This window comes from Lentzea flaviverrucosa, from assembly GCF_003350445.1.
Taxonomy (GTDB): domain Bacteria; phylum Actinomycetota; class Actinomycetes; order Mycobacteriales; family Pseudonocardiaceae; genus Lentzea; species Lentzea californiensis.
Map to the genome: position 1 here is coordinate 115,344 of NZ_QQAU01000008.1, position 57,671 is coordinate 173,014.

Consider the following 57,671-nt stretch of genomic DNA (forward strand, 5'->3'; position numbering starts at 1 on the left):
ACAACTTGACCACAGCTGACCAGTTTCTAGTGGACACTCAGATTGCTGTTGCGACTGCTCTCGTCGGGAAGGCGCCTGCCGCAGCGCCCAAGGCTGCTAGATGTGCCAGGAACGGATCCCAGCGCCTTCAAGACCGGCTCGTTGAGATCCTGCGTGACCGAGGATTCGATGAGTTGGTCGACGAGATCGAAGACGAGCAGCGCCGCAGTCTGCAGGATTCACGATTGCCGAATCTGTTTTCGGACTTTGATGTTGCGCGCGAGACGCAGCTGCTCACCCTGCTGGCCAGGCGTCGACAGGCCGTGCTGTCTTACTCGCAATCCGTACGCCTCAAGGAGTTGTCGACTCTTCTGAATCTGTTTGACCTCAACGCTTTTCCGGCGATGGGGCTCCTGGGCGAACCGGACGAGTTTCTCGATGGTCTTGTCGACTTGACCGTCCTGTTGTACGGCATGAGCATCGAAGTGCTTGCAGCACAAGCGCAATTGGTTCGTGACCGGATGGACTGCCGTGGAGACACAGACGCGTACTACGCACTGTTCGACGGGCAAACCGAGCCTCGTGAACCAGACTGGACCTCTGTGCCGGATAAGGAAGCTGCAGTGGAGATCCTGCTGGCGATGTTCCGACACGGGCCGGGGCAGGCTTGGTTCGCAGCTCGATCTCTAGCAGGAGCACCTGTAGCCGACATTGCGACGCCACAGCTCCGCAGGCTGTTGCCAAGTCTTGCTGCACGACCGAAGAACCAGCAATGGGCCGCCTCGGCGTTGTCCACGCTCGTGGACGGGCCTGAGCCCCGGATCTGGCTTGGTGATCAGGATCCGGTCCTTCGCGCCGTTGCGGCGAGAATGACGAAGTGTGGACCAAACGACGAGGGCCTCCTGGCACTGCTCAATGACCCTGACGGTCATGTGCGGAAAGCTGCAATTCGGCGAGTGAACTCGCTTACTCCGATCAACATCGTTGAAATCCTCGCTGTTGCGGCGGGCCAGGCGCAACCAGGATGGACGTGCATGAATTGCAGGTTGGTCAACGCCCCACCGGAGACGGCATGTGCAAGATGTCGAGTCGTTGGTCCCGATCCAGCCGAGATCGCCCGTGAGCTCCTTGCCCAACGAACGCTTGAGCAGGTCTCACCCGTCGACAGCGAGCACCTGAGACCGTAGCGGGTGTCTGCTGCACGGATTGGTGACACTTTTGACCTGCCCTACTGGATGGGTTCCAGAGTTGGTGGCTAACTGGCGGTCTGTTCGAGAGGCTGTGCACTGTGCGTACCCCGCCGAGTTCCGAGCGCGTGCCGTCGCGCTTGTCCGGGCCGGTAGAGAGCAGAAGCAGACTGCTGTCGACGGCACTCGGCCCTCGGCTACCTCACCCCAATCGAGTACGAATTGCGCTCTGAGCACGACACCATCACCGCTGCCAGTTAGTCACAACGACTGGAACCCTTCCGGTAGGGCACGTCATCTGTGCGCCATTCATCATGGTATGGCAAGGAACAATGCACACGGCAAGGAACACGACGCGTAGGAGTCAACGTGATCGAAAGCCAATCGCAGTCGGTCTACCTGTCGCCGCAAGAACCACGGTGGGCACCTCGAGCCGAGGCCGACCTCGACGCTGCTGTCCTGCAAGGGCTGCTGGAGGAGTCGCACTACCTCGACCTCAAGCGGGAGATATCGGCGGGCAAGGGTGCGAACAAGGAGTTGGCCCGTGACCTCGCCTCGTTCGCCGTGGACGGTGGGACGTACATCATCGGGATCGGTGAGGACAAACAGAAACAGACCTTCGAGCTCAGCCCGCAGCCGCTCGCCGGCCTGGCCGAACGGATCGAGCAGATCGCTCGCAGTGTTCCTGATCCGCCGCTACCAGTTCTCTGCCGCTCTATCCCGTCGAGCAGAGATCCTTCCCTCGGCTACTTGATCGTCCACGTGCCGCCCAGCGGGACTGCTCCGCACATGGTCGAGCACCGGTACCTGGGGCGCGGGGACAAGACCAAGCAGTACCTGTCCGATCCTGAGGTGCGGCGCTTGCACGAACAGCGCCGGGTGACCGAGGGACACGGGATCGCGAAACTCCAGCACCAGTTCGAACGAGATCCAGTGCCTGCCGATGTCCGGAAACAGGCGCATCTCTTCCTGCTGGCCGAGCCCACCGCTGGAAGGCCAGGCATGCTCCTGGACCTCGTTCACGGCGACGAGTCACGGAGGCGACTGCTCGAGTTGGTCCGCCTGGCCGACGCGCCAGAGGTGTCGAAAGCCTTGCAGGCAGCGAACGTTGGGGGCTTCAGTCCTTCCCTCAGTTATGCCAGTGATTTCGCGTTGCGCTCTACCGGAGTCGCGTTGAGTTCCAGGCTCAACAGTGACCGCTCTCCCACAGCGACCGGTGGGCCGTCTGACGAGAAGATCGTCGAGCTCGAGGTCGACGAAGACGGCGGCCTGCGCGTCTTCATGGGACGACTCAGCGACAGCCGATCCGAGCCGTTCGCCGATGCCCCGGCAGTCCAACAGGTTCTCCTTCCGTCCGCGGTGATCACTTACGCGCGCCAGTTCGTCGCCGTCACCGCCGCGGCGGCGGAACACGCCGGCTATCTGGGTACCTGGGTGTTCGCTGCTGGTGCGACCGGCATACAGAGAATTCCGGTCTATGACCATGTCATCACCGGCAACCCTTCGCCCCTCTACGACGCAGCCGACTACCGGCAGGCGACCACCGCGTCCTACGCCGAGCTGCTGAGTCGACCAGCCGCGGTTACTGAGCGGCTCGTCGGCCGACTCCTCCGCTCGCTCGGCATGCATCGCAAGTACGCCCGCGCTCTGGTCGATCCTGAAATGTCAGTTCCTGAAACAATCTGAGTGCGAGTCCCGCGCGCTGGAGCGGTTCAGCGGACCGTCCAGGCTGGTGCCGTTAAGGTGTCCGTCTCGAAGGACGCGCTGAAGGTCGACGACGCCGACGTGATTCGAGGTGGCGTGCTCCGCTAGCGCCGCCGTCTACCTCAGCGACTCGGTCCTGCTGCCCGCCTGACGTCTACGGAGGTGGCAGTGTCGGTTCTGAAGGTGCTGCGGCTGGCGATGGAGGAGATGGGGATGCAGCCGTGCGCGACTTCGTGCATCGACGGCGAACCGAACTGCTAATCGCCCACGTCCTGAGCCACCTCGATGGGCTTGACCTCGTGTCGGTGATCGACCACATCGAGGACTGCGTGAAATGCCAGGACACCGTCGCACGCGCTGCCCGACGTGAACGCCGACAACGTCACCGCGTTCGCACACCTGGAGGACCGGGCCTGCGGGTGGATCGACGTCCAGCTTGGACATCGGACGCATATCGCGTTCCTGCTCACCGCTGCGGCTGCTGAGCGCAGGGCGCCCCGCCGAGGACTCGATCGTCCCGTGTCCCCGGCCGTCGAGATCAAGCTCGGCGGCCAGGGGTTCGCCTCAGATAGATCGACCAGGTCGCTGTCACCGGACCGGTGACAGCGAGATCTGTGACGCCACCGGCGCGATCAACCTGTCCTGAACAGGCGAGCGCACTGTGGAGGGCGCTCTCAACTCGGTCCACCCGCCGATGCCAGGACCGCTCGATGTGATCCCCATGTCGTTCGGGTCAACCAGTCAGCGTGTGGCAGCCCATAGCTGCTGTCTCTGCAGCTCGACATTGCCACCAACGACGTTGTGTGATCAATGCCGTGACCTGCATCAACTCCGAGGAGACCGCTATTAGTTGGGTGATTGCGGGAGATTACTGGCAGATATGGTAGCGTCGTAGGTATGCCGGACAAGCTCGAAGACCTCGAAGCGCGAATCGAGAGCCTGCGTGTAGAGGTTCGGCGAGCGGTCCTCGCGGCAGACGCGCTGGGTGCTCGCCGCTTGCGGGCCGAGTTGCGTGAAGCCGAGGACGACTGGGACGAGGCGCTCGCTGCTGCGGCTCCGTCGGTGCCGCAGCCCGTGGTGTCGCCAGGTGCTGGCGGCGCATTGGTTCCCATCAGGGAGCAGGTGCATCAGGCTTTGACCGTGCTGACCGTTCCATCGGCGCCGCGATTGATCGTCGCGGTGCACTCGGCGTTGTTCGGGGGCGTGCTGACCAGTACGCAACTGACCAGTCTGCGTCGGGACGAGGAACGGTCCTACCGGTCTTCGCCGCACGCACGGCCGTACTACCTGAGTGCCGCGCTCACCGCTGACCGTCTGGTGTCGGCCCGAGGCCTTGTCGCGGTGTCGACGTGGCCTTTGGTTCGCCGTGTTGTCGGCCCACTGAGTGCACGGGTCGACTTCCTGACTTCCGCGATCCGGCTGTCCGAGCACGTCAGCAGGCTGTCCACCCCCAGCTTGCCGACCTTGAGGCTCCTATGGCAGTTCGCCGCGAATATTCCTGGCGCCGCCGCGTCGTTCGACGCACTTCGCCCGGACGTGGTCGCCACAGCGGCCGCTGCCGAACTGGACGTTCACTGGCAGGCCGACCTCGCGCACCGCGAGGCAGCGGCTGAACGGGCCCGCACGCAGCTCGACGAGACCCGTCAGCTCTTCGGCTCGACTCTGAAGGTCGTGCGTCGTAACGCCAACGACGTGTGACCCGATCTTTCCTGCATCAAGCGCACTTCCCCGCGAGAGAAACAACTTTGGACATCGACATCCGCTTGGACCGGATCCGGGGCCCGGTCGAGCCGACACCGCACAACGCGCGGACGATCGCCGCGCTCACCAACAATCCTGGATGCACCCGGCGGCGAGTTATCGACGCCGCGTTCATCGACAAAGCGGCATTGGCCGCACAGGTTGGCTACCCGTTCCCGTACGGGATGTCTCCCTTCGCCATTACCAGGGGCAACGCTTTCGAGGCGCTGGTCACTGCTAACGGTTGCGCCGAACTGCTGCGCCTGCTTCGTGAGGTGATCGAACTGCCCTTGCCCGAGGTCGCTTACGACGACCTGGGCAGCGTGGCAGGGCGGGAGACCCTGCAAGCCAGGCACATTCGATCGAAGCAGCTCCTCGCGGAGGCGGCCCGGTCCGGCGAGGACGCCGGCACTCTGTTCGACCACCCGCTGCTCAAGCTCGACGTCTCCGGCCGCGCTGTGTACCTGGAGCCGGACCTGATCGCTTTCCGCATCGGGCAAAGTTTCCGCGTCGTGGAGATCAAGTCGTTTCCGATTCTCGATCGCCAGGCCGACCCCGCCAAGGTCAAGGCGGCGGCCGTCCAATCCGCCGTGTACGTGCTGGCGCTGCGGCAGTTCCTCGTCAGCCTGGGCTTCGCGCCGGGCCTTGTGTCGCACAAGGTGGTGCTGGTCTGCCCGGAAAACTTCTCCAACCGCCCTACCGCCGCCGAGCTGGACGTGCGCAAGGAGGTGGCCGTCCTGAGCAGGCAGCTGCATCGTCTGTCTACTTTGGATGCTGTGCTCGGCGGCTTGCCAGAAGGCTTTGTCCTTGACACCACGCGTTCACCCGCTGAACTGCTGAACACCCTCTCGTTGCTGGAAGCGAGGTACGTGCCGGAATGTCTCTCCGCTTGCGAGATGGCCTACCTCTGCCGCTCCGAGGCCGCGGGCAGGACCGCCGCACTGGGACGCAGTGTGCAGGAGCAGCTCGGTGGCATCGAGACCATCTCGTCGGTCCTCGCGCTCGCCGCCGGCACGCAGGCTCCGGACGAGCACGAGGTGGAGTCCGCAGCACGGCTGCGTGCTGCCGAGCAGCTGCGCCGGGAGTGCCTGGGAGGTGTCGCATGAGTGTTCTCACCGCGCTGGCACGTGCTTACGCGGCTGCGGCGGGGCGGGCGCAGCCAATCGCCACCGTCCGGCACGTGCACGTCGCGAAGCGTCCGTTCGTGCTCGTGCCCCTTGCGCTGGCAGGGGAACCGAACGCGCCGCTGGCGGCCATGATCGGCGACGACCCGGCGGCGCCGCGTTTTCTTTTCGTGTCCCAGCCGTACGACCGCCGCCAGAGGTTCGAGTTCACCGCCGCGCTGGGCATGGCCTTGAACACGTACATCGGTGGGTTCTCCTCGGTGACCACACCGGACAGGCAGGTGCCCGGCGGCGACGGGCCACAACTCTGGGTACCGAGTACTGCAGGGGTGACCTTCCTCCGGTTGTTCGGGCGCTCACTGCGATTCCAGTCGACCGAGGGTCCTTACGCGGTGCCGTTGACGGTGCCGCGGCTCGGGATGTGGCTGACATTTCTCGCTGAGCAGGCGGAGCACCCCGGTTCGTCGACGCTCGTCGCCGCCACGGATGTCCTCGCGCGTCACTGGGCCACGGGCCAGAGCGCGCTCGAGGACGCACACCTGGCGGCGTTGCTGGCATGGATCGAACCTCCTGACGGCATGACCGGCGCCGAAGCCGCTCGCGCCGCCGAGAACCCGGTCGACCACCCACCGGCGGGCCCGGCCACCGATCCGGTGTTCGACCGGGTGGAGCTGGCACCGGCCATCGATGCGTGCCGTACTGCCGGACCGCACGCCGTGCGCCAAGCCAAGGCGAAGCTGGAGAAGCTGCTGCGTGATCAGGTAGCGCCCACCTGGGACCTGATGTGGCGATCGATCGACCGGATGCGGACGCTGCCGCCAGGCGCGAGTGTGGCGTCACGGTGGCAGCGTGATCTGACCCGTTGTGCGCAGTACTGCGCCGATCTCGCGGCGGACAGCAGGTTTCCCCAGGCCAAGCGAGACGGCGCGGTGCGCGCGGCGAAGCGGCTCGACGAACTGGAACGCCTTCAGGATGCCTTCGACGCCGACCGCGCGCTGGACGATCCGCTCGTCATGGCCGAGCACCGGCTGGAAGGTGAGGCGTTCGAGGGCACCGTGATCACGTCCGAGCCGCACCGGCGTACCGGCCAGGCGAAACGGCCGTTGATCACGGTCAGCACCACCGACCGGATCCGGCTTTCGCTAGGCGAAGCCACGCTGTCCTGCCAGCGCTTTCCGAAGCAGGAAGCACAGATCGTGTCGATCACCGACTCGGCCGGCGGCAGGGAGGTCGTGCTCGAGCTCGCGGGTGGAATGGGGCAGAAAGCCCTTCCCGCAGAAGGATCGCTACCGGTTGTAGGAGAGCACGTCTGCTACAGCAAGCTGCGGCAGAAGTTTCGGCCGCGCGGTGACTTCCCGGACAGGAACCAGACGCCGTGGACACACGGAGGCCCACCTCCCGACCCCACCAAGCCTGCCATCCAGGCCACGCCGGAGGAGGAGCAGTCGTGACGAGTCGTTCCCCGGCTGACGAAGCGGATGCGGTCGTTCGTGCGGTGCTCGACGACTTCACCTCACGACGGCACCTCGGTGTCGTAGTCGATTCCCCTCCAGGCGCGGGCAAGTCGACCCTTGTGGTGCGGTCGGCGATCGACCTCGCCGCAGCCGGTGAATGCGTCATGGTGGTCGCGCAGACCAACGCACAGGCGGACGACCTGGTCGCCCGCATGACCCTGCGGGCACCTGACGTGATCATCGGCCGGCTGTGCGGCAAGGACCACCTGGCGATCGCGAGGGCTCTGCACCTGAGTCGCTCGAACGTCCTCGTCCGGGACAAGCTGACCGACCTCGGCGACGCACCGATCGTCGTCGCCCCCGCAGCCAAGTGGGACTTCGTACCCGATGTCCGGATGCCGTGGGCGATCATCGACGAGGCCTACCAGATGCGCTCCGACATGCTTCTACGCCTCGCCCCGCGGTTCGAACGCGCCTTGTTCGTAGGCGACCCTGGGCAGCTCGACCCGTTCACGGTCATCGACAACGACCGGTGGACTGGCCTGCGGTGGGACCCGATGCAAAGCGCGGTGGCCGCCATGCTCCGCAGCAACTCGCACCTGCCGCAGCACCAACTGCCCTACTCATGGCGATTGTCCACGCGCGCCGCACCGCCGGTATCGGACGCCTTCTACCCGTTCACCCCCTTCGAACCGGGCACCACCGCGGACCAGCGCCGTCTGGAGTTCAGCACCCGCGGACTGGGCGGCGGTGCGGTCGACGAGACGCTCGACGTGGCCGCGCGCAGCGGCTGGGCGCTGCACGAGCTGCCCGCGCGGCACACGGTGCGCACCGATGCCGAGGCCGTCGACGCCACGGCCCGGCTCGCGCTGCGGGTGCTCGAACGGGGAGCGACCGCGTGGTCGGAGACCGAACCCGGCGGAGCAACGGTCACTGCCGAGCGGATCGCCGTCGGAGCCGCGCATCGTGACCAGGTGGACGCCGTTCGCGAACGTCTGCGCCACATGGCCGGCGGCGACCGAATCACCGTGGACACGGCCAATCGTTTGCAGGGCAGCGAATACGACTTCGTCGTCGTTCTGCACCCGTTGTCCGGCCGCCGCGACGCGACGAGTTTTCACCTCGAAGCCGGCCGACTCTGCGTCCTCACGTCCCGTCATCGGCAGGCATGCGTCGTGGTCGCGAGAGCCGGTATCCAGGCACTGCTCGACAGCCATCCGTCCAGCGAACCGATGCACATCGACGTTCCGGCGAAGTTCCCCGACGGATGGGAAGCCAACCACGCCATGCTCGCGCACCTCGAGCCCTTCCGCGTGCGCGCCGCCTGATCGCACCGCCGCGATCACCAAGGAGTCCCATGAGAATCCTGCACACGTCCGACTGGCATCTCGGCCGCATTCTGTACAAGGAACCCAGGGCCACTGACCACGACGTGGTCCTGGCCGAGACCCTCACCGTGGCACGGGAGGAAAAGCCCGACCTGATCATCCACTCCGGCGACCTGTTCGACCACGCACGGCCAGGTCTGTCCGACCTCGAACGTGCCATCACCGTCCTGCGCGACCTCGGCTCGATCGCCCCGGTCGTCGTGGTGCGTGGCAACCATGACACAGAGCAGCTCTTCCGGTTCCTCACCCTCGTCCTCGGCGCAGATAGCCGAGTGCACCTGATCGACCGTCCTCTCCACCCCCAGCACGGCGGCGTGCTGCGCTTCTCCATGCCGGATGGAACTACCGCACGGCTCGCCGTGCTGCCGTTCGTGCACGAGAACCGCGCTGTCGAGGCTTTCGAGGACCCCAGAACGTGGCGCAAGGCCTACACCGAGCGCGTTAGTGCCATCGAGCGAGAGCTGGTGGCTGAGCTGGAGCGGGACTTTGATTCCCGTCGAGAGATCGCGCTGTTCGCGGCGCACTTGCACATCGGCGGTGTCGACTTCGCCGGGAGCGAGCGTCGCGCCCACGCGTGCGAGTACTACGAGACCAGCACCGACGCCCTGCCGACCACGGTCTCCTACGCGGCTTTCGGGCACATCCACAAGCCTCAGGAACTGCCGAGCGCCAAGGTGACCGGGCGCTACGCAGGGTCGCCGCTGCAACTCGACTTCGGTGAGGCAGGTGAACGCAAGAGCGTGGTGCTGGTGGACGTGGAACCAGGCAGCCCAGCGGCGATCCGCACCATTGCGCTCAGCGGTGGCAGGCAGCTGCGCAAGTTCGTCGGAACGTTGGACGACCTCCGTGCGCTCGCACCGTCGATCGGCAACGACCTCTGTCACATCACGATTCACACGCCGACCCACGTTCCCGGTCTGTACGACCAAGTGCGCGACCTGCTGCCGGAAGCTGTCCTCGTCGAGTTCCTGGAAGTCTGTGCCGACCGCAGGCTCGAGATGGTCACCGGTGACCCGGCAACGCACGATGCCGACTTGGACCTTGCAGAACTGTTCCGCGAGTACCTCGCCACCACGGGCACGCTGTCGGCTCCCGCCGAGCAGGTTCACCAACTCTTCACCACCGCCCTGACCGCCATCGAGAACGACGATGACCTGGTCCTCAGCGTGGAGTCCGCACTCGCGGAACCCCTTCCCGGAGACGAGGCCGTGGCATGAGGCCGTTGAAACTCAAGTTCAAGAACCTGCGGTCGTACCGAGCCCTGCGAGAGGTCGACTTCACCGGCCGCGACCTCGTGGCCGTCATCGGCGACACCGGCGCAGGCAAGTCCTCACTGCTCGAAGCAGTGTGCTTCGCCCTGTACGGACGTTGCACCTGGGACTCCCGCAGCGCCCAGGGCCTGATCGCGGACGGCGGAGACGGCACGCTCGCTGTCGAACTGACCTTCCGCGTGCGTGACGAGACCTGGCGGGTCAAGAGAACGACTTCGGTGAACAACTCGCCACCCTCGACGCACCACCTGGAGTCACTCGACGACGGCACCACCGTCTTTGATCGCGCGGGCGAGGTCAACGCGAAGATCACGAGCTTGGTGGGACTTGACCTCGACACCTTCCTCAAGGCGGTGTTGCTGCCGCAGGGAAAGTTCCAGGAACTCCTGCACACCAAGCGTTCAGACCGGACGGCAGTGCTCAAGAGCATCCTCGGACTCGACCGGGTCGACGAGGTGCGTGACCAGAGTGCCGCTGCTGTCAACAGGCTGGCGCCTCAACTCGAACGGCTGAAGGGCCGCCGCAGCGCACTTCCCGCCGACATCGACCACGACATCGCAGACGCCGAACGCCGACTCCACGATGCGCAGCAAGAAAGAGCGCGACTTGAGGAGGTCGAAGCGGACATCGCAGGGCTTCGTGACACAGAGGAAGAGGCCCTGCGACAGGCCAGTGATCTCCGCACTGCCGCGCGGCGTATCGACAAGGTGCCCGAGCACGTCGTCGAGCGGTTCAGCGAGCTGGTGAACCTCGACGCCGAGCTGGGCGATCAGCTCACTCTCGCCCAAAAGCAGGTGGACACCGCGAGGGAAGCGGAAGATGCCGTCGAACTGCGGTTCGCCGCCGCTGACGAGGCGGGAACGGGGCCGGCTGACACCACCAGGGCGCTTACCACGTTCGACGCCATTCTCACCCAGCTCCCGTCGATCACTGAGGAACGACGTCGGCTTGCCGACGAAGGCACCGCGATCGGGGACGAAGAGGTTGCTCTCAAAAAGAAGGAGGGCGACCTCACTGGAAGTTCGGCCAACACGCTGGCCCTGGAAGGCGCCTTGGAGAGCTCGGAGGCCGACCGCGAGTCGGCACATCGGAAGCTCGAGGCCGGCGCTGCGCTTCTCACCGACGTGCGGGAGGCCGATCTCAAGGCCATCGAGGCCGCGAAGCTCGTCGAGCAGGAAGAATCCGCCTGCACTGCGCAGCTGACGCTCTTGAAGGCTGCGGAGAACGGGGAGGAAGAAGCAAAACAGGCGCTCGGCGCCGCCGACACCACTTTGGAAAATGCGCGGCGTGCTGAAGCGGCCGTCCACGCCTCGGCGGGCGTCGAGCCGGGCGGACCGTGTCCCGTCTGCGACCGCACGCTGCCGGACGATTTCCACAGCCCGACCTCCACCGGGATCACCGAGGCGCAGGCCGCACGCAAAGCTGCTCAGACGCGCTGCACCAAGGCGTCCAAAGCTCTCATCGGGGCAGTCGCGGCGCACGGCAAGGCAGAGGGCAGTCTGAGGTCCGCTCGGAACAAGGCGCAGGAGGTTGTCGCGGCGCAGGAAGAAGCATTCCGCCTGTTCGAGGCCGAATTCGGACATCGTGGCATCGACGCGGACGACGACATGATCCTCACAGTGCTGGCAGAAGCTGTCAGGGCTGCGGAAGGCGAGTGCGAGATCCGCAAGGAAATCGCGAAGGCCGCACGGGAGAACGTCACCAGGAGCGAGACCGAGCTCTCGGAGGGCCGGAAGGCGTTGGCGCAACGCCGTAGGGCGTTCTCCAGGGCCGAGAACGCGCTGGAGAAGCGGTGGACAGCCCTGGTCCAGGCACACGACGAGTTGTCGTCGCACTTCCGTGTTCAGGGGGAGTTGACAGAGGTCGTCGCTCAGGAACGCCGGGAACTCGCGCGCCTCCGCGACGAAGAGCTGGGCGAGATGTTGACGCGACTGGCCGAGGTTCGCGCCGACCTTCGCGAAGCCCGCTCCGAACACGACAAGGTGAGTGCACGCAAGCGGACCGAGGTGGAACGTCCGCTGGCGCGAATCCGGCAGGAGCTGGTGCTGCTGGCCGAGATGACGGGTGACATCGCCACGCTGCTGGCGCTGCCCGTCGCTCCGGATCACCCAGCGGAGGCGACGATCGCAGAGGAATCGATGTGGGCGAAGGACGTGCTCGCCACCGTCGAAACCCTTTCTCGCGCTTCGCGATCCAAAGTGGACAGAGTTGTCGCACGTGCGGACGCTGCTCGGGAGGAATCGGCGAGCGTGCTCGCCGCTGCCGGGCTGGCGGACGAGTCCGAGCTCGAGGACCAGCTGCTCGAGGCGACGGTCCGGAAACGAGACGCGGACCGTGACCTGGGCGCGGCACGCCGGAACAAGCCGTTGTGCGATGAGCTGGACCGCCGCATCGCTCAGACCGATCCCGTGCTCGCCGGTCTCCGGGACCTGTGCGGCCTGCTGACCGACAGCAAGTTCATCCACGAGGTCGTGCGGCGCCGGCAGTTGGCGTTGCTGGGAATCGCCACGCACAAGCTGCAGTCGATGACGAACGGCCGGTTCGGTTTCCACGAGAACTTTCTGATCATCGACGGCCTCACGATGCAGTCCCGTGACGTCAAGACGCTTTCCGGAGGTGAGACGTTCCTGGCAAGTCTCGCGCTCGCGCTGGCGCTCGTCGAGCTGACAGCGCATGGTGGAGCGCGAGTCGAAGCCCTGTTCCTGGACGAAGGTTTCGGATCACTTGATTCCGACACCCTCGCCAGCGCATTGGACACGCTCACCGCGCACGCCGATGGAGGACGACTGGTTGCCGTGATCAGCCACATGCGCGCGGTCGCGGTCAACTTCGACAACGTGCTGTCCGTCAAGGCTTCCTTCAACGGCAGCACCGCAGACTGGCTCACAGACGATGAACGTGACGCCCTGGCCACCGAACACCTTGCCGGGCTTCTGAGCTGATCCCGGGATGCTCGAACCTGCGAGACGCTGTGCTTCTACACGTGTAAGGCGGCGAGGTCAGTCCAACATGTGCTCGACCGAACAAGGTTGGTTCGCTTTCTGCAAGACGTCGGCCATCGCCTCGGCCCAGGCAACCGCCGGCTCGAGGTCGAAGCCCGGCGCGATGATCCGCGCTCCAAATGAGTCTTCGAAGGCGTGCCCTTCGCTCAGGAGCCATCGGACGAACTCGTTGCTGGAGTCGGGAAAACAGAGCAATGCGAACCCCGCCATCCCTTCTGGTGCGACATCCGTGCCTTTAAGCCCTGTGAGCGCGATGGGAGTGGGCCGACACTCCTCCAAGGCGCGATCAGCAACCACCCGTGCGATGTTGTACAAAGCGGTCCAGTCGCCGGGCGCGAGTGGGTCTGCCTCCTCGGCACTGAGGTGTCTCTTCTCTGGGGTGACCGTGACGAGCTGGGCGGGAAAGCCGTCCTCGATCTTCCACGCGGCTTTGACCGACTTCGTCTTCCCGTTCAGCCCTACGACCGGGGCACTGATCTCGAAGCGGAGGTGCTGTCGTTCGCCGTAGGCAGCCTCATCCCTGAAGTTCAGCGGTTCGGCGGACTGGAGGGACGAGATGAGTTGGATCGCGAGGAGCTTCCAGTCCTGTTGCTCGAGGCCGAGTTCCTTCCTGAAGAACTCGGCCTTCTCCTTTCCACCCTTCTGGTGGCCAGGGTTCAAGGCGTAGTCGTGGAGTTTGCCTCGAAGTTCGTCCAAGAGAGGTTGTCTGCGTCCGACCTCGTATGACAGAGGACGTTCGGCCTGCTGGTACCGATGGACGAGCGCAGCGATCGACTCTTGGTATGTCGTCCCGATTTCAAAGGCCGTTGCCGCTGTAGTCACTGGCGCATCGTGAGGAACTGACGCTGAGCTCCACGGGATCTGGCAATGGCGTGCCGCGATCGGATGATCTGCGAGGCCCGCGCCGCCCACTGCGAGACCCGCGATGAGCTCCTCGACCGTAATCCCGCCCTCGGTCGGGTTGTCGACCCAAGCCTGTGAGTATCGCCAACCAGGAATCAAGGAGAACACCCTGCGGTGAAGCGAGTTGTCCAACTCGACTTCCATCGCGCCGACGTACCAACTCTGGGACTGCAGCTGTTCGTCCAGCCGTGCATGCAGGCTGCTTGACAGCCTGGAGAAGACGCCGATGTAGACGTTCGAGTTCCCGAGCAACCACGGCACATGGGCACCGAGCGTGTTCCACCCGCGCCTACCGCTTCGGCAGAGTGCATTGGCTGAGGACCAGAGCAGGAATGGATCAAGCGCGAGTTCGATGCTTGGCGTCGGGGCGGATGACGCTCTCGCCAAGCGCCAGGCCGGCAGCACGAGCGATCCCCAGTACGTCTGGAACTGACAGCGCCGCTGTTCGTCGACCGCGAGGATGGCGGAAAGAAGTGACCGCTTGATCGTCGGACCGTACTCGACCTCGTGCGCCAGAGACAGGTCGTCCGCACGGACGAAGATGGCGATGGGTGGTTCACGAAGGGGCGCCGTGTCGGAGTCCTGTGCCATGTCCGCCAGTATTCGTGCTTGCCGCTGTTCACGGCAGGGCTATGAGGCGGTGACCGGTCTTGCTGACTGGTCGGCCCGGCCCAGGCATCTCGAGTGACCCGCACGCCCGAACTCAGGGTGGAGCACATCGAGTTGGACGAAACCGCCCGCCGCTTCGTCTCCGACTCGCTGGCCCACGACGGCAGCCTCACTCTCATCGCCAACCGCCGTCAGGTGGGCGACGCCGCGGAGTTACGCGGCCAAGGAGGCCGAGCAGCGAGAGGCGAACCCGGTACCGGTGCAAAGCCGACGTGCTCTTCTTGGAGATCGATGTGGTCGACCCCTCCGACTTCAGCGAGGTGTTCCAGGTGCGCGGCGTCGAGGTCGACAGGCACCGGATTCTGCGGGCGGGCAGTCCCGCCGCGCCCAACGCCATCGCCGCCATCCTGCTCGCGTTGCGCGACGCGACCGGTGTGCGCCCGCACTGTGACTTCGCCTGGAGCGAGGGCAATCCGCTCGGTCACCTGTTCCGCTACCTACTGCTTGGCCGCGGGGACACGGCTCCGGTCGTGCGGGAAATCATCCGTGCCGGCGAACCCGAGCCGGAACGGCGTCCCGGCATCCATGTGGGCGGTTGAGGGCGTGAAAGACAGGATTCAGCGTGACAACTCCCAAGTCGTCGCTCAGATCAACTGCGAGATCGATGAGGTGCGATATGGATGAGGACTTGCGACGCCGAGCCGATGACGGCGATCCAGACGCGATCGGTCAGCTGGTCGAGCTCGTGGGAGAGGCCGGTGACATGGCCGAACTGCGGCGTCTTGCCGAGGCGGGCGGTGCGGATGCCGTCGACGTGCTCGTCGAGCTGGCCGGCGAACGCGAAGACTTGGCTGAGCTGCGCAGGCTCGCCGACCTCGGCAACACCGACGCCGCTGAGGTCCTAGACCGAGCTGCAAGGCTAGCGCTCGTCGTAATTCAACGCAGGCTGGCCGGTGATCAGCCACTGCGGCACGACGATGCCGTGCACCGGAAATACGAAGCGCAAATCTGCGAGCCTTACGTACCCTCCTGTTGTCAAGGAGGCGCGTTATGCACGCAGAGGTGAGCGACGAGATTTCGCAGGAGGCTGCGCGGGCCATCGCGCGCAGCTTCGAGTCGGCCCAGGAGTGGCTTGAGCGGACCAGCAGGCCGTCCGAGCCTGTGGACCCCGCGAGCGAGCTGGGTGTCGACGACGCGGCGACCGGCCCGAAGTGCTTGTCACACCTCGCCGTCGCAAGTCTGAACGCCGCGGTTGATCACTTCCACGCCGCGCGCACCTTGTTCGCCGACGTGCGGGTTTTCTACGGGAACGCGCAGTTCACGTTGCTGCGGGCGGCATTGGAGAACGCTGCGACAGCCGTCTACATGCTCGTGCCGGATGATCGAGAGACCCGAATTCTACGCGCGCTCAGGGTCGCGTGGTCCGATGTGAACGATCAGCACAGTCTCATCGACACGATGCGCGAGAACGCGCAACGGCGTGGAACCCGACCGATCGCGGAGCCCAAGAACTCCAAGTCTGCCTGGAAGGGCAGACTCCAGAAGATCGCCAGGGACCGAGGCATGTCGGACAAGGACGTAGCGCAGGTTGCCGCGGGTCTGCCCTACTCCGTGATCGTCAGGGACGCCTCGAAGGAGGCTCTCGGCCAAGACCTTGGTGAGCTGGCGCTCGTGTGCTGGAAGATCAACAGTGGGTCCACGCACGGCAAGCAGTGGGAAGCGATCACTAAGGTGGACCGCTCAACGTTGCAGCCAACTGATGATCCCGCAGTAAGCCAGGGCCGGACCCTGCCGTCCGAGGACCAGTTGCATATCAGCGTGGCGATTGCCAAGAAGATGATCGAGGCTGGTTGGACACTCCTCGACACACGCCGGGCGGCTTAGCCGCAAGATCGGGCATGAGTTCGAACACCGACCCGGCTGCACACGATCGTGCCGGACACCGCCTTGAGGCTTCGGCTCACGGGAGACTGTCTGAATGGACAGCAGGGTGACGGATGTGGCGGAGGGCCCTACGGCGGGGCAGCTCTGGAGTGACTCGAGGTCTGGGGCGAGGTCCGCACGCGGCTATCACTACCAAGACGTGGTCGGTGCTTGGCTGTGCGCGCAGGTTCTCGCGGGACGTCTCGCTGTGAGCCAAGTCGTTCCCGAAAGTCTGGAAGACCTGTCAGTTGAAGGTGCTGACGCCTGCCACGTACAGGTGAAGTCCCGTCAGGAGCACAAGGGAGACTTCACCGCGAGGCAAGCGGCCCGGTTTCTCCTGGAGCTGTTCGAACTTCACGTGAGCCGTGAGCGATCTGGTCAGCGCGGTCAGCCGGTGCTCGTGGTCGAGCGGCCTGTGGCAGGCGAGGTCTTCCGCGAATGGGGGCAGGTTCTCGGCGATCTGCCGATTGATCACCGGTTGCGGATCGCGGTGCGGGAACTCGCTCAGGAGAACGGGCTCGAGCCTGCCGAGATCGATCAGATGCTGTCGGCGCTGAGCATCTTTGTCCTGCCTTGGCGGACAGCTGCTGTGGAGACACGCGATGCCGTGGCCGCGCGGTACGACCTGTTGCCTTCTGCCGCCGAGCAGGGCGTTCTGGTGCTGCGTGATGCGGTTGCCGAGTGCGTCGACGAGAACGCCGTGGCCGGATGGGAAAGCCGAGCTGGTCTGGACAGGACGGCAATCGAGCGAATCACCGCCGAGGCTGCGTCGCTGGTGGACCGGGAGGCGCTCGAGGAAGCGCTGCGGACGGGTGCGGTCGAGCTGGTCGACTTCGATCAACCACTTGTCACCCCTGCCTTCTACGAAGGCATCGACGTGCAGCCGGGGCACATCGCCGCAGGACTGCCGGCCCCGCGCCCCGAAGTCACCGGCGAGGTCGTTGAGACGATCCTCAGAGGCGAAGCGGTTCTTGTCACCGGTCCGTCGGGGGCCGGCAAGTCGACCGTCATGTGGGCCGCCGCCTACGTGACCAGACACGTGCTCTGGTTTCGGGTTCGCCGGCTCCGGGACGACGACGTGTCCTCGATCGTGCGGCTCGCCAAAGCCATGCGGCCGACCGGCAGGTCACCCGTCGGGTTCGTGGTCGACGCGGTCGGTCTCGGCGCGACCGCCGGGTGGGACGACCTGCAACGACAACTCGCCTCAGTTCCCGGAGTCGTTCTCCTCGGGTCTGCGCGCACGGAAGACACGTTGTTGTTGCGGAACCTGGCCGCTTGTTCCACCGTTCCGGTGGGACTCGACGAAGTGGTCGCGGAGCAGATCTACAAAGGACTCACGACGGCTGGGGTCGAGGTGGCCCCACATTGGCGTGACGCCTATGAGAACTCGCGCGGCCTGACGTTGGAGTTCACCCACTTGCTGACCCGCGGTCGGAGGTTGAGCGAGGTCGTCACCGAGCAAGTGCGCCGCCGTGTCGTGGAGAGCCGCGACCTCGAACTCAAGATCATCGCCCTGGTCGCTGTCGCTCACCGCTGGGGTGCTGAGCTTCCCATGCGTGCGGTGCAAGACGAGGTCGGCGCGGACGACTCGGACTTCCGGGTTGCTCTGGCGCGTTTGAACGAAGAGCACCTGCTCCACTCGCGTGGAAATGTCGTGACCGGACTGCATCAGCTGCGATCTGTGGCACTGGCAGAGGCGGTGCATGCGATGCCTCCACCGTTGCTGACGGAGACCGTGGAGAGCTTGCTGTCGCTTCTGGACGATCACCAGCTCCAGCCCTTCGTGGCCAACGGGCTCATCGAGCAGCCGAACCTGGATTCGAGCGCGGTCGCCCGTCTCACTGCTGAATTGGCGAGGCGTAGGAGCTGTGCGGCTTTTATTGCTGCGCTGCAAGCTCTTCGGCTGGTCGACTTTCACCGGCAGGCCCAGGAGTGGGTGGGAACCTTCGAGCGTCATGGCGTGGCGCCCGCCCGACGTGTGGTGACCCTGCAGTTGGCGATGCTCGAATCCGACCTGCCCTCATTCATGAGGTCTGAGGTCGTGGACGTCATCTCCGACATCGTGCCCGCCGCCGGCTGGAACGCTTCCTCGCTGCGAGACCTTCTGCTCAGCGCACTAGGACCACACGCTGCAGCCCAATTCATCACCGAGTGCGCGGACGCAGCCGATCTGCAGCAATGCCTCGCCGTGATGGCGGGAACGAGCGTGAACATCATCGACGCCCTGTCGGATGCGTTGCCGGGCTCTCCGCTTCCGAGACTCGTGGAGACCTTCACCGGCGACGTGGTCGGGGAGGTTCTGAGCACTGCCCGGCTGGTATCGCCCGAGTTCGCCCGCCACCTGGCGACGTCCTTGTTCGGCGGAAGAGCTGTTCTTGATCGCCTGCGCAGCGAGGAACTCTGGTTGACCGAAGCGTCGATCGTCGAAGACGACGGTGTGCCAACGGCCTTCGCTCGGCTGCTCCACATTTCCGATGCGGTGCAGCCGCAGGTCGTGACCAAGACGCGGAACTTCGCTAGGACGCTGCTCAGATGCCTGCCCGAATGCGACCGCGCCGACGTGCGAACGTTGTGGCCCGGTGGTTTGCCGATGCGCGTTGGGGATTTCGATCTGGCGGCGTTCACACCGGGGCGGTCCAACGACCACCCACCGGCGGCGGTGGCCTGGAACCGGATGCGGTCACAGGTCGCGGCATCGGCAATGGGCGTCATGGATCCGACCGTGCGGGTGCACGTTGCGCGGGAACTCGTGCGGGATGCCACCCTGTACCTGAGCCACCTGGCGAATACGTGGTGTGCCGATCGTAGGCGAGCCAACGATGAACAGAGCCTGCTTGCCCAGCGGACATCACTCTTGCAACGTGCCGCGGAGCTCACGTTGCCGCTGAAGCGGACGGAGCTGTTCGCCAGCCGCAACGGCCCGGCGGAGGCAAGCAAGGCAGACAGTCTGCACTCCTTGATCGACAGCATTGCCGACAAGCTTGCAGCGCGACTGGACACGCCGTCGCAGACATCCGCGCTGGCTGGCGATGTGGGCGACAACCTGCGCAGGTACGTAAGGGAAGTGCGCGATGTCGAGCAGTGGAGTCTGACAGGCCAGGCCTCGCCAGACGACCTCGATCGGCTCGACGAGCTGCTTGGCGATCTCCACGCCGTCCTCGCGGAGTTGGCGTGGGGAGAGCTCACTCGCCAGGACATCCGTCAAGCTGCTCGTGCGGGCAACAGGAGAGAGGTGCTCAGGCGAGTTGCTGACACCGCGCGCGCGATGGCTTGGGGGCGTGATGTGCGGCGGCGTGGCGAGTTCGTCGACGCAGCGCGGGCTGCCGGCCACTCCGTCAGGGTAGTCATCCGCGAGCCCGAGCATCCCGTCGCGGTCAACTGGCCACCTACGGAGATGTCAGTGCTGGCTGAAGTGGACGATGTCACGCAGTGGAACCGAATCAGTGACGCTCTCGCAGGGCTGCTGAGTTACGACCCGGCGTCGGAAGGGTGGCGGCCTCCGATTCTGATAGTTCCCACCTATCAGGGAAGAGTCATTCCTTCGCTGGGCAAGGAGCTGATCGCGCGCACGCTGCATCCGAGTCCGAGGTCGATCTGGAGCGATGGTTGGCCAGCCTTGCACCCCACGCCGCTCACGGACGCAGCCATTGAAGCGCACCGGGCTCTTCAGGTCCTGTCCGGGCTCGCAGTGCTCTCCGTCAGCAGGGAGCTCGATAGTCGACACGTAGCGTTCGTTCAGCCGGAGATCGAGCGCTACGAGCAGGCGCTACGAGCGATAGGCGCACTGCGTCCGGCCGACGCGGTGACGGCCAGAATCTCTCAGTATCTGGCGTCTACGGCGCAGCGGGTCGAGAGGGAGATCAACGACGGCTTGGAAGACGGTACCGAGGAAGCTGCCCTTGCTGTAGGCATCGCCCAGGGCGCGGCAGGCATCCCGACAGAGGATTCGACCACGTTGGACATACTGGTGATGATCTGCCTGCAGTGGGATCTCGACCCGGCTATCGCTGCGCGCTTGCTGGAGTGAGGTGATCACAGCAGTGCTGTTGTCGAAGCCCGGCTTGCACCGACTGGGCAGTCACTGCTGGCGTGTGGCCTCGAGGATCGCGAGCGCTCGTTCCAAACGGGCTGAGATGTTCGTGTCCGGGTCCGCTGCCGAGTAGACCGCGACGACCGTGCCCAGGATGGCGCCGGACCAGACGCGGACCTCGCGGTCGTCGGGGGAGCGGCCAGAACGTTCCGCGGTCGCCGCTGCGAGGAGGACGATGCTCTCTTCCGGCCTGTCGAAGAGAGCTGCCCGGAGTTCGGGGATCGAGGTGAGCAGGCGCTGACGCTCGCCCTCCTGGGCGGTGGCGTCCGGCGGGAGTGGGGCGAGGATCTCCTGCATCGCCGACCGCACGGCGCCGATGGGCGAGAGGTGTGCGGGCTGCCGGACGAAGGCCCCGATGAGCAGTGGATCGAGCGGGTCGTAGAGGACGTCACCAATCCGTGCAGCAGAACCGATTTGTTGTGCCGGAGGGGCCCTCAAGCCATCTCACCGCCTCAGTCCGAGGAGTAGGCGGTGAGATTTTTGATGCAGTCGATCGTCCAGTCCAGAGTGTCGGTCGCCGAACTGAGGTCTCGAGATTCAGTGAGGGCGCGCTCACGTCCTGTGTGGACCTGCTCGCTGAGAGCTTCGGCTGACTGTGCCTTGCGAGGTTTCGGAAGTTGTGAGTTCCGGCAGGTGACGCGTGTTCGTTCGAAAGCGTTGATCGCGCTGTCCCAGTCTGCCAACCGGTCTTGGAGGGAATCTGACGCTGTTGCGTAGCCGGTCTTCAACTTCCCCATCGTTCCCCGAAGGTCGATGACGGCTTCCAGGCAGGAACGGGTTCGCTCACGGCCCTGCGCGTCGTTGTCGATCTTGAGCGGGACGTAGATCCCGGCGGCGAGCGCGATCAAAGCCACTAGGACGCTCAACGTCGCGACGTAGACGTCATACCAAGGGGAATGCTCGCGACTCCTCAGCACGTACGCTCGATCTCGATGGTCGACTTCTGCGACTTGCTGCTGTTCCGAGTCTCGGCAGTGGCCACGCCGACTGCTCGGTTCACGCCGCATCGCAGCTGTGCCTGTCCGCTCACCCGCACGGACAGCCGTACGTAGGAAACGCCATCAGGCGCGTAGCTGCCGAGATTGATGCCGCGTTCCACTACTGCGTTGTCATCGATTTTCTGCCACTTGCCGTCCGTGGCGGAATTCGCCACCGTCGTCGTGCCAGGGATGTACGTCAGCTCGGTCGGTAGCGCGTACTTAATCACGACATCGTCCTGTTGGATGGTGCCGGTGTTCTTGTACTTCACCTTGACGTCCAGCTCGCCGTCCGTCGTCATGCGACGCGCGTTTGTGTACTGAGTGGTGCCGCGAGCAGCGGCTAGTTGGGAGACTGCAAAGTCGGGTTGGTCAACAGCGAACTGGAAACGCACCTCGCCCCGGCAGTCGTCCTCGCCGGTGACGTCACCGGTCGGACCGTCACATCCGACAAGAGCGCCTGACTCGGAGAACAGCTCCCCGACAGGCAACGACACCCCTGCCGGAATCCGGGTGGTGTGCAGGCTGGCCGAGTTCGGGACAACTCGTATCAGCACGGCCGAACCGGACGAGGCGAGCACCAGCCACCTCCACACCTCAGGCGGATCAGCGGAGCCCGAGCTCACGGTAGCCGTGGCATGTGCCCGTCCGTCGACAACCGCGGGCAGCATCATCGACACTCGTGTCTGACGGCTCAGTCCAGCAGCTCGATCCGCGTTGTCATTGCGAAAGCGGATCGTCCCTTCATACCGACTACCCACCTCAACCGGCAGAGAGCCTGCGGACACCCACTTCTTCGCGCCGACACCGCGCAGGCGCAGGAAGAACCGTTCGTCGCCGAGCGTGTTATCAGTGACCGAGTTGAACACTGCTGCCGTCGGACGGGCTTCTCCGCTGAACAACTGTCGCGGTGGCCCCCAACCGTCCTCGGGCACTCCCACGTCGACAGAGTCACCTTCAGGTCCGTTCGGAGGTGCACCGGCGCACCCCGCCGCGATCAGCACCGCCAGGATCAGGCAGCCGAGCCTGCCGACACGCCTTCGCAAACTCTCGCCTCCAGACTCACATGTACTACTGAGACTTCGGTGCGGGATTCGAGAGCGTTACCTCGTACGAGCGCGTGGTCGATCAGTCCTGAGCGTGCCCATGAGGTTCGAGTCGGACTGCTGCTTTAAGAACAACATGAATTCGTTTGACAGCGGACTTCGCGAAGGCCGGCGTTACCGTCAACGTCGTCTTGTTTGTCAGGACGGGTCGTTGATTGCGTCCGACCTGTCAAGGGCAAGGTCTCTGATGGTCTTCGGTTTCCATCTGCATCTGCCAGTAAGCCAAGTCTTGTTGAGCGGAGAATGTGAGAACGCTGTCAGATCCGACGATGGGCCCACCAGCCCGTTCGACCTGGAGGTGTCGCGCGAGAACGCTCGTGATGCCCGCTGGGTCGAACCGAGGCTGGTGGGCGAAGCGGAGCTCCGTCAATGGACCTTCGACGGTCGGTTGCGGCACCCGGCGTGGCGCGGGATGCGTCCTGACCTAGACCCTCTCAGCGTGGTGCTGCCCGAAGGCTTACGAGGGACGCGCGCTTTGCCTAGCCGCGCTTACGCAGCATGTGGAATGGCACGAGCTGATCGACTAAGTACAACTTTTCGCGGCGGCCGTCGGCATAGCCGATCTCGTAGTTGACCACCCCGAGCCAGTCGCCCTCGACGCTGGGAAAGCGTCCGTGCAACCGACCTCGCACCTCGCCGGTCAGGTCGAGTCCGGTCGCGATGACGTGTCTTGAGGCGCCGGGTGGGCGGGCGAACAACCTGTCCAAGCTGACACCAACGCTCGTGAGTACGGGTCGCCGACCGTGGACGTCGTCACCCTCCCCGGTGGTGAAAGGACTGTTAAGCCCCATGGAGTCCTGCCTGGGACAACGCCATCTGCGTGCGGCGGAGGGCGAGTTCGTCGTAGCGCTCGTCGGAAAGCTCCGCGCTGGCAGGGGCAGGCGACGTGGAGGCCAAGCGCCAGAAGTGATCGGCACCGTCGGTGGCGCAGGCCAGGCAGCTGATGTGAGCCTCACCGTCGTGCACGACCGCTCGGAACTGGGAGTGGCCGAGGGTGTGGCGACCAAGCTTGCAGCGTGCGGGCAAGAGAGCTACCGAGCGCGCGGCCGAGTCGAACCTGTAGGTGAGATGGCCGTCCATTTGGGACGGTTCAAGAAGCTGCCGATCCATGAGTCGGGAACCTATCACTGTCGTCGCACGTATGTTCGATTGGATGCGTGCGGCGGTCGAACTCAACCCGGAAGGGTTACCGGGACCGACCTTGTCGGGCTTGCTGCCGCGAACGCCGTCCACAACAGGTTGAGCGGATGGTCTGTGGCGTAGCGGACTCGCTCGCCTTTACGGGCGAAGATGCCGGTGACGATCTCGAGCGCGGGAGCGTAATCCTCGGCGAGATCGATCTTGCGCAGGCCTCGACCTGGCAATCGTCCTTCGAGGACCGCGTCGGCGACCCGCTCAGTGGTGAGCATGCAGCCGTGGGTCAGTTCGGCGTCGAGCAGGTTGAGTCCGTAGTTGAGCGAGTCGATGTCGGCGATGATGTTCAGCTTGCCGCGGTAGTCGGGTCCGTACCAGCGGCCGAGGAACTGGGCGAGCAGGCCGGCGGTCGGCGCGAGGAGCGGTAGCGCCGGCAGCTTTGCGGCGGTTACCGGTGTGTCGGGTAGCTCGCGGGTCGTGAGGTTGGTGAGCAGCGCGACCCGTTCGCGATGCCACTCCAGGAAGTCGTAGTCGAGTTCGGGTGGACCGCCGACTTGCGCTGCGAAGCTGCCGCACACCATGTCGACCTTTTTGGCGTCGAGTTTGCGCCACAGGTCGCGAGTGCGGACGTGCTCGATGTTGAGGCGGATGTCGCGGCGCTCGAAGTCCTCGCGCAACGTCGGCCACACGGCGCCGAGGAACTCGACGGTGAACTCGGTGGTGCCGAAGGTGACGGTGGAGCCGAGTCGCCTGCGGCTGCGGTGCAGGCTGTCGGTCCACGACGCCAGGGTCTGGATCGCCAGCTCGACCACTTCCTCGCCGGACGGGGTGAAGAGGAAGTCCTTGCCGCGGCCCTGTTTCAGGACCAGTGCTTCGCCGACGAGGCGGGTCGCGGTGCGGTTGAGGTTATCGAGCTGCTTCTGCACGCTGGACTGCTCGCGGCCCAGGGCGCGAGCCGCGCGTTGCGCCGTGCCGGTGGTGTAGACGACGGCGAGTGTGCGGAGCTGGTCCAGGCTGACGTCGAGCATTTCCGGCGGGCAACCCAACAGGGTCGCAAGCAGCTCCTCCGCGTCGACCTCGTCCGCTATGTCCGGCACTGTCATCTCCTGGTTCCTATTGGCTGCTGGACCGCATCTCAAGTGCTTGTTGTCCGTGCAGACAATCGAGTTGTCGCTGATCGCAGTTGTACTCGTAATGTCCCAAAGATGTCCACTCGGACATCTAAAGCCGCGCTACTGTTCTTCCGAACATCTATCCGGAGGCCTGACCTGGCACTCGATCACCGATGGCAACGGGCAACCGCGGCCGTAGATGGGGGAGATTGACGATGACTGGTGCTCGGAGCATCGCCGGAGAGGCGTTCGCCACGACCTGCTACTTCCGGACCACGATGGACAGTCCATATCGCAAAGCTCTTGTCCAGATCAACGAGGACTGCAACCTGCGCTGCGCGCACTGTTTCGTGTCGGCAACCCGTGTCGGCAAGCAGATGCGTCTGGCTGACATCGTGGACAGGGTGATTCCGCAACTGAGTGAGGCGCGGGTCAGGCGGGTCACGCTGACCGGCGGAGAGCCCACGATCCATCCCGATTTCATGGCGATCGTGCGGGAGTTTCGTGCGGCCGGCATGGACGTCGGAGTGTGCACGAACGCGACCGTCCTGAGCGACGAGCAGATCGCCGAGCTCACGCGTCTCGGAGTGCACTGCAACGTCTCGCTCGACGGCTTCGCCGCAGACTCCCACGGCAAGTTCCGCGGTGACCGCTCCAGCTTCGACGTCACCGTTCAGACCGTGCAGAAACTTGGCGCCGCAGGAATTCTGCAGGGCTTGTTGTGCACCCCGAACTCGTTGGCGCAGAACGAGGAATACGTCGAGCTGTGCGAGTTCGCCCGCAGCCACGGAGCGCGTTACGTACTGCTCAACCCGCTGGGCAGTATGGGGCGCGGCGTCAAGTCGCAGGGCAGGCTCGCGAAGACAAACCTGCACATGCAGCAGATCCAAGCCTTGACCGAACCTTTCGACAGTACGGAACTCGACATCGCGCACATCCGCTTCCCGAACATCGCTGGGAAGCCGCTGTCGGGCTGTGAAGCAGGAACGATCATCTACGTGTTCACGCCCGGTGACGTCACCGTGTGCCCGTACCTGGTGTTCGCCGCGAGAACTCCAGCCTCTCAGCACACCGACACGGAGTTCATCGTCGGGAACATCCTCACCGACGCAGACATCGCACAACGCCTGGACGGCTACCGGTTCCACGACCGCCATCAGGTCGGCACCAACAACACCTGCGCGTCGTGCGCGATGAGCTCCGAATGCGGCAAGGGCTGCCCGGCAGCCGTGGTCGCCTCCGGCGGCCGGATCGGCGACGTGGATGCCGAGCAGTGCCCGATCACCTCCGACCACACCGCAGGGGAGCGCCGGCTGCTGCCATTGATGCCGGTATGACCACCGTCTTCGACGAGCCGCGGCGTCTCCTGGGAACGCTGATCACTCTGGACGGTCCCGGTGGTGTCGGGAAGTCCACCGCCGCGAAACTGGTGGCCGACATGTTGATCGAGGCTGGCATACCGGTGCACGTGACAGCGCAGCCGTCTCGCGCGCCATTGGGTGAGCTGGCTCGGCACGGCACCGACACCTACCGGGGAATGGCCTTGGCGTGCCTGTGCGCCGCCGACCGGCACCACCAGCTCGACGCCGAGATCAAGCCCGCGCTCCGCGAAGGCCACGTGGTCGTCTGCGACCGCTATGTCGCCTCGTCGCTCGTGCTTCAGGGACTTGACGGCCTGTCCGCCGAGATGGTGTGGCAGCTCAACCACGGCGTCTACCGCCCGGACCTCTCGATCATCCTCAACGGCGACCCGGCCGTGATCGACCACCGGCTGCGCACGCGCGGCGGGCACAGCCGCTTCGAGCGGGCCGAGGACAACAGCGACATGGAGTCCGGGCTCTACGTCCACGCCGTCGTAGACCTGCAGAGCAAGGGCTGGTTGGTCGAAACGCTGGACTGCACCACCGACGAAGCGACCACGATCGCTGCAAGGATCGTGTCGCTGATCCACCGAGTGATCGAGGAGAAGATCGCGGTATGCCGCTGAGTCTGCTGACCGTCAACGTCGGAGCGCCGTCTGTGGACCGTGCACAACGCCAACTCCGGTGGCTTGCGGCTCGACCCGAGGAAGTCCTGGTGCTGACCGAGACCAAAGCCACGGCCGGCAGCGAACTCCTGGCCGAGGCGTTCTCGTCGGCGGGGTACTCGGTCACGTTCCCGGAACACTCCAAGGGCGAGCTCGGCGTGATGATCGTCAGCAAGCTCGCCACGGAGGTGGACGTCCTCGGGACTGCCCTCGACTACCTGCCTGCGCGGGCCGCCGGAATCGTCGTCGACACCGACGACGGCCCACTGCGTGTCGTCGGTGCTTATGTGCCGTCTCGAGATGCCACGTGGGAGAAGACCGAACGCAAGAAGACGTGGATCGAGCGGTTTCACGCCGCGTTGGACGCGACGGCATCTGACACGCCGCTCCTGTTGTTGGGCGACCTGAACGTGCTCGAACCAGGCCATCAACCAGCCCACCGCGGCCAGTTCGCGCAGTTCGAGTACGCCTTCTACGAGGCGCTGACAGAACGGCATCGCCTGACGGACTTGTTCAGGAATCTGCACCCCGATCGGGTCGAACACAGCTGGGCACGTCGTCCAGAGCTGGGCTACCGATATGACCACGCCCACGCTTCGCCGACGGTCGCCGAACGGCTCCTGAGCTGCGAGTATGTGCATGAGACCAGAGAGGCCTCCGCAGATGGTTCTCGTCTGACCGATCACTCGGGACTCGCCGTCCGGGTGTCGCTTTGCGCAAAGCGGACGCTGCTAACGTCTGACCCCGCAATGGCGGTCGACGCGCTCAACGAGCCGGAGCCAACTCTGTTCTGAACTCCGGCACCACCCGCGCAGGCTGCCGCCCAGTCAGCCGACCGCGAGGAACCCCCGCCGGATGTCCACCACCGCCACCACCCCACGCGTAGGCGCTCGGGTGCTGCTGCTCGATGCTCACGACCGCGTGCTGCTCATTCACGCCTGCGATCCGCACGACCGCGGCCACCACTGGTGGGAGCTGCCCGGCGGCGGCCTCGACGAGGGCGAGAAGCCGGAGGACGCCGCTCTGCGCGAGGTGGCGGAGGAGACGGGAATCGTCATCCCGTCGCTGGGACACAAGCTGTGGATCCGCGAGTCCCGCTTCCACTACAAGGGTCGCGATCACCACCGCGAAGACCACGTGTTCCTCGGCCGCATCACCGACACCGCGCCCAAGGTGGCACTCAAGCCCACTGAGAACGAGAAAGCCGGACTGATCGAACGACGCTGGTGGTCAGCAGCCGAACTGCGCCAGTGCGCCGACAAACTGCTTCCCGCTCAGCTACCCGGTCTCCTCGACGAACTCCTCGAAGGCAAGCTGGGTACCACGCCGCTGAACCTGGTCGACTGACCACGTTGCCGGCTGCGGGGTGAATGCTTCACCGAGGACTTTCCGCATAGTCGGTGGAGCTGTGTTCGAGCGCTTGGAGTGCACGTTCCAGCCGACGCGCCATGTCGGCGCGGAGCAACTGGCGGGCCTGATCAGGCGACACCACAGTAACTTCGCTGATCTCCGGGTCGCGCGGAGCGAGTTGCTGCACGTCCTCGTCCGACAGGACGCCACCGTCGAAGATGAAGAGCAGCTGGTCGTCCCACGGGCCGTGCGGCCCGATCCAGTCGACCACGAGCACACGACCTGGTTCGATGGAGAGACCCAGCTCTTCGCCGACCTCACGAACTGCAGCGGCGCGTGGAGCCTCGTTGTTCTCGGCCATGCCGCCGGGCAGGTCCCAATCCTCCTTGTAGGTCGGGTTCACCAGCACGACGTGCCCGCGCTGGTCCCGGAGGAGCACGTCGGCGGCGACGCGCTTGCGAGCTTGTTTTGCGTTGCCTTCGGCGAGATAGGCGAACCGGGCGTCGTCGTCCGTCAGACCGGCCACGTCGCAGTTTGACCTTCCTGGGCGTCGGATACGTGGCTCAGCGCGCCCAGAGTGGCGAGGAAGTGCGCCACCTCGGGAACGCTGCGTGCCGACGCCAAGGTACGCCCCAGGTCGTTGAGCTGATCAAGGACACGGGTCGAGCTGAGCGAGGCCGTCGCCTTGCACACCTCGTTGCCGAACGCGGCGGCCTCGTCCAGCCGTCCGGCGCCGATCAGGATGTTCGCCATCGTGATCTGGCCGAATGCCCGGCTGCGGACGCGGTCACCGGAGCGGAGTCGGATCGCGGCAGCCGCGCGCTGTTCGGCCTCGGCGTACTCGGCCAGGTCGAGGAAACATTGGGCTGCTTCGCTGGCGAGGGACGCCTCGTCGAAGTTGGCGATCCAATCGGCTGGTTTCTCGCTCGTGGCCTGGCCGAGCAGCGACTCCGCCTGGTCGAGCGACAGCGCGCAGGCTTGGTGCTCGCCGACGAGAGCGAGCGCCCTCGCGCGCATGGTGTGCAGACGCGCGGTGAGGCGGAGAGTGCCGTCGGCCTGGCTCGACTTGGCGATTCCGGTGGTGGCGATCCGCAGGGCGTCGGAGTGCTGTCCCAACTCGATGGCGAGATGCGACATGGACGCGCAGGAATTGCCTGCGAGCGCGTTGTTCTCGGCAGCCACGGCCAAACGGAAAGCACGTTCGAAGTACGCGCGAGCGCGCTGGTTCTGCCCACCGTCGTGCGTCATCCAGCCGGCTATCTCCGTCATGGACGCCGCGGCCGAGAAGATCCCCGCCGCCGAGGTGCCGCCATGTGCGTCGAGCAGACGTGGCGCTATCTCCTGGCTCAGGTAGAGCTCGACGGACGGGAGCAGTACGCCTCCGCCGAGTCGCCTGTCCGTCTCTTGAAATGCCAAGGCAGCGCCCTGGATACGCTGCACGACGTCGTGCCCTGACGAGCCGGTCCTCTGCGGGACCGCAGGGGTCGACGGTCCCTTCTGGCCTGGGTGAAGGAGTTCGATCAGTTCTGCGGGGGTGACTTTCAGGGCGGTGGCCAGCCGGGGTTGGATGGCCGGGTCCGGTGGGTTTTCCAAGCGGTCCCACCGGCCAACCGTGACCCGGTCGACCCCGAGGTGCTTTGCGAGCTTCTCCTGGGTGTACCCCATGGCCTCGCGGTGCAGCGCGAATGCACTTCGCCACCTGGCCATTGATGCCCCCGGAGAATGTCGGCAGATCCTCGCGAGCGTATCGCGCGAGATTCGGCGGACGGCGATTCTGGATCCGGAATTTCTGCTTTCACTCGATCGGGTCAACGTGTCATTTCCGCTGGTCAGTGACCTGTGTGTGGCACATGTGTGTCATCTGCGCGGCGTCTGCGACGTGGTCGGAGTTGACGCTCACGTCGTTTAGTCGATCTCGCTCACCGGTTTCACATCCGGAGTCGGCGAGCGGGGCGCGCCACGGCGGTTTCCCCGGCTGACCGTGGCGTCGCCTCGTCGGCGAGTGGAGGTACGCACATGGCGGAACGAGAAGGAACTGTTCGCGTGGTTGTAAGGCTGACCCACGCGCAGGCATCGGTGCTCGCACGTGCGGCGGTGGTCGTCACTTCGGCCCTGGACTGCAAGGAGGTCAACGCCGCAGACCAAGGGCTTCGGGAGTTCCGCTCTGCCACCGCTTTGGCCTTGTCGCAGGACATCGTGCCGAAAGCAGTCGGTCGCCTCGACTCGCCGTCCAGGTCGGAACGCCGGGCCAGCTAGTTGTGGAAGGAGCACCGATGAGCAACCAAGTCTTGTTGGCAGGCCTTCGCCGGAATCTCGACGAGCACCTCGAGCGGGTCTCCCGGGTCGCGGTCGACGGCGACGCCGGTGCGGCGCTCACCGTTATGCGCCAGGACGTTCCCGGCATCGTGGCGGCGTTGAGAGTGCTTGCCGAGGAGCACCGCGCAGACGAGGACGGTCACTGCCAGAAATGCCGCAGCGGACCGTTCTGGCGTCGGGTGGCAGCGCCTTGCCGAATGCTCCTCGACGTCCACCTCGCTGTCACGGTGGCGGCGACGACAGCCCGGGCATGTGCAAGTCCTCAGAGCCACGGACTTCGGTCGTCCACTTCAGACTGAATCTCGCTACTACTTCAAGGAAACAGGCATGCCACTAAGGGTCTCGACCGTTCGCGGGCGTGAGTTCGGAGAGGGTGTACGCGCGGTAGTTGAGGGCTCGGGTCTGACCTCGCGTCAGGTTGCCGCGTTGGTCGGCTGTGACGAAGGCAAGATCTCGGAGGTGCTGAACGGCAAGCTTCAGCTCACCACACTCGAACTCGCGGTGTTGCTGAGCGTGTGTCGGCCGAAGGCCGCTGAGCGTGACCGGTTGCTCGCATTGCACCCCGCCCAGGACTGGTTGGGGTGGTGGCAGCAGCACGGTGAGCGTTCGCCGAATTGGCCGACCACAGCGGTTGCGCAGATCCGAGTTGCCAAGGAACTGATCGATTGGCAGCCACATGCGCTGCCGGTCTTCCTTCGGACGGACGAGTACGCGCGTGAGTTGATGATCGCTTCAGCCGCCGTCCCGCCGGAGGAGATGGACGAGCGGTTGCTCGCGCAGGGGCAGATGAGGGAGCTGCTGAGGGAGCGCCTCGGCTGCACCTTCTACCTCCACGAGTTCGCCCTGAGGCTCCAGGCCGGCGGTCCCGCCGTGCAGAAAGAACAGCTGCTTCACCTGACGCTGATGGCGAACTGGACGTACGTCACCATCCGCGTCATCCCCGCCTCAATTGGTGCACACGCGGGAGTAGCCGGTGCCTTCACACTACTGAAGTTCCCGAAGTTCGAACCCGTTGTCTGGCTGGAAGCCCTGAACTCCAGCACGTTCGTCGAGCAGAGAGACTCGGTCAAGGGATACGAGACGCTCGTGAAACAGCTCGACCGAGTCAGCTTGAACGAGCGGGATTCGTTCGAGTTCATCAACGGGTTGCAGAGCTGGTGATCCCTCGTGCCAAAAGACTTCCGGGCCACGGCGCTCGAACGCGCTATTGGTCGGCAGCTGGCCGGGTGGCGCGCTGAGCGCGAGCTGAGCCTCACCGAGGCCGGGCAGCGCGTGGGTTTCAGCAGCGCCAAGCTGTCCATGATGGAGAACGCGGTGCAGCCGTCGGCGCCCGTGGACGTCATGGCGCTCGGGTACGTCTACAAGGTGCCGACCCCGGAGTGGCAAGCCGTGATGCTGCGAGCGCAGTACGCGGAACGCGCGCGGGGGCGCGTAGCGAACAACGGCGTGAACTTCGACCCGGCGGCGGATTTTGCGAATCTGGTGTTCGAGGCGACGGTACTGCGAGTTTTCTCGATGGATCTGGTGCCGACGGTGTTCCAGCTTCCCGGCTACACCGACGCGGTCATGCAGTCCGAGGATCCGGTGCGGACGGCTCGGCTGGCGATGGTGCGCGAAGCGTGGGCTTCGCGGTTGGGCGGCAGGGAACCGCTGAGGGTGCACGCGGTGTTCCCGGAGGCGGTGTTGTGGCATGCGGTCGGGGGACCGCGACTGATGAAGGCGCAGTTGCTGCACCTCATGGAGGTCAGCGAGCACGAGACGGTGAGTGTGCGGGTGTTGCCGCGGACTGCTGGGGCGTATCCGGCGATGGGGTCGCCGTTCACATTGCTCGGGTTCCCGCACCGGCAGCACAACGACGTGGCGTACCTGGAGACGTTCATCAAGGGGGAGTACGTCGAGGAACCGGGCCTGACGGCGCGGTGTGCGCAGCGGTTCGAGAGCCTGGAACAGGTGGCACTCGGGGCAGGGGAATCACTGGAACTCATCGCCGAAGCGGTCGAGACAGTGGCTTAGCACGACTTCGCAGCAGTATGGGAATCGTTGGAGGATCTTCGCACGTTTGGATGAACTCCAAGCACGTTCCTCGGGCGAAGGTGGGAACAAGCGTGTCATCGTGTACCCGACCACGTCAGTGATTGGGGTACTGATCGCTCCCATGGCGACGAACTGGCTGGTCAGGCCAATCTTCGACCGGGGGGACGGAGCGATGGCGACGGACTGGCTGCTCGTGGAGACGTTCGGCGGTCACCGGAGAGAGTCGACGGTGATGGCGGTTGGGCGTAATCCGAGAAACCTCGTTCCATTGCGAAATGTTCTGAGCCGTGGGCCATTTCTCTCGGACGTGCTGATTTTGATCGCTCGGGTGGTAGAGACCGGAAAGCCTCTCGAAGTCGACGCGACCTCGGGCAAGCGCCGAATCGTCGGCCATCCGCTGATCACGTACGGCGGAGGGGTCCACGGTGTCTTTGTGTGGGTTGGCCGGCCGGGCGAGGAACCTCCCGCGCGCGGCCTGGCCGGTGCGTGGCACATCAACCTCACCCAGCACGTCAGCAGCAGGTCGGACGATCTGCTGCAGCTCTACGGGACGAGTGCGAAGAACTGGCGGAACCAGCACGACCTGGCCGAACTGTTCGCCTACGGGCGCCTGCAAACGAACTCCGACGAGTCGAAGGCGCTAGCGCTTCTCGTCAACGCGACCATCGGGAACGAGCACCAAGCCACCTGGACGGTGACGCGGGACGACGGAGTTCGACGCGCGGTGCACTTCGCCTGCCGGTGTGTCGAGGTGCGGACCGGCGCGGGGCGGATCGAGCGCATCGTCCGCGGGATCACCCACGACATCGGCCCGGCCGAGAGCGTGCCGGCGGCACCTCCTCGAGCTCCCGTGCTGCTCGCTCAGCAAGTTCTCGCAGCTGAAGCGGCATCCGGCAGATGGCGTGCGATCGTCGATCTGCGCACGATGAGGCTGCTGAGGTGGATCGACGATCCGATGCCGGGAATCGCCTGGAAGCTCGAGGTCGCGCGTCGACCGGCGATTCATCGCGAGGATCTCCGGGCGGCTGCCAAGATTTCGGAGGAGCTTGCTTCCAGAGGGCGAGCGTGTGGCCTGCTGCGTCTTCGCTCCGAGTGCGACGACTGGATGGAGGTGGCCGTCGAAGCGGCACTCATGCTGCTCGATCAGCACACCACTGCCGCGCTGGTGACGCTGACCCTGCCTGACAGCGTTTGACTGTCATCGTTCGGTTGAGATGCCGGGGGATCATGAGCTGGTTCGAGAACAAGATCGCTGTGATCACCGGTGCCGGTTCTGGGATCGGGCGTGCCCTCGCCATCGAGCTGTCCCAGCGGGGGGCGCACGTCGCCCTGCTTGATCGAGATGCCGACGGCTTGGAGGCCACCGCCGACCAGTGCGACCACGGCAGCGTGATCACTCGAATGGTTGACGTCACCGACTGGGCCGCAATGCAGCAGGTCGCCGCTCTGGTGGGGGAGGAGTTCGGCGGGGTCGACGCCCTCTTCTCCGCGGCGGGCATCATCCATCGCGGCAGTCTGGTCGAGTCGGAGATCTCCGACATCCACAGCGTTATGGCGGTCAACTGGCTCGGGACCGTGCACACCGTGAAGGCGTTCCTTCCTCTTGTGACGGCTTCACGCGGGGCGCGAGTCGTCACCTTCTCGAGCGCGTACGGCTTGATGGCGACGTCGAAGTACGGCGCCTACAACTCGTCGAAGTTCGCGGTCCGAGGGTTCAGCGAGTCGTTGCGGCAGGAGTTGACCGAGTCGGGCAGCGATGTCTCCGTGACTTGTGTGTATCCCGGTGGCGTCCGGACGCCGATCGTCCGCAATGGGTTGTACGCCGCCAGCGAGCCGCGAGACGCAGTGGTGCGAAAGTTCGAGAAGAGCGTCGCGCGAACCGAGCCGAGAGAAGCGGCTCTCACTGTCCTAAGAGGAGTCGAGCGTCGTCGCGCCCGTGTCCTGGTCGGTACGGACGCACGTGCCGTCTCTGCCCTTGTCCACCTCTTGGGTGGCATCTATCAGGATCTGGTTCCAGCGGTGACACGGTTGCTGAGTCAGCGTCGATCGAGGAAGCCTCGGCGATGACGAACTGAGGTCAGGCCTGGACAGGACTTGACGTGATCCGGACCACTGCTTACGCTAGGCCAATCGGACTATTCCGATTGGGTTGGCTTTGTCGCTATCGAGCTGATCCCTGAAACGCAGATCTGAGGCAGCCCTGGGCTGGCCTCGAACGCGATCGGGGATCACGATGTCTCGGCGACCATCCGCTACTACCAGTAACCACCTTCCGCTGCTCCGCAACGTGTCGTTGCGCTTGCCGGCGTTGATCACTCCCTTCGGACTCTCATCTGCTGGAGGGCGTGATGTTCGCGTTGTCCTACGGCCTGCTTGGCTTGGCCTCTGGGCCGCTGTTGGTGCTCACCGCCTTCTCGATCACGCGGCGCGAGCCGGTGTGCTGGCCGTTGGTCAGCTGGCCCGCGAAGACCACTTCCCTTGCGGCGAGCCTGTTTCTGGGTTCCTCGCTGACGTATGTAGCGCTGGTGGCACCGCGATCCGCAGAGCCACTAGCTTGGCTGCTGATCGTGGGAACTGTGCTTGCCCTGGTCGATTGGACCTGCCATCTCTTGCCGCACAAGGTCGTCGGCGCGTTGTTCCTCGGTGGCCTGGCGTTGATCAGTGCCGAGGCCTTCTCGCAGCGCGACTTCGAGCCGCTGCTTCGAGCGGGAGTTGCCAGCGTCACTGTGTTCGTGGCCGGATTGGTTCTCTACCAGAGGTTTGCCGCCGAGCTCGGGTTCGGCGACGTCACGCTTGCCACGGCCTTGGCGCTGTACCTGGGTTGGTGCGGCTGGATGTATGTCGTTTTAGGACTCACCGTGGGTTTGCTGCTGGTGTGGGTCGTCATGCGCGTGTTGCTCATGGCGAAGCGGGTTGGTCGTCACGATCCAGTTGCGCTCGGGCCAGCGCTCCTCAGCGGAGCCGTCTACGTGATGTTGCAGGCCTGACGGAGGTTGCGTGATGTGCCTGCCGTTTGCGGAAACCGATCCTGTCATCGCTTACGAGGCGCCAAGGGCGCTTCACCGTGCCTGCGCGACCTTCGTGTTCATCGTGCTGCTCGCGCATGCCGAAGAACTTCGCCCGGAAGTCACTTTCACTCCGGGCGCACGAGTCGAGGTGGTCTCCGTGCCCCCAAGCGAGACCACCTCGACACCAACTTTCACCATGCCCACGTGGAGGCCGCGATGAAGAAGACCACGAAGTTGTTCGCGCTTGGCGGCGTGCTGGTAGCGGCAAGCGCATGCGATCGAGGACCTGCGCCGTCAACGTCGCCGACCGAGACGACCTCTGTTGCGAAGCTGGCCGAACTGGCCCGCACGAACGCGGTCGCCGCCTACCGAGGGATGTGGGAGGGCTTCGCCGACGCGGGCGGCACTTCGGACCCGGAATCACAGCTGCTCGATCAGTACGCGGCTGGCGTCGCGTTGGACAAGCTGAAACGAAGCCTGCGGTCGGATCGGGAGAAAGTCCTGGTGAGCAAAGGAAAACCGATCCTCGACCCGAAGGCGTCGGACGCGCAGCCGGCGGACGTTCCGACGAGGGTCGTGATCACCGACTGCGGAGACTCGACGAGCTGGCTCAAGTACCGCAAGGACAGCGAACTACTCGCCGACGACGTGCCGGGCGGACGGCGGCTCATCAAGGCCGCGGTCGACAAGCAGCCGGACGGCACGTGGAAGGTTTCGGATTACGCCGTCCACGAGATCGGGAGCTGTTGAGCGATGCGACGAACAATCGTTCCCATAGCACTTGCGGCAGCACTTCTCCTCCTGGTTGCTTCACCACCCGTGGCTGCCGATGATGCCTGGGGCGTAACCACTTGCGCTCAGGAGTCTTCGCCCTGGTGCCAGGTCTCGGCTGGAAGACGCCCGGACGGTTCGACGAGTCACGGTCAGCGCCCGGTGGGCGGCCAGGAACAGAACGGCGACGACAAACTGCTCGGCTGCCGGTACGTGCCCGCTGGACCAGGACCCGGCCAGGAGACGCCGAAGGAACCTGGCGGGTGGTTCATGCTGCTGTGCTCCCCGGATGGGAAAGATCCGGACTCCCGCGGTCCGATCTGGGTTCCAGCGGGCGCTGACGCTCCGCCGCCCAGCCCGGAGCAGGTCGCGGAAATGGCACGCAAGCGGTTGCGCCTGCCCATGCCGAAGATCCGCGCGAACCCGGCTGGAGAGCAGCTGGTCAACCTGCCCACCTGGATGTGGCTGGACCGGGACAGCTGGGGCGACATCTCGGCGACCGCGTCCGTGCCAGGTGTGTCGGTGACAGCCGTCGCGAGGCCCCTGTCCGCTACCTGGTCGATGGGCGACGGCAGCTCAGTGACGTGCACCAGCTCCGGTACGCCGTTCCCTTCCGGCGGTGACCCGAAGAGCGCCTCACCTGACTGCGGGCACACGTACAGGTCCTCATCAGCTGGGCGGCCGGCACAAGCCTTCCTGGTGAGCGTCAAGGTGCAGTGGGCCGTGACCTGGTCCGGCGCCGGACAGAGCGGGACGTTCCCGAACCTGTCGACCACCGCCTCGGCTTCGTTCCGCGTGGCTGAGAGCCAGGGGATCACGACCGGCTGACCAACTTCTCGTCCGCCTCGACAGGCGGTCCGCGCAATCACATCCGCTAGTTCAAGGCACGTCGAACCGCTGAGCCGACGTGTCGCGATGGAGTCATGCCAAAAGGGGGCCCGAAATGACCACGACCAACACCAAACCGCCGTCCCAACCCTCGACGTGGGTCGCACGCGACGGCAAGACGCGTAAGCGATGGACCGGCCGTCGCCGTCGGATTCCACACCTGCTGCTGGGACTCCTGCTGATTCCCGCCTGCGGCTTCGGAGGGGCGGTGCTCGCGACTGAGCTGGGAGACAGGGAGAGCGTTCTTGCCCTGGCACGGCCTGTCACGGCAGGCCAAGTCCTGGCCGCGCAGGACCTCCGGCCAATCGCCGTTGCGGTCGACGTGGGGATGGACGTGATCGTTGCTTCGGCCGCACCGACGACCGTCGGGCAGCCCCTCGCCTACAGCCTCCCCGAGGGGACCCTGGTGACGCGATCGATGCTCGGCACCCCGCAGATTCCCGAGCAGGGCAAGGCGATCGCTGCGGTCGGGCTCAAGCCTGGACAGTTTCCTCCCGACCTGGCCGCAGGTACGACCGTTGCCGTTCTGCTGGCACCAGACCAAGGGACACCGGACGTGGCCGCGAAGTCTTGGACCGCGGTGGTGCTCGGTGTCTCGGGGCGCGAGAACGAGCAGACCACCGTCGTCTCGCTGCGAATGTCCGAAACAGACGGTCGCGCGCTGCTGCTGGCGCCGGCCGGACAGGTGAGTCTGCTCGCGATCGCGGGAGGGAACCGCTGATGCTCGTCGCTGTCTGCTCCTTGAAAGCCTCTCCAGGTGCGACCACGCTCGCCGTGGCGCTTGGCGCCCGCTGGCCTGGTCCTGAGGTTCCAATCGTCGTCGAGGCCGACCCCGGCGGAGGTGACCTGCTCACCAGGTTCCGACTGAGCCCCGAGCCGACCCTGGTTGGCCTGGCCGCCTCGACTCGGACCCGTGGCAACGTCGACCCGGACCAGCTCGTCCAGCATGCTCAGTTCCTCCCTGGCGGACTTCGAGTGGTCCCTGGACCGGTCGGAGCTGAGCAAGCCCGCGCAGCACTGAGCTTGTTGGCGACAGGCCCGTCATCGCCATTGCGGCGCACTGGTGACCGGCCGGACACCGTCGTGATCGCCGACTGCGGGCGAGTGGATCCGGCTTCGCCGTCACTGTCGATCATCCGCAGCGCTGACGCGATGCTGCTCGTCGTGCGTCCGCGGGAGGAGGAACTCGCCCGTGTCGCGCTGAAGCTCCAGGCCGCCCAGCAGTGGTCGCCACGGCCTTGCCTGGTGCTGGTCGGGGGAGGCCTCAGCGCGAACCAGGTGTCCCAAGAGCTGCGCGTCCCGGTGATGGCACACCTCCCGCCCGACGTAAAGGGCGCGGAAGCTCTGTGTGGTCAGGGAAATGGCAGGAACGGACCGAAGAAGTCTGCTCTCGGCAGAGCCGCTCTCAAGCTCGCACTGAGTCTTCAAGCGCGCTTGAACGCCACCGTGCCACAGCCGCGAGAACCCGCCCGCCACTTGGCTCCGGTTGCCGCGCTGCAGCCGGTTGTGCCTCACCGAGACGGAGCTTCGTCATGACCTCGCCGAATTTCAACGGCACCAGCTTGGCAGGACCGTCCGAACTGCCTCACCACGTCGTCGGAGAGGCAGCAGCGGTGCAACGACTGCGCGATCACCTGCGCAGCGCACTCACCGAGCAGCTCGGCCAGCGCATCAACGGCGACGAAGCCGCTGAGCGACCACCGATGTCTGCGCAGGATCGTCGGCGTTTCGCGGAAGCGATCCTCACCGACGCCGCTGAGGCACACGCTCGCGCGGAACTCCACAACACCGCGGCCGGCGGCATGCTGGTCACGCCCGACGTGGAGCTGCGCCTGATCAAACAGGTGCTCGACGAGGTCTTCGGGTTGGCAGGTCTGGAGCCGCTGCTGGCCGACCACGAGATCGAGAACATCAACATCAACGGAGAGCGCGTCTTCGTCAGGTGCGCCGACGGCAGCCGCAAGCGCTTGCCGCCGGTGGTCGCCTCGGACACCGAGCTGATCGAGCTCATCCGAGACCTGGCCACCCGGTCCGGTGTAGAGGAACGCAGGTTCGACCGCGGCTCGCCGATCGTGAACTTCCAGCTGCCCGGCGGCGAACGGGTATCGGCCGTCATGGCTGTCACCGCACGGCCGTCGGTCTCGATCCGTCGCCACCGTTTCTCCAAGGTTGGCCTGCCGCAGCTGCGTGAGCTCGGCACCATCGACTTGGCGCTGGAGAGCTTCCTGTTCGCTCTCGTGCGCGCCCGCCGCAACGTTCTGGTCACCGGCGGCACGTCGATCGGCAAGACCACGATGCTCCGCGGTCTCGCATCGGCCGTCCCGTCGTGGGAGCGGCTCGTCACGGTCGAAGACGTCTTCGAACTCGGCCTCGGCGAGGACTCAGACCTCCATCCGGATGTCGTTCCGCTGCAAGCCCGCGAGCCGAACATCGAGGGCCAGGGCGGCATCTCGATGTCGGACCTGGTGTGGCAGTCGCTGCGGATGAGCCCCGACCGCGTCATCGTCGGCGAGATTCGCGGCCCTGAGGTCATCCCGCTGACCAACGCGATGTCCATGGGCAACGACGGCTCGATGGGCACCCTGCACTCCAGCTCCAGCCAGGGCGCGTTCACCAAGCTCGCTGCCTACGCCGTCCAAGGACCCGAGCGGCTGCCGATCGAGGCGACCAACCTGCTCGTCGCCTCAGCGCTGCACTTCGTTGTCCACCTGGACAAGCCGCGTGGCGACGACGGCAAACGCGTCGTGTCGTCCGTGCGGGAGGTGGTCGGGGCCGAAGGGGCGCAGATCATCAGCAACGAGTGCTGGAGCCCAGGCCCAGACCGGCGCGCGGTCCCGGCCGCGCCGTTGCGAACCGACACCGTCGAACTGCTCGTCGAGGCGGGCTACGACCCCGAACTGTGCGACCGACGCGACGGCTGGTGGACGCCATGACCACGACCACGCTGCTCTTCGCCCTGCTCGGCGCTGGCGCCGCTACCGGTGTCCTGCTCGTCGTCATCGGCCTGCGCGGCCAGCCCGGAGGCGAGGCACGACCGGCCGCCCGTGCAAAGCACCTCGACCAGAAGATCGTCGGTCGCCTCGCCGTCGCGCTGCTCGTCGGCATCGGGGTGGGGATGTTCACCGGCTGGGTGGTGGGCGCCGCTCTGTGCGCAGCCGCGGTGCTCGGCCTTCCGCGGATTCTGGCGTCGAACGTCGACCACCAACGGCAGCTCGAACGCATCGAGGCGATCGCCGGCTGGACGGAGATGCTCCGCGACACGCTCATGGCCGCGGCCGGTCTTGAACAGGCGATCATCGCCACCGCGTCCACCTGCCCGGAGCCGATCCGGGACGAGATCACAGCCCTCGCGATGAGGCTGGAACGCGGCGAGCGCCTGGCGCCAGGCCTCCGTGAACTCGCCGAGCAGCTGCACGACCCGACTGCGGACCTGGTCATCTCCGCACTCGTACTGGCTTCCGACCACCAAGCCCGCAAGCTCGCGGACCTGCTTGGCGAGCTCGCTGTCGAGGCACGGGAGCAGGCGACGATGCGGATGCGCGTGGATGCCGGGCGCGCTCGCAGCCGGACCAGCGTGCGGCTGATCGTCATCACGACGCTCGTGTTCGCCGCCGGCCTTGTGCTGTTCAACCGCGACTACCTCCGCCCGTTCGACTCCCCGGTCGGCCAGCTCGCGCTCCTGCTCGTCGGCGCGCTGTTCGCCACGGCATTCGCCTGGATGACGAAGATCTCGCGGTTCCGCGAACCGGACCGATTCCTCACCGAGCTGGGCTCGATCCGCACGCCTGAGTCCGTTGTGGACGAAGCGGCCAGTAGCAAGGGAGCGACGACATGATCAGCATGGCGCTCTGGGGAGCCGGAATCGGGATCGGGCTGTGGATGCTCGCGGCGTACGTCTTCCCGCCACGGCCGTCGCTACGCGCGCTGGTCGACCAGCTGCAGGCCGAGCCCTCACCTGCTCCGATCCTCACCACCAGCTCCAACGGCTGGGCCTCGGCCTTCGGCAAGCCGTTCGTGAACGCCCTGTCTTCGCTCGGATTGCCCAGCAAAGCGCTTCGAGGTGACCTTGCGGTCGTTGGCAAAGCCGTTGACGACCACCTGGCCGAGAAAGCCGCCCTCGCGGTGACCGGAAGCCTCCTGCCCCCGCTCATGCAGCTGGTGCTGTTGGTCGCCGATGCAGGAATCGGCTGGCAGTTCCCCTTCTTGGCAAGCGTTTCGCTCGCAGTTGGAGGCTTCTTCCTGCCGGACGTCCACGTTCGCCGCGAAGCTGAGCAACGCCGCTCGACGTTCCGACACGCCTTGTCCGCGTACCTCAACCTGATCCGGGTCCTGCTGGCGGGCGGAGCAGGTGTCGACGGAGCGCTGAACGTCGCGGTTGGAGTCGGCAAAGGCTGGTCGTTCGAGCAGCTTCGCAGGGCCCTCGTGACCGCCAAGCTCACCCGGAGCACACCCTGGGCCGCCCTGCGTCAGCTCGGCACCGAGCTCGGCGTAAGACCGCTCACGGAGCTCGCCGCCTCGGTGAGCCTCGCCGGCACGGAAGGCGCTCGGGTTCGCGCCAGCCTCGCGGCGAAAGCCGGAGCTCTCCGCACGAGGGAGCTGGCTCTCACCGAGGCCGAGGCACAGGCGGCCACCGAACGAATGAGCTTGCCGGTCGTCGTGCTTTGCGCCGGGTTCTTGATCTTCATCGGTTTCCCGGCAGTTCTGAACGTCTTGGAAGGGCTCTAAAGGGTCCTACCAGCCACTTAACGCAGCTAGGAGGGGTTCATGTTCATCGAGATCCAGATTCTCGTCCTCTACTTCGAAGCCGGTCTGGAGAAGGCGCGCCGCGACGATCGGGGCTACTCGACCGAGTTCGTCGTGACCACCGCGCTGGTGGTGGCCGCGGCGATCGCGATCGTGGCGGTCATCGTGGCCAAGGCCATCCAGAAGGCCAACAGCATCGAGTTGTAGGCGATGACGATGCTCAAGCTCATCCAGCGCGCTCGCCGCGATCAGCGAGGAAGCGGCACAGCCGAGCTCGCGATCACCGCACCGCTGTTGTTCCTGCTGTTCCTGTTGATCGCGCAGTTTGCGCTGTACATGCACGCGGCCCACATCGCACAAGCCGCAGCAGCACAAGGCTTGTCCTCCGCCCGCGTCCTGGGCGGGAGCGCTGGTGCCGGCGCAGCAGCAGGGGAGCGGACGCTCGAACAGCTCGGTAGCCGAACGCTACGTGGCGCAACGGTCTCCGCACAACGCGGTCCAGCACAAGCCTCCGTCCAGGTCCAGGGGAAGGCGGTCAGCGTGGTTCCGTTCCTGTCTCTCGCGGTGCACGCAGAAGCTGTCGGCCCCGTCGAGAAATTCACCCCGGCGGTGTCGCCGTGAGGCCCGCGATACGAGCACGGCTGCGAGACGAACGAGGCTCCGCCGCAGCCGAACTGGCCTTGGGAGCACCGCTTCTGGTTCTCCTGCTGCTGTTCGTGGTGTTCTGCGGCCGACTGGCGACCACGCAGGTACGGATCAGCGACGTCGCGCACCAAGCCGTTCGAGCGGCAACATCAGCTCGAACACCGGCCCAGGCCACCGCCGCAGCGCACGAGACCGCTGCCTCGGCGCTCGCGGCCTCCGGTGTCACCTGCCGGTCGTTGGCCGTCGCAATCGACACGGCCGGACTCCGGCCCGGCTCCACGGTCACCGCGACCATCTCGTGCACCGTCGACCTCAGCGACTTGTCGGGGCTCGGACTACCCGGAAGCCGCACTCTCACCTGCACATTCTCCTCGGTCGTCGACACCTGGCGCGGAACGTCGGGAGCCGCGCCATGAGGACGCTCGAACGACTACGCGCTGACCAACGCGGCCAGGTCACCGCCTACGTGGTCACCGTCGCGGTCGCCGTGCTCGCGTTCGGCGGCCTCGTCCTCGACGGCGGACTCGCGCTCGCCGCGAAAGTCCAGGCGATGGGACAGGCGCAAGAAGCCGCCCGTGCCGGAGCACAGGAAATCGACCTGGCCGCCTACCGGGTTGACGGCACCCTGCGCCTCTTACCGGCCCGAGCCACCGCTGCGGCTCGGAATCACCTCGCCGCTTCACGCCACACCGGATCGGTCTTGGTCACCGGCAACACCGTCACCGTGACCGTGACGATCCACCAACGCTCCCAGCTCCTGGGCCTCTTTGCCGTCGACACGATCACGGTCACCGGCCGCGGCGAAGCACAACCGCAACGCGGAATCTCTTAGCAGGAAGGAAACCGGAGATGGCAACGACTGACGACATCGCCCGCCGCGTCAAGGAAGCCGACTCCTCACGCAGCGCGAAACGAACGAAAGCAGCCCTGCTCGTCGGCGAGCTCGCGCACGAGCGCACGGCGGTGCTCCAGCGGCTCACTGAGATTGACCAGCAGATCGGTGACGTGATCATCGACAACAACGACGTGATCGCCATCGATGAACTGGCCGCCTTCACCGAGACTCCTTCCACGGACCTCGAACAGATCGTCAGCGCTCGCAAACCGAACCGCGGAAGGCGCAAGCGGCGAACAGCAGTTCCGTCCATGACGGCCCCTGACGCAGCTGATTCCATTGCACCGCAGGAAACCGATACGCCATGACCAACGATTCGACGATGGCGCTCAGGGTCACGGTGCTCGCTTGTGTCCGTCTGGTGCGAGGATCGTTGGCGCTCGTCGCGTTGTCCACGCTCGTGGCCGGCCTGCCCTGGGCTTTGGCGCACTTCGTCGGCTGGCCACTGCCAGACCACCTACCGACGTGGGACGAAACTCAGGCCACGTTGCTCAACCCAATGAGCAGCCAGCTCTTCATCAACCTGCTCGCGATCGTCTGCTGGATCTCCTGGCTCTGCTTCGTCCTGGCCGTCCTTCGCTCCATCATCGATGTTCTCCGCGGCATGACCTGGGAAGCAACTCGGGCACGAGGGCCGTTGCAAGCACTCGCCAGCACCCTCATCGGTGCCGTCGTGCTGACCCTCCTGACCAACCGCGCGCTGGCAACCACACCTGTTGCTGGGCCGGATGTTCGCTTCCACGAGCCGACATCCGTCAGAGCGGTCGCGCCCACGGTGCCGGGCCCTGTCGCGCAGAACGCCGCGCTGCCCGCAGAGACCGAGTTGGTGATCGATCGCGTGGCGCCTGCACCGCCCGGCCTCGTGCGAGTCGTTGACGAGATCCGGCTTCCGCACGACGGGATCTACGACAGCTTGTGGAGGGTCGCCGAACGCGTCTACGGGCCAGGCGGCGGCGAACGCTGGCCTGAGCTCTTCCAGCTCAACTGTGGAGTCGTACAGGCGGACGGGCGTTCCCTCACCAATCCCGACCTTGTGCGACCAGGCTGGAAGATCGCCGCCTACGTGCCAGAACTGGCGGGAGGCCGGCCGTCGCAACAACTCCCACCTTCAACTAACGAAGCACCAAGCACAGCTACTGCACCAGCCCAGGTGGAGCAGGTCGCCGAGCCACGTGATGATCAGGCGGTGCAGGGGGTCGACCTAATGCCTGCCGTGTACATGAGTGCCGGCCTGGCGGGGGCGATCTCGGCCGTGCTGGTGGCCACGCAGATGCGACGGCGACGTCGGTACCAGCTCGGCAGCGGGGAACGCGCGGACCTTCGTCGGCCGACAGCTCCTGCAGTCCGCGCGCTGCAAGTCGTCTGCCAGAACTTCGATCCGTCCCGACGCGAGATTCGTTTGATCGGAGCAGGCGAGACCGAGTCGTACGGCGGACCGATGCTCGTGCCCGCAGCGGTCGGTTCGAGGCCGGGAGGCGAGTTCGCCGTGAACCTCGCCAGCACGCGCGGCATCGGGTTGGCCGGACCAGGCGCGACCGCGGCGGTCCGAGCGCTACTCCTGCACATCCTGGCGAAGCAGCAGGGGCACGAGAACCTTCGTGTGCTCGTGCCCGCCCAAGACCTCCACCTGCTCTTCGAAGGGCTTAATGCTGAACGGCTTCCAAAGGCTGTGGAAGTCGCTAACTCGCTGGACGCAGCGCTCGATGAGATGGAGGCGAACCTGCTCACTCGCGCACGTCGCGCAGACGGCGAACCTCGGACTCCTTCGCCCGCCGTCGTGCTGGTCGCCTGCCCCGCCGCACACGCCGAACGCCGACTTCAAGCAGTGCTGGACAACGGATCCACTCTCGGCCTCGCAGGCATCCTCCTTGGCCAGTGGCGGCCAGGAGCGACAGTTGTAGTTCGAGCTGACGGGACGGTGAGCGCCACCAGTTCGGGCCTCGGTGACGCGTTCGCCGGTGCGAGGCTGTTTCACCTGCCGGCCACGGAGGCCGCGGACCTGCTCACTGTTCTTCGAGAGGCCGAAATCGACCTCGGCGTTCCGGGCACGTCAAGCGGTGATCAAGCTGACCTTGAGCCAAGGCCGTCAGTTCCCCAACCTCGTCCGCGCGTGGTGGCGGACAACATCACTGATGCCGCGGCTTCCGCGGAACCTCGTCTGTTGGTGAAGGTGTTCGGCCGGTTCGAGCTTGTGTTCGTGCAGGCAGACTCCGAGGTTCGCGAGCTCAACGGCCTGCTCACTCCGAAGCATCGTGAAGTCCTTGTCCACCTGGCACTGCATCCACAGGGCGTGCGTCGAGAGGCCCTGAACGAGGCCGTGTGGCCCGACAGCAGGCCGCCGCGCCCGTACAACTCGTTCCACAACGCGTTGTCCGTGCTTCGCCGCGTGCTCGCGGACGCTACGGACGGCGTGATGACCGACCTCGTGTTGAACGACGACGGCCGCTATCGGCTGAATGACGAGCTTGCGGATGTAGACCTCTGGCAGTTCCGTCGGGCACTCCAGGGATCGCAGCTGCAGACCGCTGTTGACCTCTACACGGGCGACCTCGCTGAAGATCTGTCATCTCCCTGGCTTGAACCGCTTCGAGAGTCCGCGCGTCGTGATGTGCTGGACGCTCTTGGCGCCTTGATCAGCGAGCACGGTGGTGCAGATCCCAAGACCGAACTCCTGCTGCTTGAGCGGGCGCGCAAGCTCGATCAGTACAACGAAGGCGTCTACCGCGACATCATGCGCACCCAGGCTCGACTGGGGCAGCACAGCGCGGTTCCGCGAACGCTCGCCTTGCTGACCGCCACGCTCAGCGAGATCGACGCAGAACCCAGCGTCGACACGTGCAACCTCGCCGAACTTCTCCGCCAGCAGACCGTCTCAGTCGATCGCGCAGCCGCGTCCTGAGCCGCTGCGGCCCTTCGATTTTCCAGCTCTACCAACCATTTTCCAGATTGGAGCCATTCCGATGAACCGTCGACTCGCCAGCGTGCTCAGTGCCGTAGCCATGTTCGCCGCGGCCGCTATCGCTGATCCTCAGGAGGCTGATGCTTCCGCCAGAATCATGCCGTCACCCGGATGCGGCTTCGTTCCGTTGCCCCAACCGGTCGGAGAACTCACGGCGCGCTATTTCCACTGCGCTGACAGCTTCATCCTCATCAAGTTCCACTGGAGCGGAGGAAACACCGGGACGGCGTGCGAATCGCCCTGGGCCCAACACCCCTTCTTCCGCTCTGGCGGGCAAGTGGTCGTCAACGCCTACTACGTCCCCACGCCGCCCAACCTGATCGGACCGCCTGGGAACCAGATGTGCTCTGTGTCGCAACCTCGTGTCTAATAGCAATGCTGAGTGGAGGGCAGTCGGTGCTTGCTGATTTCCCGGGTAGTATATGGGGTAGTGCGATAAGTGCAATCATGCTCATCTGCTTGGCATGTTTGAAAGGCCCATGATTCGGCCCCTTTGGTTCTGTTTGTCACGTTCGAAATACGTGGCGCCTCCGTGACCCAGGTCGCCGAGGCGCCACGCTCATGAGTGGCCCCGCTGGGCTTCCCGAGCACGGTCCTCTCCGGCTTCCCTCTAGGCGGGAAGCCCCTGGTGCGGTCGACTTCGCTGGTCAAAGGCGGTCTTAGGGCTACCCGCGTAGCACCCGACTCGGTGGCCGACAGGCGTTGGAACAGTCGACTTGGCTGGTGGTCGGCCCGCGTAACCTCTGACCCCTTGGTTGCCTTGAGTGCGATGGTCTCCGTCTCTTCGTTCCCCACTTTCCACCGCCCAAGAATAGTTTAATGCGTGCGTTCGCATTTACTGCTGGCTGGTGCGCTCTGCATGATTGAAATCGGGTCAACGGCGAACGGGAGGCATGCCGGCGGATGAATGATCATTTCGGGTGAGGCAGGAAATTGGGGGTTGCAAAGTGTCGACTGTAGGAGTGTACTTCTACATGTCGACTCAACGACCAGAGGTCAACACTCTGATTTGAGAAGGGTGAGGATCAGGGCACGGCGTCCCTGTGAGCCCTTTCGATTCGGTCAGCGCCTCGCTTGTTGGTGTCGGTGGCAGCGATCAGTCCTGAAAGCGCGAGCGACGGCTCTTGAACGTCTATTTGCGCTGGGTTGAATCGCTACGTCATTCAGCCAATCTCTCTCGCCAAGCGGAGTGCTGCCATGACTATGACTCTGATCGATTGGTCTGCCCGTATTAGTGCGATGGCAGATGCCTTGTCGGTGCTGGACGGCGGTTTCTCTGTCGATCCCCGCGACGGTTCGGACGTTCGTTGCGGTTACGCGGTTGCAGTGCATCCGGAGCATGAGTGTGTCTACGAACGTCGCGTGACCAGCAGTGACATCCATGAGTACGTATCGGCGGTGAAGGGTGCCCTTTCGCTGCCGGGCCGTGTCCTCGGAGGCTGGTGCGACCCCATGACTGGTCGGGTCTACCTCGACGTTTCGGTGGTGACGGCGGACCTGTCCGAAGCGATCACGCTCGCTGCGGAAACCGGTCAACTCGCGATCTTCGATTTCGCTGCCATGACGTCGATTCCGGTTCCTGCCCCGTCTGTGGCGTGAATCCTGAGGACTCCGGGGGCTGAGCTGCCATGCCTGAAACCCATGCGCACCCGTGGTTCCGGGTGCATCCGGTAGGCCACCAGAACATCGTGTGGCACTGGAACCAGGCCACGCGTGACGAGATCGCGCAAGGGATGCGCTGGTACTCCGACGCGCACCACGTGGCGACCGTCATCGCCGGTGGCAACGCCCATCTCGGCGCCGGAATGCTCGCGATCTACTCGCCGCAACAGGGGTGGATCGGCAACGTCCTTAACGCTGCCCGTGTCCTGCGTGAGGGCAAGGGGATCGGTGGGCCCGGCTGCGGGATGTTCGCCACGACCGGGCAGAAGCGCGCGGCGGATCGGCTGCTCAACGGGGAGCGTTACGAGGACATCCTGAGCGGCCCGAAGATCCGCGACTTCGCCCACCTGATCGAGTTCGGCGGAGACCGGGATCCAGATGACCCGCGCGTGGTGATCGACCGCCACGCACTGTCTGTGGCGCATGGCCGGGCGCTCATGTCCGAGCAGTACGAATCTGCGCCCGTGAACGGGTCCCGCCGTAAGGACGGCTCGATCTCCCGCCGGCACTACGACCACGTGGTGAGCCTGTACCACCGCGCGGCAGAACGGATCTCTGCACTTGCAGGCGAGCACATCTCCGCCCACCAGGTGCAGGCGGTGACCTGGTTGGTCCGCCAACGGCTCAACCAGGAAGCGGAGCAGCGACGCGGTCCGAACCGCTTGGACAAGGGCCGCAACCACGCTCGCGCCAACTCAGAGCGCGCGTGGAACGAGTTCCGGACCACCTACCTGCCCAACCTGGCCATGTGCCCTGGAACGGGATACCAGTCAGCCGCCTAAGTGAGGTCTCACAATGAGTCGCAACCGGTCAGCCACCCATGACGCCCTTCGCACGGAGCTCGAGAAGGAACGAGAGCGCGTCCGCTCCCTGGAGACGGTGAACCGCCTGCAGGCTGACAGCCTCACGAGCTTGAGCGATCTCGCGGGGAAACTCCGCTGTCAGGTAGCTGACCTGCATGACGACACGTTGAGTTCAAAGCCCATGTCGGCAAAGGGACTGCGCAACGTCACGGGACGCATGAGCGGTTTGGCAGACACACTGAGTCGCGCGGCAAGCGGCTATTCCGGGGTCCGGACCACGGACATGATCTACCCGACCGTTGACGATGATCTTCGCGCTCACAGGTGGACCCCGCGCCCGGACCGACGACTGGACGGCGCGTTGCCGCCGGTCCCGATCACTGAGCTGCTCGATCGACGCGGATACGCGCGCGGATGGCATCGCGGCCCGCAGTGGATCACGTTGTGGTTCACAAGTCCGAGCTCGTTCGCGTTCGCAGACAGCAGTGATCACGGTCGGCTCAACGACGCTGACACCGTCCGTGTCTTGATCACCTCTCATCGGCCGCTGACCCCTGACGAACTCACGGATTGGGCTGCTGCACAACAGGAGTCGCACGCTGTCCCGTTTGACGCCCCTTACGGCCGTGCGGTTCAACACGTGGGCCTCTGCTGGGGTGGCGCGCTTGAGAGCCACCGTTGCGACGAACACGGTCATCCTGCACCCGACGGGCCTGGTTGCAGGTCAGTGTGGGCCTGCCCGAGCGACCCCGATTTCAGGCTCTGTGTATGGGGCATAGGAGATGCGCCGGCACATGTCACCTACTGGGCTGGGCCCGTGGTCGACATGGCACACCTCGTTCAGATCACCGGGCACTGCCGCTGATCAGACTCACAAACCCTTTCGCTGGCAAGAACCCCTTGCTCAGCACCTATGTGGACGGAGAAGAACGTGAAGGACCAGAGCAACCCCCAAACCTCGAACGAATGCCGCACGCCGCACCTCACGGCCGACGACACGTGGTGCATGTGGCTCGAATCATGGGACATGCGCTGCTTCTGGGCAACAGTCGCCCACGAACGAACCGTTACGCGAGATGGCACTGACACCACCGCCGATGAGGTTCTCGACTGGAACGTCGAACTGATCGAAGACGAGAGCGGCGACCGTTTCACGTTGGACCACAACATGATGCTCGCGACCATGCGCCGCATCGTGAGCGAGCGCGATTCCGTCCAACTGTCGGACGAGATCACTGGCCAGATCGTCGACGTGCTGGAAGCCGACAGCCACGACGCCGCCACCGACGCGCTCTGACAGCTCGACTGCGTCGGCTTCGACGTGATCGTTCAGTTCGCCACCCTCGGTCAAGTCGTCTACGGATGACGGAACCGACACGACACTCGTCAGGAGAGTTGATCATGTCGTCACCCGACGTGCTTCGCGCCCGCCTGTTCCTCTCGCGCGCAGTGGAACCGCCCGCACCTGCCGTGCACCACTTCGTCGCCGTGCACGGCCCCGTTGACGCCGTTTCTCGCATCCGAAACGGTGCCGCTCCGGCTGCGGTCCTCTTCGAGGTTGCTCGGCAGGACCCACAGATAGAAGACGACTTGCGGGCCATCGACAACGGCGCGGCCCGTCTGCTGGTCCCGGAGGACGAGGAATGGCCGCTGGGCCGGCTGTCCGCTCTGGTGGGCCACGGCGTCCCGCTGGCCCTTTGGTTGCGCGGCAAGGCTTCGCTGACCGAGCTGACCAACACCGCCGTCACGATCACAGGCAGCCGTACGTCTTCTGCTTACGGCAACACCATTGCCGCACATTTCGGCGGTGCGCTGGCGGATGCCGGTGCGGCGGTTGTCAGCGGCGGGGGCCTCGGAGTGGACGAGGCTGCCCACCACGGCGCGCTTGCCGCAAACGGCCCGACAGTTGTAGTCCTGCCGTGCGGTGTGGATCGAGCCTATCCACATCAGCACGTCCGCCTGTACGAGCAGATTGTTGATCAAGGTGGTCTGTTGGTCAGCGAGTACCCGATCGGTGCAGTGCCGATCCGAGCCCGCTTCCGCGCGCGGTGCCGCCTGCTGGCAGCACTGACGGCGGCGACCGTGATCGTTGAAGCTGGACGACGTAGCGGCGCGCTCACGGTCGCTGGTGTCGCAAATGATCTAGGCCGGCGGGTGTACGGCGTCCCCGGGCCGATCCACTCCGCCACATCGACCGGGGTGAACGAACTCCTTCGTGTCGGTGCCGCCACGGTGGTGACTTCGCTCGACCACGTCCACTACCGGGAGGGCTTGCGATGACCAGCTCAGAGCCGTTTCGTGCGGCCCTCGCAGCGGTGTCGTTGCCAGCCGACTGGCAGGTCGAGGTGGTGATACGCCCGCGACGTCGCCGACTCGGGCTTGAGGTCAAGCCAGGCGGCGCGGTCCTGGTCCTGGTCCCGCCGACCACAGACCCGCGTCTGATCACGTGGTTCGTCACCTGCAAACGGCAGTGGCTCACCGAGAAGGTGAAGATCGCCACGCAGTTGGCGCCCGCCCACCCGATCAAAGAGTTCATTGACGGGGAGGAGTTCCGTCTCTACGGGGTCAGCTATCGGCTTCGGCTCGTTGACCACGCGCCCGCGGGTGTCGAGCAGCTGCCGGCGTTCGCCCCAGAAGGGATCTTGTACGTACGTCGGCAGCCGCCGGCCCAGATACGCCGAGCGATCGTCAGCCTCTACCGCAAGATCGGGCTGGCATGGCTGCAACAGCACGGGCGCCAGTACGAGCTGGACGGCCAGATCTCGAACCTGACTTACGTCGTCCGCGACCTCGGTCGCCGTCACTGGGGTCTGTACTACACCCCGCCCAAGCACATCGTCGCCGCGCACTGGGCGGCGTTCAGCCTGCCTGTGCGGCTCGTTGAGTACCTGCTGGCTCACGAGATGGCGCACGCCACCAGCCCCGCTGGACGTTCGCACGGCCCTGCCTGGCAACGACAGATGAACCAGTGGATGCCGGACTGGCGGCGGCGTCAGGTCGAACTCGTTGAGGCCGGCCGACACGCCTGGCTGGGCGGTTGGAACCGACCCTCGTGAACTCGCCGCGGAGCCTGCTGGTGTCGAGCTGAGGTGTTGCGGTCCACACCGTGATACAACAGGTCTGCTCAGCTTGTGCCTCGAGCATAGCGGCCGGAAGGGGTGGGACGTGGACAAGGAAGAGCACTTCGAGTTGCTTCGGGAGAGCGCGGCCGAGGTGCAGGAGTTGCAGGACCACCTCCAGAAGATCCGCAAGCAAGAGGCCGAACTTCAGGCGGACCGAGTCGCCACGCTCGAGAAGCTCAAGAAGGCTCGTAAGGCACGGCTCACGCGGATAACCGCGGCGATCGAGGACAGGGTGCCGAAGGCTCAGGTCGCACGGGAGCTGAGCATGGATCGGACCAACTTGTACAAGCTGTTGGACGGGAATGAGGATGCCGCCGAAGCTACGGCCGAGTGAGCTCGATCCCTAGGCGTAATGGTCTGACGGTCAGCCGTTTGTGTGCCCAACGAGCTCACGTCAGAGAACCAGCATCACACTCTGCGCCTTCCTTCCCATATACGGCATGATCTCGTCACGCACTTACGGCGAACCTGAAATCGGGCGCGCAGTAGCTTGATCTCGTGGCGAAGCTGGCGCGTCGCTGGCCTCCCGCATTCCCGCCTGCGAAAACCCTGTGATCTGTCGAATTGGGTTTCAGTGCTCGGCGCCTAGGTTTCACGGCTTTCCGCTGCGCGTCTTCCTTAGTCCCAGCTGGCGCTTGATCTCGCTGTCGAGAATGAGTTGGTCAGGAGTGCCGTTGAATTTTCGGACAGTGTCGAGAAGCGTGCGGTCCCGGCGCCCGGTGAGTTTCGGCTCGATGAGATCGAGAAGCTCGCCCCACTTCTCTTTAGAGAGAGCGTGCTGGAGGCGACTGGAGATCGCGCTGTCAGTGAAGGTGCGCAGCGCGATTCCGGCCTGAACGGTGTCGAACTTGCTGATCAGGTCTTTGTATATGGGATCAGCAGCCCAGGATGCACCATGTCCGTTGGTGAGGAACACGTATACGAGCTGGCGAACATAGGTCGTGTTGAATCCGTTCGGGACCTGGCCGTGTCTTCCTGCCAGCGCTTGAAGCCTGCGGGCGGCCGAGGGCTCGTTGGCGAAGTTGTTCCAGCTTTCGTGAGTGGTGATGAGGTCATCGAGCGCCTGGGAAAGCTCGGCCATGCGCTCGGTGTCGGCCAGATAGGCGGTGCCGTCGACGAGATCGAGCAGCTCCCGGGCGCGCGTGGCCCGGTCGGTATCTCCATTGGCTCGGAATCGAGCGAGCTTGACGCCGAAGTCAATGCGTTTGTCCTCGTCGACGTACGGCCAGAGTTCTGGCCAGAGCTTGCGAATGTTGTCCTGTGCGTCCGGACTCGCGTCTGGTGGGTTGTAAATCCCGAACAGGCCGGCAGCGAGGTTATCGGCCTGGTCTGGAGGGAGGTTGTCGAAGGACGCCGCGGCGATGTCCACTTCGCTCTGGGCCATGCGCTTCGTCTTGATGTTGTGCAGCAGTCGACCGATCTCGGCGACTACGGTCCCGTGCGGCAAGGTGATGACCTCGCGGATGCAGGTCTCCAGCCAGGCCACCAGACTCAGTCCGCTTAGAGAAACCTCGGTCGGGTGCGCAGAGCTGGCGTGGTTGCGCATGTACCGGATGTGGTCGAGTTGCTTATAGCCGACGTCGCTGATCAGCTGGATCTTACTCGCTGCCTCCATCAGCTTGGAGTCGTCGAGCTTAGGCAAATCCTCAGGGGTGCGCAGGCCCCTGCGCTTGGTGGGGTCAGGCTCGGCGAGGTCGAAGAAGTACTCGACATCGAAGGCGGCCACCCGCTTGCGCAACTCGCTGATCGTCTCGTCCCAGAGATAAGTCAGCGCGGCGTCGAACAGCCCAACCGACGCGGCCATCATCATCTTGGAGATGTAGGAGGCGCGGCCGCGCTGCTCGTCATTGAGTTTGTCGAGGGCGTCCTCCGCGTTGCGTAGCAGCCTCTCCCGTTCCCTGACATCGACGATGATGCCCTCGGTAGGTAGTCCCAACCGGTCGATGGAACTAAGCATGAGGCTCTCGAATGCTTCGAGGTCCTGGCGTGCGGCTTCGACCGCAGCGCGCGGGGTCACTCGAACGATTTGACCGGAAGCTGGCTGACCTGTCCCGTCTGCATCACGATCGCTCATGTCGATGCCCTCCAAGTAGGTGACGATCACCAGATCGTCGACCTCTGGACCGTCCGTTACCAAAGTGCGGCTAGAAGCTGAGGATTGTGACCTTGTTGTGTCATGTTCGTATGGCCAACCAGGCTGCAGCTGATTGGCCATACGATCACGTTGTACGAGGCCACGCTCCGACGGCGGGAGAGTGTTGGGGCCGACCCCTCAATCAACACCATCCGATCAAACCTCAACAATGCATGATCAAGCTATCGTGCTGTCGCTCGGGTAGTGCCGAACATCCGCTCATCGGCATGAGAGTGCATTCGCTGCGGTTCGGAATCTGTGCGGCGTTCCGTAGCGTCAGGCGGCTCGCCCGCGGCCAGTCGGTGCAGGATAGTTAGACGTGGAAGCTCCTGCACCGAGCGGGATCAGGCGTACTTCGCCAGTACGTGACCACTTAGTGCTCCGTTGGCACCTGCCGGGAGAATTGGCCGGGGTCGACGCTGGGGAATGCCACTTCTCCTCCGGTGATCGCGGCCCAGATCGCCAGCAAGGCCATGACCAACGTGAGCGCCTCTCCCCATCGCCCGCGCATGTTGGACAGGCCGACGTACATCAGGAACTTCTCTACACGGCCTGGAAGTGCGCGCTGTGGGCGGTCAGCCGGCGGCGAGGCGAAGTCAAGTCGCAGAGCCACGAACAGCATCACAGACGTGAACAACATGACGTCGACCAGTGGTACCCAGTTCGCGACACCGTTCGATGCCCGGTTGACCAAATACTGCCCAACCGGAGCGACGGCGTAAGCCAGCAGGATGGGCACCGTTTTGCTCAGCCAGCGGTTTCCGGGCAGATGCCGCCAGGCGAGCCCCAGAGCCGTAGCGGCCAGCAACCACTTCGCGAGTTCCCACGCGATGGTGTCGAGCACGTCGAGCACCACGGAGTCCTGCTGGTTGATTGACAGCATCGGATAGACGACCCACTCGGTGATGAGCAGTCCGGTGCCGGCGATCAGCGACGGCACCGCAGCGAACCTGACTGCCGTCCGCATGTTCTCCGTTGGTGATCCGCCAGGCCCGGCGGCCACAAGTGTGTGCGTCGGGTTTGGTTTCCTGTCGCCCGCAGCCGAGTTGTCCGGCACGGGTGGCCTGTGCAGCCGTGTCAGCAGCCAGAACAAGGCGAGTGCGACACCGCCGAGGGGCCAAGCCCACCACCAGACACCCCAGAGGTGAACGTCCCACCACATCGGACCAACTGCGAACAAGGCGATGGCGACCGGCATCGGTGACTTCGCGCTGTCCTGGAAGGAATGCATCGCATGACGCCACACCGCCGCTGCTCCGACCAGCAGTGCCAGCCACGCGGTCTCATCGAGCAGATCCAGCGGGTAGTAGCGGTAGAGCTCAGTGACGGCGCGGTCCACCTGACGAAGACCAAGCCACTGCTGACGTTGGTTGTTCACCCACGCAAGCCCCACCCTCTCCAGGATAAGCACGGCCGCACACAACGAGCCCACACCCCACAACCAGAGAGGTGTACTCGTCTGCTCCCGCAAAAGGGTGAGCAGCGCCTTGCCCACCCAGATCACGAACAGCAGGGTGATGATGAACGCCAGTACGACACCGGCCATGTCGGCCCACCAACGGCCAGCGATCTCCCGCCTCGGGAACGCGAACAACAACGCGTTCAGGCCGGCGGCGTACAACAACAGAACGGCAATACGTGGCACTCGCCAGTGCAACGCTGCCAGGGCCGTGACGGCGAGCAACGCCCCGTTCGCGGCCCAGCCGAAGTTGGGCCAGAACTTGGGATGCATGGGCGGCAACGCGTCCAGGACCGCCTGTGTACCGGCCATGAAGACCAGAAGAGGCAAGTAGCGCGTGGCTCGGCCTGCCGGTGATTCGTACCGCCTTTGGCCCCGCGGGATCCGCAGAACCCAGCGGATGTACAAGGCGAAGACAAGAGCGGACAACCAGTAGGCGCCCCACGCGAACGGTTTGTGCCAGCGGTCGGCGGCCACCGCGGCGAACGCGGATTTGGTGTCCGGTTTGAGCTTGGCGGAAACGACCACGTGGCTCATATCAGCACCCGTCTTCCCGTCGCGTGACGCTGCGGGGACGGAGGATGGCCACCGAAGTTGGGTGGTGCTGACCTCCACCGGATTCGACGGCCACGGACCCGACAACCAACCTTCTGGCGCGCCCAGTGTGACGTCCCATTGGGCGAATCGCAGACCCCAAGGCGCGTCGATCGTCAGCAACCACGGCTGACCACTGGTATCGACGTCGATTCTCGCCAGGTCCGCCCACACCACGTTTGTGTTGAGCACGTCCGCATACGAATGCTGTGTAACAACGACTGCTCCGTCACGAGTCACAACCTTCGGAGGGCTCTGACGCACCTCCAACGGACTGCGGCTGTCACCCAGCAAACAGGCGAAAGCGGCTCTGCCCGTCTCGCTGCTAGGCCCGGTGAGCAGAAACTCGGATCCAGGCGTCGAGCGTGGGACGGTGATCTCCAGGTCACTGGTGACGCGCGGATAGTCCAGCCCGGCCACGTCGAGTTGGACGCGTGCGGTGACCTTGGCCTGCCGGAAGGTTCCGTTGTCGCACTTCAGGTTTTGCGGGATCGAGGGGTTGGGCGTAGTGGCGAACCAGGAGACTCCGCCAATAGAGGCTCCTCCTGCCAGCAAAACGAACAGTGCGGCCCAAGCCCACCTTGGCCGCCATGCACGTAGACGCCCCCACGCCACGGACACCGCACGGTTCAGTGGCGATGGCAGGAGCAGGAACTCAGGTTCCCGGCGTTGAAAGGTCAGGCCTGCGAGCAGCTTCTGTGTCAGGCCGAACTGTCCAGGTTCCGACTTGGCCCGCGCCTTGCGACGCGAAGACGGCGCCACCAAACGACCTCGTTTCGACAGGGACGGACAAGCGGCCGCCGTTTCCGAAGAAGCCCTTAGCGGCTCCGTACGGTCGTCGTGGCGTCACCCCTCAGCATCGTCATCAGTCACGGAACGTTACGGCGACCGTGGAGTCCAGGGAATATTGCCGATGAATGAAATGCCGATCGCTCGGGCAGTACGGAGCACTGGAGTGTGACGATGCTGCGACGTGGCTCCACATGGTTCGCAAGTAACGGTCCGGCGCCCTGAAGCGACACCGCATTGGTCACCTTGGTCTACGTCGGAATCGCGGTAGCTGATGGTGCGTGTGGTGATACGGGGGCTTCTGGTGGGCCTGGGCGTCGCCGCGTTGGCGTGGGGTTGGTCGGCGTTGGTGAGAAGGCTGGGACGCAGTCCGAGACAAGGAGCGGCGATGAGCAGCAGCTACTCGAACACGGACAAGGTGACTTTGCTCGCGGCCGCGTATCAAGCTGAGCGGTCCGACAACGCGACGATCTTCACCAATACGCTGGCAGTGCTCGGTTTCGCATTGGCGTACGTGGCGGCAGTGCTCGGCTTCGTCAGCACGGCGACCACGCTGCACGGAGTCCTACTGGCGTTCGCGCCGATGCCGGCCTGCGCTCTGATCGCCTACCACCAGGCGATGGTCGGCATGAACGGGGCGCGTGCGGCCGCCGCCCACCGCATCGAACGGATTATCGTCACGATTATCGATGATGACGCACTGCGGGTCCGAGTCGCGCCATCGCAGAGCCGATGGCAGCGGATCACATCGCCCAAGCCGCTTGCGGTCG

Annotated in this window: 53 protein-coding genes and 1 pseudogene (2 of these 54 cut by a window edge); 43 read left to right on the forward strand and 11 right to left on the reverse strand. The window is 65.0% G+C overall.

The genetic code is table 11. The annotated features are described in order from the left end of the window. The 9 genes from DFR72_RS24675 to DFR72_RS24715 form a co-directional block, all read left to right on the forward strand. Positions 1-1,166, forward strand: partial view of an NACHT domain-containing protein gene (locus DFR72_RS24675; protein WP_143086754.1) — the 3' portion only. Its footprint begins 2,443 nt before the window's first position; 1,166 of the gene's 3,609 nt are visible here — the last part of the coding sequence; its start codon lies beyond the left edge, outside the window; it ends in the stop codon at positions 1,164-1,166. A 369-nt stretch (positions 1,167-1,535) separates the two neighbouring features. Next, the gene (locus DFR72_RS24680) at positions 1,536-2,852 is read left to right on the forward strand and encodes an AlbA family DNA-binding domain-containing protein (RefSeq protein WP_090066849.1); all 1,317 of its coding nucleotides are present in this window, start codon (positions 1,536-1,538) and stop codon (positions 2,850-2,852) included. A 384-nt stretch (positions 2,853-3,236) separates the two neighbouring features. Then, entirely contained in the window at positions 3,237-3,473 is a 237-nt protein-coding gene (locus DFR72_RS24685; protein ID WP_114773754.1) for a hypothetical protein, read from the forward strand. A 294-nt stretch (positions 3,474-3,767) separates the two neighbouring features. Next, positions 3,768-4,568: a hypothetical protein gene (locus DFR72_RS24690; protein WP_090066850.1), complete on the forward strand. Its 801-nt coding sequence runs from the start codon at positions 3,768-3,770 to the stop codon at positions 4,566-4,568. Positions 4,569-4,615: 47 nt separating this feature from the next. Continuing rightward, a complete protein-coding gene (locus DFR72_RS24695; RefSeq protein WP_211335520.1) occupies positions 4,616-5,716 on the forward strand; it encodes a hypothetical protein in 1,101 nt (366 codons plus the stop codon). Then, complete coding sequence (locus DFR72_RS24700) at positions 5,713-7,185, forward strand: hypothetical protein (RefSeq protein ID WP_090066851.1); 1,473 nt, start codon at positions 5,713-5,715, stop codon at positions 7,183-7,185. Before DFR72_RS24695 ends, DFR72_RS24700 begins: the two co-directional genes overlap by 4 nt. Then, the gene (locus DFR72_RS24705; RefSeq protein ID WP_090066852.1) at positions 7,182-8,516 is read left to right on the forward strand and encodes an AAA domain-containing protein; all 1,335 of its coding nucleotides are present in this window, start codon (positions 7,182-7,184) and stop codon (positions 8,514-8,516) included. Before DFR72_RS24700 ends, DFR72_RS24705 begins: the two co-directional genes overlap by 4 nt. A 29-nt stretch (positions 8,517-8,545) precedes the next feature. Then, entirely contained in the window at positions 8,546-9,793 is a 1,248-nt protein-coding gene (locus DFR72_RS24710; RefSeq protein ID WP_090066853.1) for a metallophosphoesterase family protein, read from the forward strand. After that, complete coding sequence (locus DFR72_RS24715) at positions 9,790-12,789, forward strand: AAA family ATPase (protein ID WP_090066854.1); 3,000 nt, start codon at positions 9,790-9,792, stop codon at positions 12,787-12,789. The genes DFR72_RS24710 and DFR72_RS24715 overlap by 4 nt, the downstream gene beginning before the upstream one ends. A 57-nt stretch (positions 12,790-12,846) precedes the next feature. Here the strand turns inward: DFR72_RS24715 and DFR72_RS24720 are convergent, their stop codons facing one another. Then, the gene (locus DFR72_RS24720; RefSeq protein WP_090066855.1) at positions 12,847-14,343 is read right to left on the reverse strand and encodes a DUF6883 domain-containing protein; all 1,497 of its coding nucleotides are present in this window, start codon (positions 14,341-14,343) and stop codon (positions 12,847-12,849) included. 87 nt (positions 14,344-14,430) lie between these two features. Between DFR72_RS24720 and DFR72_RS47755 the strand changes: the two are divergent. The 4 genes and pseudogenes from DFR72_RS47755 to DFR72_RS24745 all read left to right on the forward strand — a co-directional run. Next, positions 14,431-14,960: pseudogene (locus DFR72_RS47755) on the forward strand (amino acid transporter); the annotation flags it as partial. Positions 14,961-15,037: 77 nt separating this feature from the next. Continuing rightward, complete coding sequence (locus tag DFR72_RS47115; protein ID WP_245983464.1) at positions 15,038-15,427, forward strand: hypothetical protein; 390 nt, start codon at positions 15,038-15,040, stop codon at positions 15,425-15,427. Further along, positions 15,424-16,245 (forward strand): hypothetical protein, encoded by an 822-nt coding sequence (locus DFR72_RS24735; protein WP_143086755.1) that lies wholly within the window; start codon positions 15,424-15,426, stop codon positions 16,243-16,245. The genes DFR72_RS47115 and DFR72_RS24735 overlap by 4 nt, the downstream gene beginning before the upstream one ends. Before the next feature lie 247 nt (positions 16,246-16,492). Further along, positions 16,493-20,311 (forward strand): FtsE family protein, encoded by a 3,819-nt coding sequence (locus DFR72_RS24745; protein WP_143086756.1) that lies wholly within the window; start codon positions 16,493-16,495, stop codon positions 20,309-20,311. Positions 20,312-20,362: 51 nt separating this feature from the next. Here DFR72_RS24745 and DFR72_RS24750 read toward each other — a convergent pair whose 3' ends face one another. The 3 genes from DFR72_RS24750 to DFR72_RS24760 form a co-directional block, all read right to left on the reverse strand. Beyond that, positions 20,363-20,812, reverse strand: coding sequence for an acyl-CoA-like ligand-binding transcription factor (locus tag DFR72_RS24750; protein ID WP_143086757.1), 450 nt, complete (start codon positions 20,810-20,812; stop codon positions 20,363-20,365). 14 nt (positions 20,813-20,826) lie between these two features. Further along, positions 20,827-21,222 carry a hypothetical protein gene (locus DFR72_RS24755; RefSeq protein ID WP_143086758.1) on the reverse strand — a complete coding sequence of 132 codons (396 nt, stop codon included), beginning with the start codon at positions 21,220-21,222 and terminating at the stop codon, positions 20,827-20,829. Positions 21,223-21,284: 62 nt separating this feature from the next. Continuing rightward, positions 21,285-22,292: a hypothetical protein gene (locus tag DFR72_RS24760; RefSeq protein ID WP_143086759.1), complete on the reverse strand. Its 1,008-nt coding sequence runs from the start codon at positions 22,290-22,292 to the stop codon at positions 21,285-21,287. A 352-nt stretch (positions 22,293-22,644) separates the two neighbouring features. On the opposite strand from DFR72_RS24760, the gene DFR72_RS47950 reads away from it, so the two are divergent. Beyond that, positions 22,645-23,031, forward strand: a complete 387-nt coding sequence (locus tag DFR72_RS47950) for an ATP dependent DNA ligase (RefSeq protein ID WP_425459917.1) — start codon at positions 22,645-22,647, stop codon at positions 23,029-23,031. Here DFR72_RS47950 and DFR72_RS24770 read toward each other — a convergent pair. Both DFR72_RS24770 and DFR72_RS24780 read right to left on the reverse strand, forming a co-directional pair. Continuing rightward, complete coding sequence (locus DFR72_RS24770) at positions 22,937-23,164, reverse strand: hypothetical protein (protein WP_245983521.1); 228 nt, start codon at positions 23,162-23,164, stop codon at positions 22,937-22,939. The genes DFR72_RS47950 and DFR72_RS24770 overlap by 95 nt on opposite strands. A gap of 465 nt (positions 23,165-23,629) precedes the next feature. Next, positions 23,630-24,694: a LysR family transcriptional regulator gene (locus tag DFR72_RS24780; RefSeq protein ID WP_090066865.1), complete on the reverse strand. Its 1,065-nt coding sequence runs from the start codon at positions 24,692-24,694 to the stop codon at positions 23,630-23,632. 287 nt (positions 24,695-24,981) lie between these two features. Between DFR72_RS24780 and DFR72_RS24785 the strand changes: the two genes are divergently transcribed. From DFR72_RS24785 to DFR72_RS24800, 4 genes are all read left to right on the forward strand, one after another. After that, positions 24,982-26,040, forward strand: a complete 1,059-nt coding sequence (locus DFR72_RS24785; protein ID WP_245983466.1) for a radical SAM protein — start codon at positions 24,982-24,984, stop codon at positions 26,038-26,040. After that, positions 26,037-26,690, forward strand: a complete 654-nt coding sequence (gene tmk / locus DFR72_RS24790) for a dTMP kinase (RefSeq protein ID WP_090066867.1) — start codon at positions 26,037-26,039, stop codon at positions 26,688-26,690. Before DFR72_RS24785 ends, tmk begins: the two co-directional genes overlap by 4 nt. Next, the gene (locus DFR72_RS24795; RefSeq protein ID WP_090066868.1) at positions 26,681-27,523 is read left to right on the forward strand and encodes an endonuclease/exonuclease/phosphatase family protein; all 843 of its coding nucleotides are present in this window, start codon (positions 26,681-26,683) and stop codon (positions 27,521-27,523) included. Before tmk ends, DFR72_RS24795 begins: the two co-directional genes overlap by 10 nt. Before the next feature lie 61 nt (positions 27,524-27,584). Further along, positions 27,585-28,076, forward strand: coding sequence for an NUDIX hydrolase (locus tag DFR72_RS24800; RefSeq protein WP_090066869.1), 492 nt, complete (start codon positions 27,585-27,587; stop codon positions 28,074-28,076). A gap of 28 nt (positions 28,077-28,104) precedes the next feature. Here the strand turns inward: DFR72_RS24800 and DFR72_RS24805 are convergent, their stop codons facing one another. The 3 genes from DFR72_RS24805 to DFR72_RS24820 all read right to left on the reverse strand — a co-directional run bounded on the left by DFR72_RS24805 (position 28,105) and on the right by DFR72_RS24820 (position 30,610). Further along, the gene (locus DFR72_RS24805; RefSeq protein WP_090066870.1) at positions 28,105-28,605 is read right to left on the reverse strand and encodes an NUDIX domain-containing protein; all 501 of its coding nucleotides are present in this window, start codon (positions 28,603-28,605) and stop codon (positions 28,105-28,107) included. Then, positions 28,593-29,744, reverse strand: a complete 1,152-nt coding sequence (locus tag DFR72_RS24810) for a helix-turn-helix domain-containing protein (RefSeq protein WP_170176383.1) — start codon at positions 29,742-29,744, stop codon at positions 28,593-28,595. Before DFR72_RS24810 ends, DFR72_RS24805 begins: the two co-directional genes overlap by 13 nt. Before the next feature lie 587 nt (positions 29,745-30,331). Then, entirely contained in the window at positions 30,332-30,610 is a 279-nt protein-coding gene (locus DFR72_RS24820) for a hypothetical protein (RefSeq protein ID WP_143086760.1), read from the reverse strand. A 112-nt stretch (positions 30,611-30,722) separates the two neighbouring features. Here DFR72_RS24820 and DFR72_RS24825 point away from each other — a divergent pair, with 112 nt between their 5' ends. From DFR72_RS24825 to DFR72_RS24940, 24 genes are all read left to right on the forward strand, one after another. Beyond that, positions 30,723-31,556 carry a helix-turn-helix domain-containing protein gene (locus tag DFR72_RS24825; RefSeq protein ID WP_090066874.1) on the forward strand — a complete coding sequence of 278 codons (834 nt, stop codon included), beginning with the start codon at positions 30,723-30,725 and terminating at the stop codon, positions 31,554-31,556. A gap of 6 nt (positions 31,557-31,562) precedes the next feature. After that, entirely contained in the window at positions 31,563-32,408 is an 846-nt protein-coding gene (locus tag DFR72_RS24830) for a helix-turn-helix domain-containing protein (RefSeq protein ID WP_090066875.1), read from the forward strand. A 100-nt stretch (positions 32,409-32,508) separates the two neighbouring features. Continuing rightward, positions 32,509-33,624, forward strand: coding sequence for a GAF domain-containing protein (locus DFR72_RS24835; RefSeq protein ID WP_143086762.1), 1,116 nt, complete (start codon positions 32,509-32,511; stop codon positions 33,622-33,624). A gap of 32 nt (positions 33,625-33,656) precedes the next feature. After that, positions 33,657-34,496 (forward strand): SDR family NAD(P)-dependent oxidoreductase, encoded by an 840-nt coding sequence (locus DFR72_RS24840; protein WP_090066877.1) that lies wholly within the window; start codon positions 33,657-33,659, stop codon positions 34,494-34,496. Between the two features lie 281 nt (positions 34,497-34,777). Beyond that, positions 34,778-35,416 (forward strand): prepilin peptidase, encoded by a 639-nt coding sequence (locus tag DFR72_RS24845; protein WP_143086763.1) that lies wholly within the window; start codon positions 34,778-34,780, stop codon positions 35,414-35,416. Positions 35,417-35,641: 225 nt separating this feature from the next. Continuing rightward, positions 35,642-36,187 carry a hypothetical protein gene (locus DFR72_RS24850; RefSeq protein ID WP_245983470.1) on the forward strand — a complete coding sequence of 182 codons (546 nt, stop codon included), beginning with the start codon at positions 35,642-35,644 and terminating at the stop codon, positions 36,185-36,187. A 183-nt stretch (positions 36,188-36,370) separates the two neighbouring features. Continuing rightward, positions 36,371-37,036 carry a hypothetical protein gene (locus tag DFR72_RS24855; protein WP_211335521.1) on the forward strand — a complete coding sequence of 222 codons (666 nt, stop codon included), beginning with the start codon at positions 36,371-36,373 and terminating at the stop codon, positions 37,034-37,036. Positions 37,037-37,151: 115 nt separating this feature from the next. Then, complete coding sequence (locus tag DFR72_RS24860) at positions 37,152-37,817, forward strand: SAF domain-containing protein (protein WP_143086764.1); 666 nt, start codon at positions 37,152-37,154, stop codon at positions 37,815-37,817. Between the two features lie 811 nt (positions 37,818-38,628). Next, entirely contained in the window at positions 38,629-40,029 is a 1,401-nt protein-coding gene (locus DFR72_RS24870; protein ID WP_090066881.1) for a TadA family conjugal transfer-associated ATPase, read from the forward strand. Beyond that, positions 40,026-40,931: a type II secretion system F family protein gene (locus DFR72_RS24875; RefSeq protein WP_090067088.1), complete on the forward strand. Its 906-nt coding sequence runs from the start codon at positions 40,026-40,028 to the stop codon at positions 40,929-40,931. The genes DFR72_RS24870 and DFR72_RS24875 overlap by 4 nt, the downstream gene beginning before the upstream one ends. Further along, the gene (locus tag DFR72_RS24880; protein ID WP_090066882.1) at positions 40,928-41,821 is read left to right on the forward strand and encodes a type II secretion system F family protein; all 894 of its coding nucleotides are present in this window, start codon (positions 40,928-40,930) and stop codon (positions 41,819-41,821) included. Before DFR72_RS24875 ends, DFR72_RS24880 begins: the two co-directional genes overlap by 4 nt. Positions 41,822-41,860: 39 nt before the next feature. Next, positions 41,861-42,046: a hypothetical protein gene (locus DFR72_RS24885; protein ID WP_090066883.1), complete on the forward strand. Its 186-nt coding sequence runs from the start codon at positions 41,861-41,863 to the stop codon at positions 42,044-42,046. A gap of 3 nt (positions 42,047-42,049) precedes the next feature. Continuing rightward, complete coding sequence (locus DFR72_RS24890) at positions 42,050-42,460, forward strand: TadE/TadG family type IV pilus assembly protein (RefSeq protein WP_090066884.1); 411 nt, start codon at positions 42,050-42,052, stop codon at positions 42,458-42,460. Then, the gene (locus DFR72_RS24895) at positions 42,457-42,900 is read left to right on the forward strand and encodes a TadE/TadG family type IV pilus assembly protein (protein ID WP_090066885.1); all 444 of its coding nucleotides are present in this window, start codon (positions 42,457-42,459) and stop codon (positions 42,898-42,900) included. Before DFR72_RS24890 ends, DFR72_RS24895 begins: the two co-directional genes overlap by 4 nt. Positions 42,901-42,950: 50 nt before the next feature. Continuing rightward, the gene (locus DFR72_RS24900; RefSeq protein ID WP_245983472.1) at positions 42,951-43,316 is read left to right on the forward strand and encodes a hypothetical protein; all 366 of its coding nucleotides are present in this window, start codon (positions 42,951-42,953) and stop codon (positions 43,314-43,316) included. Between the two features lie 17 nt (positions 43,317-43,333). Continuing rightward, positions 43,334-43,687 (forward strand): hypothetical protein, encoded by a 354-nt coding sequence (locus tag DFR72_RS24905; protein ID WP_090066887.1) that lies wholly within the window; start codon positions 43,334-43,336, stop codon positions 43,685-43,687. Next, positions 43,684-46,278, forward strand: coding sequence for an AfsR/SARP family transcriptional regulator (locus DFR72_RS24910; protein WP_090066888.1), 2,595 nt, complete (start codon positions 43,684-43,686; stop codon positions 46,276-46,278). Before DFR72_RS24905 ends, DFR72_RS24910 begins: the two co-directional genes overlap by 4 nt. Positions 46,279-46,435: 157 nt before the next feature. Then, positions 46,436-46,708, forward strand: coding sequence for a DUF6355 family natural product biosynthesis protein (locus DFR72_RS47955; RefSeq protein ID WP_369679971.1), 273 nt, complete (start codon positions 46,436-46,438; stop codon positions 46,706-46,708). Positions 46,709-47,541: 833 nt separating this feature from the next. Continuing rightward, positions 47,542-47,937, forward strand: a complete 396-nt coding sequence (locus DFR72_RS45040; RefSeq protein WP_143086765.1) for a hypothetical protein — start codon at positions 47,542-47,544, stop codon at positions 47,935-47,937. Between the two features lie 29 nt (positions 47,938-47,966). Then, complete coding sequence (locus DFR72_RS24920; protein ID WP_114773757.1) at positions 47,967-48,782, forward strand: DUF7178 family protein; 816 nt, start codon at positions 47,967-47,969, stop codon at positions 48,780-48,782. 952 nt (positions 48,783-49,734) lie between these two features. Continuing rightward, on the forward strand, positions 49,735-50,100 hold the full coding sequence (locus DFR72_RS24925; RefSeq protein ID WP_143086766.1) for a hypothetical protein: 366 nt from the start codon (positions 49,735-49,737) through the stop codon (positions 50,098-50,100). A 104-nt stretch (positions 50,101-50,204) separates the two neighbouring features. After that, the gene (gene dprA, locus DFR72_RS24930) at positions 50,205-51,083 is read left to right on the forward strand and encodes a DNA-processing protein DprA (protein WP_170176384.1); all 879 of its coding nucleotides are present in this window, start codon (positions 50,205-50,207) and stop codon (positions 51,081-51,083) included. Continuing rightward, positions 51,080-51,859: a M48 family metallopeptidase gene (locus tag DFR72_RS24935; RefSeq protein WP_090066893.1), complete on the forward strand. Its 780-nt coding sequence runs from the start codon at positions 51,080-51,082 to the stop codon at positions 51,857-51,859. Before dprA ends, DFR72_RS24935 begins: the two co-directional genes overlap by 4 nt. 109 nt (positions 51,860-51,968) lie before the next feature. Next, positions 51,969-52,259 (forward strand): hypothetical protein, encoded by a 291-nt coding sequence (locus DFR72_RS24940; RefSeq protein WP_090066894.1) that lies wholly within the window; start codon positions 51,969-51,971, stop codon positions 52,257-52,259. Positions 52,260-52,517: 258 nt separating this feature from the next. Here the strand turns inward: DFR72_RS24940 and DFR72_RS24945 are convergent, their stop codons facing one another. Continuing rightward, positions 52,518-54,029 carry a hypothetical protein gene (locus tag DFR72_RS24945; protein ID WP_211335522.1) on the reverse strand — a complete coding sequence of 504 codons (1,512 nt, stop codon included), beginning with the start codon at positions 54,027-54,029 and terminating at the stop codon, positions 52,518-52,520. 403 nt (positions 54,030-54,432) lie between these two features. Further along, a complete protein-coding gene (locus DFR72_RS24950; RefSeq protein WP_143086767.1) occupies positions 54,433-56,874 on the reverse strand; it encodes a DUF6185 family protein in 2,442 nt (813 codons plus the stop codon). Positions 56,875-57,289: 415 nt separating this feature from the next. Between DFR72_RS24950 and DFR72_RS24955 the strand changes: the two genes are divergently transcribed. Continuing rightward, positions 57,290-57,671: the 5' portion of a hypothetical protein gene (locus DFR72_RS24955; RefSeq protein WP_090066896.1), read on the forward strand. 278 nt of this gene lie beyond the right edge of the window; 382 of the gene's 660 nt are visible here — the first part of the coding sequence; it begins with the start codon at positions 57,290-57,292; its stop codon lies beyond the right edge, outside the window.

Bases quoted from the DNA above. Each gene is read 5' to 3' on its own strand.
- dprA (WP_170176384.1), top strand. From the start codon at position 50,205: ATGTCGTCACCCGACGTGCTTCGCGCCCGCCTGTTCCTCTCGCGCGCA.
- DFR72_RS24875 (WP_090067088.1), top strand. From the start codon at position 40,026: ATGACCACGACCACGCTGCTCTTCGCCCTGCTCGGCGCTGGCGCCGCT.
- DFR72_RS47115 (WP_245983464.1), top strand. From the start codon at position 15,038: ATGGATGAGGACTTGCGACGCCGAGCCGATGACGGCGATCCAGACGCG.
- DFR72_RS24845 (WP_143086763.1), top strand. From the start codon at position 34,778: ATGTTCGCGTTGTCCTACGGCCTGCTTGGCTTGGCCTCTGGGCCGCTG.
- DFR72_RS24710 (WP_090066853.1), top strand. From the start codon at position 8,546: ATGAGAATCCTGCACACGTCCGACTGGCATCTCGGCCGCATTCTGTAC.
- DFR72_RS24690 (WP_090066850.1), top strand. From the start codon at position 3,768: ATGCCGGACAAGCTCGAAGACCTCGAAGCGCGAATCGAGAGCCTGCGT.
- DFR72_RS24860 (WP_143086764.1), top strand. From the start codon at position 37,152: ATGACCACGACCAACACCAAACCGCCGTCCCAACCCTCGACGTGGGTC.
- DFR72_RS24785 (WP_245983466.1), top strand. From the start codon at position 24,982: ATGGACAGTCCATATCGCAAAGCTCTTGTCCAGATCAACGAGGACTGC.
- DFR72_RS24720 (WP_090066855.1), bottom strand. From the start codon at position 14,343: ATGGCACAGGACTCCGACACGGCGCCCCTTCGTGAACCACCCATCGCC.
- DFR72_RS24890 (WP_090066884.1), top strand. From the start codon at position 42,050: ATGACGATGCTCAAGCTCATCCAGCGCGCTCGCCGCGATCAGCGAGGA.
- DFR72_RS24910 (WP_090066888.1), top strand. From the start codon at position 43,684: ATGACCAACGATTCGACGATGGCGCTCAGGGTCACGGTGCTCGCTTGT.
- DFR72_RS24810 (WP_170176383.1), bottom strand. From the start codon at position 29,744: ATGGGGTACACCCAGGAGAAGCTCGCAAAGCACCTCGGGGTCGACCGG.
- DFR72_RS24840 (WP_090066877.1), top strand. From the start codon at position 33,657: ATGAGCTGGTTCGAGAACAAGATCGCTGTGATCACCGGTGCCGGTTCT.
- DFR72_RS24715 (WP_090066854.1), top strand. From the start codon at position 9,790: ATGAGGCCGTTGAAACTCAAGTTCAAGAACCTGCGGTCGTACCGAGCC.
- DFR72_RS45040 (WP_143086765.1), top strand. From the start codon at position 47,542: ATGACTCTGATCGATTGGTCTGCCCGTATTAGTGCGATGGCAGATGCC.
- DFR72_RS24700 (WP_090066851.1), top strand. From the start codon at position 5,713: ATGAGTGTTCTCACCGCGCTGGCACGTGCTTACGCGGCTGCGGCGGGG.
- DFR72_RS24800 (WP_090066869.1), top strand. From the start codon at position 27,585: ATGTCCACCACCGCCACCACCCCACGCGTAGGCGCTCGGGTGCTGCTG.
- DFR72_RS24825 (WP_090066874.1), top strand. From the start codon at position 30,723: ATGCCACTAAGGGTCTCGACCGTTCGCGGGCGTGAGTTCGGAGAGGGT.
- tmk (WP_090066867.1), top strand. From the start codon at position 26,037: ATGACCACCGTCTTCGACGAGCCGCGGCGTCTCCTGGGAACGCTGATC.
- DFR72_RS24880 (WP_090066882.1), top strand. From the start codon at position 40,928: ATGATCAGCATGGCGCTCTGGGGAGCCGGAATCGGGATCGGGCTGTGG.
- DFR72_RS24905 (WP_090066887.1), top strand. From the start codon at position 43,334: ATGGCAACGACTGACGACATCGCCCGCCGCGTCAAGGAAGCCGACTCC.
- DFR72_RS24780 (WP_090066865.1), bottom strand. From the start codon at position 24,694: ATGACAGTGCCGGACATAGCGGACGAGGTCGACGCGGAGGAGCTGCTT.
- DFR72_RS47950 (WP_425459917.1), top strand. From the start codon at position 22,645: ATGGTCTTCGGTTTCCATCTGCATCTGCCAGTAAGCCAAGTCTTGTTG.
- DFR72_RS24935 (WP_090066893.1), top strand. From the start codon at position 51,080: ATGACCAGCTCAGAGCCGTTTCGTGCGGCCCTCGCAGCGGTGTCGTTG.
- DFR72_RS24795 (WP_090066868.1), top strand. From the start codon at position 26,681: ATGCCGCTGAGTCTGCTGACCGTCAACGTCGGAGCGCCGTCTGTGGAC.
- DFR72_RS24870 (WP_090066881.1), top strand. From the start codon at position 38,629: ATGACCTCGCCGAATTTCAACGGCACCAGCTTGGCAGGACCGTCCGAA.
- DFR72_RS47955 (WP_369679971.1), top strand. From the start codon at position 46,436: ATGCCGTCACCCGGATGCGGCTTCGTTCCGTTGCCCCAACCGGTCGGA.
- DFR72_RS24885 (WP_090066883.1), top strand. From the start codon at position 41,861: ATGTTCATCGAGATCCAGATTCTCGTCCTCTACTTCGAAGCCGGTCTG.
- DFR72_RS24920 (WP_114773757.1), top strand. From the start codon at position 47,967: ATGCCTGAAACCCATGCGCACCCGTGGTTCCGGGTGCATCCGGTAGGC.